Origin of the sequence: Scandinavium sp., assembly GCF_036271055.1 — a bacterium.
Taxonomy (GTDB): Bacteria; Pseudomonadota; Gammaproteobacteria; order Enterobacterales; family Enterobacteriaceae; genus Scandinavium.
Window position 1 is genome coordinate 57,672 of sequence record NZ_DATBBJ010000066.1, and the last position, 55,714, is coordinate 113,385.

61 protein-coding genes and 3 tRNA genes (1 of these 64 running past the window's edge) are annotated in these 55,714 nt (G+C 52.2%); 41 read left to right on the forward strand and 23 right to left on the reverse strand.

Going from position 1 to position 55,714, the window contains the following annotated elements:
* The 3 genes from malX to add all read left to right on the forward strand — a co-directional run.
* Positions 1-1,281 carry the 3' portion of a maltose/glucose-specific PTS transporter subunit IIBC gene (gene malX / locus VH187_RS11890; protein ID WP_329701660.1) on the forward strand. It extends 312 nt beyond the left edge of the window, so 1,281 of the gene's 1,593 nt are visible here — the last part of the coding sequence; its start codon lies beyond the left edge, outside the window; it ends in the stop codon at positions 1,279-1,281.
* Between the two features lie 69 nt (positions 1,282-1,350).
* Entirely contained in the window at positions 1,351-2,523 is a 1,173-nt protein-coding gene (locus tag VH187_RS11895; protein WP_329701661.1) for a MalY/PatB family protein, read from the forward strand.
* A gap of 99 nt (positions 2,524-2,622) precedes the next feature.
* Positions 2,623-3,624 carry an adenosine deaminase gene (gene add, locus VH187_RS11900; protein WP_329701662.1) on the forward strand — a complete coding sequence of 334 codons (1,002 nt, stop codon included), beginning with the start codon at positions 2,623-2,625 and terminating at the stop codon, positions 3,622-3,624.
* A 64-nt stretch (positions 3,625-3,688) separates the two neighbouring features.
* On the opposite strand, the gene VH187_RS11905 is transcribed toward add, so the two are convergent.
* Positions 3,689-4,729, reverse strand: coding sequence for an oxidoreductase (locus VH187_RS11905; RefSeq protein ID WP_329701663.1), 1,041 nt, complete (start codon positions 4,727-4,729; stop codon positions 3,689-3,691).
* 213 nt (positions 4,730-4,942) lie between these two features.
* Here VH187_RS11905 and blr point away from each other — a divergent pair, with 213 nt between their 5' ends.
* The 13 genes from blr (at position 4,943) to gstA (ending at position 16,634) form a co-directional block, all read left to right on the forward strand.
* The gene (blr, locus tag VH187_RS11910) at positions 4,943-5,080 is read left to right on the forward strand and encodes a division septum protein Blr (protein ID WP_329701664.1); all 138 of its coding nucleotides are present in this window, start codon (positions 4,943-4,945) and stop codon (positions 5,078-5,080) included.
* Positions 5,081-5,190: 110 nt separating this feature from the next.
* Complete coding sequence (locus VH187_RS11915; protein ID WP_329701665.1) at positions 5,191-6,591, forward strand: GH1 family beta-glucosidase; 1,401 nt, start codon at positions 5,191-5,193, stop codon at positions 6,589-6,591.
* A 224-nt stretch (positions 6,592-6,815) separates the two neighbouring features.
* Positions 6,816-7,031 carry a transcription modulator YdgT gene (gene ydgT, locus VH187_RS11920; RefSeq protein ID WP_329701666.1) on the forward strand — a complete coding sequence of 72 codons (216 nt, stop codon included), beginning with the start codon at positions 6,816-6,818 and terminating at the stop codon, positions 7,029-7,031.
* A gap of 73 nt (positions 7,032-7,104) precedes the next feature.
* Positions 7,105-7,545 carry a DUF2569 domain-containing protein gene (locus tag VH187_RS11925; RefSeq protein WP_329701667.1) on the forward strand — a complete coding sequence of 147 codons (441 nt, stop codon included), beginning with the start codon at positions 7,105-7,107 and terminating at the stop codon, positions 7,543-7,545.
* A 77-nt stretch (positions 7,546-7,622) separates the two neighbouring features.
* A complete protein-coding gene (gene rsxA, locus VH187_RS11930) occupies positions 7,623-8,204 on the forward strand; it encodes an electron transport complex subunit RsxA (protein WP_329701668.1) in 582 nt (193 codons plus the stop codon).
* Positions 8,204-8,782, forward strand: coding sequence for an electron transport complex subunit RsxB (gene rsxB, locus VH187_RS11935; RefSeq protein WP_329701669.1), 579 nt, complete (start codon positions 8,204-8,206; stop codon positions 8,780-8,782). Before rsxA ends, rsxB begins: the two co-directional genes overlap by 1 nt.
* Positions 8,775-10,814 (forward strand): electron transport complex subunit RsxC, encoded by a 2,040-nt coding sequence (gene rsxC / locus VH187_RS11940; protein WP_329701670.1) that lies wholly within the window; start codon positions 8,775-8,777, stop codon positions 10,812-10,814. Before rsxB ends, rsxC begins: the two co-directional genes overlap by 8 nt.
* Positions 10,815-11,867, forward strand: a complete 1,053-nt coding sequence (gene rsxD, locus VH187_RS11945; RefSeq protein WP_329701671.1) for an electron transport complex subunit RsxD — start codon at positions 10,815-10,817, stop codon at positions 11,865-11,867.
* A gap of 8 nt (positions 11,868-11,875) precedes the next feature.
* Positions 11,876-12,496: an electron transport complex subunit RsxG gene (rsxG, locus tag VH187_RS11950; RefSeq protein ID WP_329701672.1), complete on the forward strand. Its 621-nt coding sequence runs from the start codon at positions 11,876-11,878 to the stop codon at positions 12,494-12,496.
* A gap of 3 nt (positions 12,497-12,499) precedes the next feature.
* Positions 12,500-13,204 carry an electron transport complex subunit E gene (locus VH187_RS11955; protein WP_329701673.1) on the forward strand — a complete coding sequence of 235 codons (705 nt, stop codon included), beginning with the start codon at positions 12,500-12,502 and terminating at the stop codon, positions 13,202-13,204.
* Positions 13,204-13,839 (forward strand): endonuclease III, encoded by a 636-nt coding sequence (nth, locus tag VH187_RS11960; protein ID WP_329701674.1) that lies wholly within the window; start codon positions 13,204-13,206, stop codon positions 13,837-13,839. Before VH187_RS11955 ends, nth begins: the two co-directional genes overlap by 1 nt.
* 573 nt (positions 13,840-14,412) lie before the next feature.
* Positions 14,413-15,918: a dipeptide/tripeptide permease DtpA gene (gene dtpA / locus VH187_RS11965; RefSeq protein ID WP_329701675.1), complete on the forward strand. Its 1,506-nt coding sequence runs from the start codon at positions 14,413-14,415 to the stop codon at positions 15,916-15,918.
* Between the two features lie 110 nt (positions 15,919-16,028).
* A complete protein-coding gene (gene gstA, locus VH187_RS11970; protein ID WP_329701676.1) occupies positions 16,029-16,634 on the forward strand; it encodes a glutathione transferase GstA in 606 nt (201 codons plus the stop codon).
* A 130-nt stretch (positions 16,635-16,764) separates the two neighbouring features.
* Here gstA and tyrS read toward each other — a convergent pair whose 3' ends face one another.
* The 4 genes from tyrS to anmK all read right to left on the reverse strand — a co-directional run bounded on the left by tyrS (position 16,765) and on the right by anmK (position 20,430).
* On the reverse strand, positions 16,765-18,039 hold the full coding sequence (gene tyrS, locus VH187_RS11975; protein ID WP_329701677.1) for a tyrosine--tRNA ligase: 1,275 nt from the start codon (positions 18,037-18,039) through the stop codon (positions 16,765-16,767).
* Positions 18,040-18,165: 126 nt separating this feature from the next.
* Positions 18,166-18,822, reverse strand: a complete 657-nt coding sequence (gene pdxH, locus VH187_RS11980; protein WP_329701678.1) for a pyridoxamine 5'-phosphate oxidase — start codon at positions 18,820-18,822, stop codon at positions 18,166-18,168.
* A gap of 56 nt (positions 18,823-18,878) precedes the next feature.
* Positions 18,879-19,214 carry a C-type lysozyme inhibitor gene (gene mliC / locus VH187_RS11985; protein ID WP_329701679.1) on the reverse strand — a complete coding sequence of 112 codons (336 nt, stop codon included), beginning with the start codon at positions 19,212-19,214 and terminating at the stop codon, positions 18,879-18,881.
* A gap of 91 nt (positions 19,215-19,305) precedes the next feature.
* On the reverse strand, positions 19,306-20,430 hold the full coding sequence (gene anmK, locus VH187_RS11990; protein ID WP_329701727.1) for an anhydro-N-acetylmuramic acid kinase: 1,125 nt from the start codon (positions 20,428-20,430) through the stop codon (positions 19,306-19,308).
* 277 nt (positions 20,431-20,707) lie between these two features.
* Between anmK and slyB the strand changes: the two genes are divergently transcribed.
* Both slyB and VH187_RS12000 read left to right on the forward strand, forming a co-directional pair.
* A complete protein-coding gene (gene slyB, locus VH187_RS11995; RefSeq protein WP_329701680.1) occupies positions 20,708-21,175 on the forward strand; it encodes an outer membrane lipoprotein SlyB in 468 nt (155 codons plus the stop codon).
* A gap of 233 nt (positions 21,176-21,408) precedes the next feature.
* The gene (locus tag VH187_RS12000; RefSeq protein WP_329701681.1) at positions 21,409-22,764 is read left to right on the forward strand and encodes a sensor domain-containing diguanylate cyclase; all 1,356 of its coding nucleotides are present in this window, start codon (positions 21,409-21,411) and stop codon (positions 22,762-22,764) included.
* A 52-nt stretch (positions 22,765-22,816) separates the two neighbouring features.
* Here VH187_RS12000 and slyA read toward each other — a convergent pair whose 3' ends face one another.
* The gene (gene slyA / locus VH187_RS12005) at positions 22,817-23,257 is read right to left on the reverse strand and encodes a transcriptional regulator SlyA (protein ID WP_329701682.1); all 441 of its coding nucleotides are present in this window, start codon (positions 23,255-23,257) and stop codon (positions 22,817-22,819) included.
* Positions 23,258-23,438: 181 nt separating this feature from the next.
* Between slyA and VH187_RS12010 the strand changes: the two genes are divergently transcribed.
* From VH187_RS12010 to VH187_RS12020, 3 genes are read left to right on the forward strand one after another with little or no spacing between them, the layout of a single operon-like run.
* The gene (locus tag VH187_RS12010) at positions 23,439-23,675 is read left to right on the forward strand and encodes a DUF1656 domain-containing protein (protein WP_329701683.1); all 237 of its coding nucleotides are present in this window, start codon (positions 23,439-23,441) and stop codon (positions 23,673-23,675) included.
* A gap of 9 nt (positions 23,676-23,684) precedes the next feature.
* The gene (locus tag VH187_RS12015) at positions 23,685-24,623 is read left to right on the forward strand and encodes an HlyD family secretion protein (RefSeq protein ID WP_329701684.1); all 939 of its coding nucleotides are present in this window, start codon (positions 23,685-23,687) and stop codon (positions 24,621-24,623) included.
* Positions 24,623-26,647 carry an FUSC family protein gene (locus VH187_RS12020; protein ID WP_329701685.1) on the forward strand — a complete coding sequence of 675 codons (2,025 nt, stop codon included), beginning with the start codon at positions 24,623-24,625 and terminating at the stop codon, positions 26,645-26,647. The genes VH187_RS12015 and VH187_RS12020 overlap by 1 nt, the downstream gene beginning before the upstream one ends.
* On the opposite strand, the gene sodC is transcribed toward VH187_RS12020, so the two are convergent.
* From sodC to VH187_RS12035, 3 genes are all read right to left on the reverse strand, one after another.
* Positions 26,640-27,161, reverse strand: a complete 522-nt coding sequence (gene sodC, locus VH187_RS12025; RefSeq protein ID WP_329701686.1) for a superoxide dismutase [Cu-Zn] SodC — start codon at positions 27,159-27,161, stop codon at positions 26,640-26,642. The two genes, VH187_RS12020 and sodC, sit on opposite strands and share 8 nt — an antisense overlap.
* An 81-nt stretch (positions 27,162-27,242) precedes the next feature.
* Positions 27,243-28,139, reverse strand: coding sequence for an aldo/keto reductase (locus VH187_RS12030; RefSeq protein WP_329701687.1), 897 nt, complete (start codon positions 28,137-28,139; stop codon positions 27,243-27,245).
* A gap of 48 nt (positions 28,140-28,187) precedes the next feature.
* Positions 28,188-28,427 carry a DUF1289 domain-containing protein gene (locus tag VH187_RS12035; protein WP_329701688.1) on the reverse strand — a complete coding sequence of 80 codons (240 nt, stop codon included), beginning with the start codon at positions 28,425-28,427 and terminating at the stop codon, positions 28,188-28,190.
* Positions 28,428-28,537: 110 nt separating this feature from the next.
* On the opposite strand from VH187_RS12035, the gene VH187_RS12040 reads away from it, so the two are divergent.
* The 4 genes from VH187_RS12040 (at position 28,538) to rnt (ending at position 31,552) form a co-directional block, all read left to right on the forward strand.
* Positions 28,538-29,137, forward strand: coding sequence for a TetR/AcrR family transcriptional regulator (locus VH187_RS12040; protein WP_329701689.1), 600 nt, complete (start codon positions 28,538-28,540; stop codon positions 29,135-29,137).
* A 53-nt stretch (positions 29,138-29,190) separates the two neighbouring features.
* On the forward strand, positions 29,191-30,288 hold the full coding sequence (gene nemA, locus VH187_RS12045) for an alkene reductase (RefSeq protein ID WP_329701690.1): 1,098 nt from the start codon (positions 29,191-29,193) through the stop codon (positions 30,286-30,288).
* Positions 30,289-30,371: 83 nt separating this feature from the next.
* Positions 30,372-30,779: a lactoylglutathione lyase gene (gloA, locus tag VH187_RS12050; RefSeq protein WP_329701691.1), complete on the forward strand. Its 408-nt coding sequence runs from the start codon at positions 30,372-30,374 to the stop codon at positions 30,777-30,779.
* A gap of 122 nt (positions 30,780-30,901) precedes the next feature.
* Positions 30,902-31,552 (forward strand): ribonuclease T, encoded by a 651-nt coding sequence (gene rnt / locus VH187_RS12055; RefSeq protein ID WP_329701692.1) that lies wholly within the window; start codon positions 30,902-30,904, stop codon positions 31,550-31,552.
* Between the two features lie 43 nt (positions 31,553-31,595).
* Here the strand turns inward: rnt and VH187_RS12060 are convergent, their stop codons facing one another.
* Positions 31,596-31,943 carry a Grx4 family monothiol glutaredoxin gene (locus tag VH187_RS12060; protein WP_329701693.1) on the reverse strand — a complete coding sequence of 116 codons (348 nt, stop codon included), beginning with the start codon at positions 31,941-31,943 and terminating at the stop codon, positions 31,596-31,598.
* Between the two features lie 339 nt (positions 31,944-32,282).
* Between VH187_RS12060 and VH187_RS12065 the strand changes: the two genes are divergently transcribed.
* On the forward strand, positions 32,283-33,092 hold the full coding sequence (locus VH187_RS12065; protein WP_329701694.1) for a C40 family peptidase: 810 nt from the start codon (positions 32,283-32,285) through the stop codon (positions 33,090-33,092).
* Positions 33,093-33,212: 120 nt separating this feature from the next.
* Positions 33,213-33,794 (forward strand): superoxide dismutase [Fe], encoded by a 582-nt coding sequence (sodB, locus tag VH187_RS12070; RefSeq protein ID WP_329701695.1) that lies wholly within the window; start codon positions 33,213-33,215, stop codon positions 33,792-33,794.
* Between the two features lie 34 nt (positions 33,795-33,828).
* Here sodB and VH187_RS12075 read toward each other — a convergent pair whose 3' ends face one another.
* Entirely contained in the window at positions 33,829-34,995 is a 1,167-nt protein-coding gene (locus VH187_RS12075) for an MFS transporter (protein ID WP_329701696.1), read from the reverse strand.
* 171 nt (positions 34,996-35,166) lie between these two features.
* Positions 35,167-35,256 carry a cytochrome bd-I oxidase subunit CydH gene (gene cydH, locus VH187_RS12080; protein WP_329701697.1) on the reverse strand — a complete coding sequence of 30 codons (90 nt, stop codon included), beginning with the start codon at positions 35,254-35,256 and terminating at the stop codon, positions 35,167-35,169.
* A 293-nt stretch (positions 35,257-35,549) separates the two neighbouring features.
* Here cydH and purR point away from each other — a divergent pair, with 293 nt between their 5' ends.
* Positions 35,550-36,575, forward strand: a complete 1,026-nt coding sequence (gene purR, locus VH187_RS12085; RefSeq protein ID WP_329701698.1) for an HTH-type transcriptional repressor PurR — start codon at positions 35,550-35,552, stop codon at positions 36,573-36,575.
* A gap of 16 nt (positions 36,576-36,591) precedes the next feature.
* Here purR and punR read toward each other — a convergent pair whose 3' ends face one another.
* Positions 36,592-37,503, reverse strand: a complete 912-nt coding sequence (gene punR, locus VH187_RS12090; RefSeq protein ID WP_329701699.1) for a DNA-binding transcriptional activator PunR — start codon at positions 37,501-37,503, stop codon at positions 36,592-36,594.
* 113 nt (positions 37,504-37,616) lie between these two features.
* Between punR and punC the strand changes: the two genes are divergently transcribed.
* Positions 37,617-38,810: a purine nucleoside transporter PunC gene (punC, locus tag VH187_RS12095; protein ID WP_329701700.1), complete on the forward strand. Its 1,194-nt coding sequence runs from the start codon at positions 37,617-37,619 to the stop codon at positions 38,808-38,810.
* A gap of 301 nt (positions 38,811-39,111) precedes the next feature.
* A complete protein-coding gene (gene cfa, locus VH187_RS12100; RefSeq protein ID WP_329701701.1) occupies positions 39,112-40,260 on the forward strand; it encodes a cyclopropane fatty acyl phospholipid synthase in 1,149 nt (382 codons plus the stop codon).
* Between the two features lie 32 nt (positions 40,261-40,292).
* Here cfa and VH187_RS12105 read toward each other — a convergent pair whose 3' ends face one another.
* The gene (locus tag VH187_RS12105) at positions 40,293-40,934 is read right to left on the reverse strand and encodes a riboflavin synthase subunit alpha (RefSeq protein ID WP_329701702.1); all 642 of its coding nucleotides are present in this window, start codon (positions 40,932-40,934) and stop codon (positions 40,293-40,295) included.
* 236 nt (positions 40,935-41,170) lie between these two features.
* Between VH187_RS12105 and mdtK the strand changes: the two genes are divergently transcribed.
* The 5 genes from mdtK (at position 41,171) to mscS (ending at position 43,974) form a co-directional block, all read left to right on the forward strand.
* The gene (gene mdtK / locus VH187_RS12110) at positions 41,171-42,544 is read left to right on the forward strand and encodes an MdtK family multidrug efflux MATE transporter (protein WP_329701703.1); all 1,374 of its coding nucleotides are present in this window, start codon (positions 41,171-41,173) and stop codon (positions 42,542-42,544) included.
* Between the two features lie 138 nt (positions 42,545-42,682).
* A tRNA-Val gene (locus tag VH187_RS12115) sits at positions 42,683-42,759 on the forward strand.
* A gap of 2 nt (positions 42,760-42,761) precedes the next feature.
* Positions 42,762-42,838, forward strand: a tRNA-Val gene (locus VH187_RS12120).
* 9 nt (positions 42,839-42,847) lie between these two features.
* Positions 42,848-42,924, forward strand: a tRNA-Val gene (locus VH187_RS12125).
* Between the two features lie 156 nt (positions 42,925-43,080).
* A complete protein-coding gene (mscS, locus tag VH187_RS12130; RefSeq protein WP_329701704.1) occupies positions 43,081-43,974 on the forward strand; it encodes a small-conductance mechanosensitive channel MscS in 894 nt (297 codons plus the stop codon).
* 77 nt (positions 43,975-44,051) lie between these two features.
* On the opposite strand, the gene VH187_RS12135 is transcribed toward mscS, so the two are convergent.
* The 7 genes from VH187_RS12135 to VH187_RS12165 all read right to left on the reverse strand — a co-directional run bounded on the left by VH187_RS12135 (position 44,052) and on the right by VH187_RS12165 (position 49,347).
* On the reverse strand, positions 44,052-44,408 hold the full coding sequence (locus VH187_RS12135; protein WP_329701705.1) for a hypothetical protein: 357 nt from the start codon (positions 44,406-44,408) through the stop codon (positions 44,052-44,054).
* A 171-nt stretch (positions 44,409-44,579) separates the two neighbouring features.
* Positions 44,580-45,188, reverse strand: a complete 609-nt coding sequence (locus tag VH187_RS12140; protein ID WP_329701706.1) for a helix-turn-helix transcriptional regulator — start codon at positions 45,186-45,188, stop codon at positions 44,580-44,582.
* Positions 45,175-45,813 carry a helix-turn-helix transcriptional regulator gene (locus VH187_RS12145; protein ID WP_329701707.1) on the reverse strand — a complete coding sequence of 213 codons (639 nt, stop codon included), beginning with the start codon at positions 45,811-45,813 and terminating at the stop codon, positions 45,175-45,177. Before VH187_RS12145 ends, VH187_RS12140 begins: the two co-directional genes overlap by 14 nt.
* Before the next feature lie 392 nt (positions 45,814-46,205).
* Positions 46,206-46,949 carry a peptidoglycan editing factor PgeF gene (pgeF, locus tag VH187_RS12150; RefSeq protein WP_329701708.1) on the reverse strand — a complete coding sequence of 248 codons (744 nt, stop codon included), beginning with the start codon at positions 46,947-46,949 and terminating at the stop codon, positions 46,206-46,208.
* An 89-nt stretch (positions 46,950-47,038) separates the two neighbouring features.
* On the reverse strand, positions 47,039-47,761 hold the full coding sequence (locus VH187_RS12155) for an amino acid ABC transporter ATP-binding protein (protein ID WP_329701709.1): 723 nt from the start codon (positions 47,759-47,761) through the stop codon (positions 47,039-47,041).
* Positions 47,748-48,512, reverse strand: coding sequence for an amino acid ABC transporter permease (locus VH187_RS12160; RefSeq protein WP_329701710.1), 765 nt, complete (start codon positions 48,510-48,512; stop codon positions 47,748-47,750). Before VH187_RS12160 ends, VH187_RS12155 begins: the two co-directional genes overlap by 14 nt.
* Positions 48,513-48,579: 67 nt before the next feature.
* Entirely contained in the window at positions 48,580-49,347 is a 768-nt protein-coding gene (locus VH187_RS12165; protein ID WP_329701711.1) for a basic amino acid ABC transporter substrate-binding protein, read from the reverse strand.
* Positions 49,348-49,545: 198 nt separating this feature from the next.
* On the opposite strand from VH187_RS12165, the gene VH187_RS12170 reads away from it, so the two are divergent.
* Genes VH187_RS12170 through VH187_RS12180 form a run of 3 tightly spaced genes read left to right on the forward strand, consistent with a single transcriptional unit; the run spans position 49,546 to position 52,353 of the window.
* On the forward strand, positions 49,546-50,610 hold the full coding sequence (locus tag VH187_RS12170) for an ABC transporter substrate-binding protein (RefSeq protein WP_329701712.1): 1,065 nt from the start codon (positions 49,546-49,548) through the stop codon (positions 50,608-50,610).
* Positions 50,600-51,604, forward strand: coding sequence for a FecCD family ABC transporter permease (locus VH187_RS12175; protein WP_329701713.1), 1,005 nt, complete (start codon positions 50,600-50,602; stop codon positions 51,602-51,604). The genes VH187_RS12170 and VH187_RS12175 overlap by 11 nt, the downstream gene beginning before the upstream one ends.
* A complete protein-coding gene (locus VH187_RS12180) occupies positions 51,604-52,353 on the forward strand; it encodes an ABC transporter ATP-binding protein (RefSeq protein WP_329701728.1) in 750 nt (249 codons plus the stop codon). Before VH187_RS12175 ends, VH187_RS12180 begins: the two co-directional genes overlap by 1 nt.
* Here the strand turns inward: VH187_RS12180 and VH187_RS12185 are convergent.
* Entirely contained in the window at positions 52,339-53,058 is a 720-nt protein-coding gene (locus VH187_RS12185) for a substrate-binding domain-containing protein (RefSeq protein WP_329701714.1), read from the reverse strand. The two genes, VH187_RS12180 and VH187_RS12185, sit on opposite strands and share 15 nt — an antisense overlap.
* Positions 53,059-53,087: 29 nt before the next feature.
* Complete coding sequence (gene fumD, locus VH187_RS12190; protein ID WP_329701715.1) at positions 53,088-53,300, reverse strand: fumarate hydratase FumD; 213 nt, start codon at positions 53,298-53,300, stop codon at positions 53,088-53,090.
* Positions 53,301-53,480: 180 nt separating this feature from the next.
* Between fumD and ynhH the strand changes: the two genes are divergently transcribed.
* From ynhH to VH187_RS12200, 3 genes are all read left to right on the forward strand, one after another.
* Positions 53,481-53,711: a protein YnhH gene (gene ynhH, locus VH187_RS23545; RefSeq protein ID WP_422663483.1), complete on the forward strand. Its 231-nt coding sequence runs from the start codon at positions 53,481-53,483 to the stop codon at positions 53,709-53,711.
* A 7-nt stretch (positions 53,712-53,718) separates the two neighbouring features.
* Entirely contained in the window at positions 53,719-55,131 is a 1,413-nt protein-coding gene (gene pykF, locus VH187_RS12195) for a pyruvate kinase PykF (protein ID WP_329701716.1), read from the forward strand.
* Positions 55,132-55,436: 305 nt separating this feature from the next.
* Positions 55,437-55,673, forward strand: coding sequence for a major outer membrane lipoprotein (locus VH187_RS12200; RefSeq protein ID WP_034455915.1), 237 nt, complete (start codon positions 55,437-55,439; stop codon positions 55,671-55,673).
* Positions 55,674-55,714: the final 41 nt, after the last annotated feature.

A 55,714-nucleotide genomic window follows, 5' to 3' on the forward strand; every position in this document is an offset into this window, starting at 1 on the left:
TATGCGGTCATGAATCTGTCAGTTAACTTCTGGCTGACGGCGAAAGGCATTCTGCCGACCACGGATGCGGCAATCCTGAAAGCCAATAACATTCAGAGCATTATCGGGATCCAGTCTATCGATACCGGTATTCTGGGTGCGGTCATTTGCGGCGTGATCGTCTGGATGCTGCATGAGCGTTTTCACACTATCCGCCTGCCGGATGCGCTGGCGTTCTTCGGCGGTACTCGCTTTGTTGCGATCATCACCACCGTCGTGATGGGTCTGGTTGGTCTGGCTATTCCTCTGATTTGGCCTTTCTTTGCGAAAGCGATTAACGGTCTGGGTTGGGTTATCAACGGCGCGGGCGAATTTGGTCCGATGATCTTTGGTACTGGCGAACGTCTGCTGTTACCGTTCGGTCTGCAGCACATTCTGGTCGCGCTGATTCGCTTTACCGAAGCGGGTGGCACCATGGACGTTTGTGGTCACTCTGTAAGTGGCGCCCTGACCATCTTCCAGGCGCAACTGAGCTGCCCTACTACCCAGGGCTTCTCTGAGAGCGCAACCCGCTTCCTGTCACAGGGTAAAATGCCTGCGTTCCTCGGCGGTCTGCCTGGTGCGGCGCTGGCGATGTATCACTGTGCTCGTCCGGAGAACCGTCATAAAATTAAAGGCCTGCTGATCTCCGGTGTGATTGCCTGTGTTGTCGGCGGTACTACTGAACCACTGGAATTCCTGTTCCTGTTCGTCGCACCGGTTCTGTTCGCTATCCACGCACTCCTGACTGGTCTGGGCTTCACGGTGATGGCTGTGCTGGGTGTGACCATCGGTAACACCGATGGCAACGTCATCGACTTCGTGGTATTCGGTATCCTGCATGGTCTGGCGACCAAATGGTATCTGGTGCCTGTTGTGGCAGCTATCTGGTTCGTCTCTTACTATGTCATCTTCCGCTTCGCCATCACCCGCTTTAACATTAAAACGCCAGGTCGCGACATTGAAACCGCATCCAGCGTAGAAAAAGCAGTCGAAGGCGTCATCGGTAAATCTGGCTATAACACCCCGGCTATTCTGGCAGCCCTGGGTGGCGCGGCGAACGTCACCAGTCTCGATAACTGCCTGACGCGCCTGCGTCTCAACGTGGAAGACATGGACAAGGTTGATGCCGATGCGCTGAAAGCCAACCGTGCGATTGGCGTGGTGAAGCTCAACCAGCACAGTTTGCAGGTGGTGATTGGGCCGCAGGTGCAGTCGGTGAAAGATGAAATCGCTTCATTGATGGGCCCGGTTCAGGCATAAATCTCCTTTCCCCCTTCGTCCTGAAGGGGGACAATATTCCCCACCCGAATGACAGAAATGGAGTTTCCGATGTTTGATTTCTCGACGGTTGTCGACCGCCACGGCACCTGGTGTACTCAGTGGGATTACGTCGCGGACCGTTTCGGCACAGCCGATTTGCTGCCTTTCACCATCTCCGATATGGATTTCGCCACCGCCCCGTGCGTGCTGGAAGCGATCAGTCAGCGCCTGAGCCACGGCGTCCTTGGTTACAGTCGCTGGAAAAACGACGAATTCCTGGGGGCCATTCAACACTGGTTCCAGAAGCGTTTTAACAGCGCTATCGATAGCCAACACATTGTGTACGGCCCGTCCGTTATCTACATGGTTTCGCAGATGATCCGCCAGTGGTCTGATGTGGGCGACGGAATTGTGGTACACACTCCGGCCTATGATGCTTTCTATAAAGCCATTGAAGGAAATCAGCGCGTCATCGCCGCTGTGCCTTTGCATCAAACGGCCGAAGGCTGGCAGTGTGATATGGCGTTGCTTGAGAGCGTGCTCGCCGAACCGCGCAACAAAATTCTGCTGCTGTGCAGCCCACATAACCCGACCGGCAAAGTATGGACGCGTGAAGAACTGACCACGATTGCGGCGCTGTGCCAGAAGCACGGCGTGAAGGTTATCAGCGATGAAATTCATATGGATATGACGTGGAACGGGCGTCGGCATATTCCCTGGTGCGACGTTGCACAGACCGATTGGGCGCTGTTTACGTCAGGCTCCAAAAGCTTCAACATTCCGGCACTGACCGGCGCATATGGCCTGATTGGCGAGGAAACGTCACGCGAGGGTTATCTTAGCGCTCTGAAGAACCGTGATGGCTTGTCGTCCCCGTCCATTCCCGCCGTTGTGGCACATATCGCCGCTTACGAGCAAGGCGAACCGTGGCTGGATGCGCTGCGCGAATATCTGCAACAGAATATGCAGTTCATTGCTCGTGAACTGAACGGTGCGTTCCCGGAGTTGAACTGGCAGCCGCCAGAGTCGACTTATCTGGCGTGGATTGATTTACGCCCACTGCACATTGACGACAAACTGCTACAAAAAGTGCTTATCGAGCAGCAAAAAGTCGCCATTATGCCGGGATATACCTACGGTGAAGAAGGCAACGGCTTTGTCCGTCTGAACGCAGGTTGCCCGCGCAGCAAACTCGAACTCGGGGTACAAGGGCTGATCAACGCCCTTCACGCCACCCGCTGAAAATGTTGCGCAACGAATATTTTAGTTGCGCAACATAGCTTTCTGCCCCGCTACCGCTTTATAATGTGTCGCACTTTACCTAAAAATAAGAGTGCGACCATGATTCACAAAGATCTGCCCCTGACAGACATTCACCGTCACCTCGACGGTAACATTCGTGCGCAAACCATCCTCGAACTCGGTCAACAGCACAATATTGCGCTTCCCGCCTCTACTCTCGATTCTCTGCGCCCACACGTGCAGGTCACCAGTCTTGAACCGGATCTCGTGAGTTTCCTCACCAAACTCGACTGGGGCGTGAAAGTGCTCGCCGATTTAGACGCTTGCCGTCGCGTGGCCTATGAAAATATTGAAGATGCGGCTCGCAATGGCTTGCACTACGTTGAGCTGCGTTTTTCCCCAGGTTATATGGCGATGACGCACAACCTGCCGGTTGCCGGCGTGGTTGAAGCCGTAATTGCGGGCGTTCAACAAGGCTGCCGTGATTTCCCGGTTCAGGCGAAACTGATTGGTATTATGAGTCGCACCTTTGGCGAAGCCGCCTGCGAGCAAGAACTCAACGCCCTGCTTGCGCATCGCGATGGCATTACGGCACTCGATCTGGCTGGCGATGAACTCGGTTTCCCGGGCAGCCTGTTCCTCAACCATTTCAATCGCGCTCGTGACGCTGGGTGGCACATCACCGTACACGCAGGCGAAGCGGCGGGCCCGGAAAGCATCTGGCAGGCGATTCGTGAACTGGGTGCAGAGCGTATCGGCCACGGTGTGAAAGCGGTAGAAGACGCGGCATTGATGGATTTCCTCGCGGAACAACGTATCGGGATTGAATCCTGTCTGACGTCGAATATTCAGACCAGCACTGTGCCATCGTTGGCACGTCATCCGTTGAAAACCTTCCTTGAACACGGCGTACTGGCAACGTTGAATACCGACGATCCGGCGGTTCAGGGCATCGACATTATTCACGAGTACGAAGTCGCTGCCCCGGCTGCGGGTCTGTCTGCTGCGCAAATTCGTCAGGCACAGATCAACGGACTGGAAATTGCGTTCCTCTCGGCGCAGGAAAAACAGGCGCTGATGGCGAAAGTTAAAGCGGCTTGAGATCTTTGTGACGCAAAAAAGCCGCTCAGTGAGCGGCTTTCTCGTCTGTAAAAACAGAATGTAATCAGGTCAGGCTCAATGTGGAACGATGCTTAGCCGATTCAATCCCTAATTCAATCAATTCCATAATCTGAATCGCCTGGCTTGCCGGAACCGGGTTTTCACCGCTGCCGTTTAGTGCATCGCGGATGCCTGCGTAATACGCCGGATAGTTGCCTGGCACTGTCAGCCAGGTCTCTTCCGTACGATCATCGCCATCCACACGCGTCACCACACCATCCCGCATGTCATAGCCCCAATCTTCTTGCGGCAGTCGCTCGCCATTTTTCAGGCGTTCTTCCTGCGGATCGAGACCATATTTCACATAGCTCGCACGCGTGCCGTGGACGATATAACGCGCCGATTCCGCTGCGGCGAGCAACGTACCATGTAAGACAACACGACGCTGTGGGTAGGTCAAGACAGCATGGAAATAGTCCGTAGATTGTGCGCCCGGGCGAAGCTGCGCCAGATCTACTGTCAGACTGACCGGAAGTCCAAACAGATTGACGGCCTGGTCGAGCAGATGCGGGGCCAAATCGTACCAGATGCCACTGCCCGGACCGCCCTGTTCGCGCCAGCGGTTACGCACTTCCGGACGATAGCGGTCAAAATGCGATTCAAAGAACGTCACTTCCCCGAGTGTGCCTTCTGCGATCAACGCTTTAACTGTCAGGAAGTCGCTGTCCCAGCGGCGGTTGTGGAATACGGAAAGCAGGCGTCCAAGGCTGCGAGCCAATGCATCCAACTCACGCGCTTGTGACAGTGTCACCGTAAATGGTTTATCCACCACCACGTGCTTACCCGCTTCCAGCGCGGCTTTCGCCAAAGGGAAATGGGTATCGTTCGGGGTAGGAATGACAATCAAATCAATGCTGGGATCGTTGAACAAATTCTTGGGCTCAGAGACAACTTTTACGCCCGGCCAGTCTACTTTGACCTTCGCTTCATCACTGCTGGAGACAGCGGCTAATTCCATTCCCGGCGTTCCGCTGATAAGCGGTGCGTGGAAGGTTTTACTCGCATAGCCATAGCCAATTAATCCGACCCGGATAGTGTCACTCATGTTATCGCCCTCATCTGTGGATGCCTGCCATTTCACAACATCTGCAAGATGCTCACAACTCATTATTAACAATATCCCCACATCTGCGGCTCCCGGCGCTGCAACTTTCAGCGACTGGTGAAAAATAACACTAAATTATGCGGCTCTGCCCTGGCCCAAACGCAATGTTCCTGGTAACATTTCGCCCCTGGATTCTTTTGGACATTGATTGTTATGACTATGGTATTTAATCGCATTGTCGAGCTGATTGGCTGGATTGTGCTGGGGGTTTGCTTTTTGCTGCTCATTGCAGCGCATCACATTGATAACTACAAGCCACCCGAACCTGTTGTCGCCGCGCAAACGAAGTAAATCTCAGAAAGTGACTTCGGTCGCAACTATGTAACCGGTTTCTGAAACCGGTTGCAGACTCTCATCCTCACTCCTTACACTGCTTTTATCTCATCGATAAGGAGCATGTAATGGCTGCATTTCCGAAAGACTTTCTCTGGGGCGCTGCGACTGCGGCGTATCAAGTAGAAGGCGCGCACAATGAAGATGGCAAAGGGCTTTCCATCTGGGACGTCTTCTCGCATCTTCCCGGCACAACCTATCAGAACACCAACGGCGACGTCGCAGTCGATCACTATCACCGCATGCAGGAAGACGTGGCGCTGATGGCCGAAATGGGCCTGCAAAGTTACCGTTTCTCGATCTCCTGGCCTCGTCTGTTGCCTCAAGGGCGCGGTGACGTGAATGAGGCTGGCGTGAAGTTTTACAGCGATTTGATAGACACCCTGCTCGCACACAACATTGTGCCGATGATCACCCTCTACCATTGGGACCTGCCGCAAGCACTACAGGATGAAGGTGGCTGGGAAGTCCGTACCACCGCCGAAGCGTTCGAAGAATACGCGCGCCTGTGTTATTCGCGCTATGGCGACCGCGTGAAGCTGTGGGCTACGTTCAACGAAACCATTGTCTTTATCGGTCATGGTTATATTACAGGCAGCCATCCCCCTTCTGTACGTTCACCGGCACGTGCCGTGCAAGCCTGTCATCAGGTGTTTATCGCCCATGCGCTGGCGGTGAAAGCCTTCCGGGAGATGAACGTTCCAGGCGAAATCGGCTTTGTTAACGTGTTACAGCCCCATACGGCACTGACCAACAGCCCGGAAGACCGCATCGCCACAGAACTTGCCGACGCGATCCACACTCACTGGTTGTACGATCCGGTACTGAAAGGTCATTATCCAGAAGCGTTGCTCGCTCAGACACAAGCCCTGTGGGACGTTCCCCGCTTTGAGCCGGGTGATGACGAGCTGCTGCGCAACAATATCTGCGACTTTATCGGCCTGAATTACTATCGTCGAGAAACGGTTGTCGCCAATCCTGGCGAAACCAAAACCGCCAGCAACCACAATGGTGAACCGAACAGCGGCAGCGAATTTGGCTTTAAAGACCTGTTCAAATTCGTGCGCAACCCCGATGGCGTGTACACCGACTGGGACTGGGAAATCTGGCCGCAGGGGTTAACTGACGGCATCATGATGATTAAAGATCGTTACGGTGATATTCCCATGTACATCACTGAAAATGGTCTCGGAGCCAAAGACCCTATTATCGACGGTGAAATTGTCGATCAGCCACGCATTGACTATTTAGGGATGCATATCGAGGCAATGGAGAAAGCGATCGCTCTGGGAGCTGATGTTCGTGGATATTACCCGTGGTCGTTTATCGATTTATTGAGCTGGCTGAATGGCTACAAAAAGCAGTACGGCTTTGTTTATGTTGATCACAATCAAAATCTGGCGCGTAAACGTAAGAAGAGTTTTTATTGGTATCAAAACGTCATTGCCACCCACGGCGAGCAACGTTAATCCCTCTCTCCAGGCGCCGTCTGGCGCCTGATATTTTGCGAAGAAAAATCTTAATTTAAATCCAACGGCACAAGAATCATCTCCCGGGCTTGTTTTTAGTATTTATAGCCTAAATAATATTTCGGAATCACGTTGCCATGCCCTACAACTGCATCGGGAAAACGTGGCCACTTTCATATTATTTCTATAATAAATACAACACCATAAAAGGGATATTCACGCATATGACCGTTCAGGACTATTTATTAAAATTCCGAAAAATCAGTTCGCTGGAAAGTCTGGAAAAACTCTTTGACCACCTTAATTACTCTTTGGACGATACCCAGGAGATCGTGAATATGTATCGCGCGGCTGATCACCGTCGTGCGGAGCTGGTTTCGGGTGGTCGTTTATACGATATCGGCCAGGTGCCAAAGACAGTCTGGCGCTACGTGCAATAAAAACTGTTTTCTCAAGCGTCAGTTGCTTATACTCTCGCCCTGATTTTTGACTGACGCTAATTCAGGAGAAGGCATGTCCACAGAACCCGCAGAACGTATTGGTGGCTGGTTGCTCGCCCCGCTTGCCTGGCTGTTGGTGGCTTTGCTCAGCGCCTCATTAGCTGTTCTGTTGTATGTCGGTGTGCTGGTTTCTCCTTCCGCACGTGCTCACCTGGCAGCGTTAACAACAACCAATTTGAGCCTGTGGATCCTTTCACTGGTCTTCGCTGTCGCTATGTGTTGTTACACGCTTTGGCTGACCGCTGCGTTCTTCAAACGCCGTAAGCTGGTGCCGAAGCATTACATCATTTGGCTGTTGATTTCCGTGCTGTTAGCGGTGAAGGCATTTGCTTTCGCACCAGTCTCGGACGCCATGGCCCTGCGCCAGTTACTGTTCCCGTTACTGGCGACTGCGCTGCTGGTGCCGTACTTCAAGCGCTCGACACGTGTTAAACGCACTTTCGTCAATCCGTAATAACCCTACAGATGATCTGTTGTCGCCTGCTCCGGTTTGACCGATAATAGGCGGCTTTTTTTCGTTTCTGGTCCAATATGACTGATTACCTACTGCTTTTTATCGGCACTGTCCTGGTGAATAACTTCGTTTTGGTGAAGTTTCTCGGACTGTGCCCGTTTATGGGCGTTTCCAAAAAACTGGAAACGGCTATGGGAATGGGGCTCGCCACCACTTTCGTGCTGACGCTGGCATCGGTCTGCGCGTGGATGATAGACACCTGGATCCTTATTCCGCTTAATCTGATTTACCTGCGCACGCTGGCCTTTATTCTGGTCATCGCGGTAGTGGTGCAGTTCACCGAAATGGTGGTGCGTAAAACCAGCCCTGCGTTATATCGCCTGCTGGGCATTTTTCTGCCGCTTATCACCACCAACTGCGCGGTGCTGGGTGTCGCGCTGCTGAACATCAATCTTGGGCATAATTTCCTGCAATCGGCGCTCTACGGTTTCTCCGCAGCGGTCGGTTTCTCATTAGTGATGGTGCTGTTCGCCGCGATTCGTGAACGTCTGGTGGTCGCGAATGTCCCTGCTCCGTTCAAGGGCAACGCCATCGCGCTGATTACCGCCGGGCTGATGTCTCTGGCTTTCATGGGCTTTACAGGTTTGGTGAAGTTGTAATGACGTTAGTGTGGATTGCCATTGTCGCCCTCAGCCTGTTAGGCCTGATTTTTGGCGGCATTCTCGGATACGCTTCGCGCCGCTTTGCGGTGCAGGACGATCCGGTGGTAGAGAAAATTGATGAAATCTTGCCTCAGAGCCAGTGCGGACAGTGCGGGTATCCCGGCTGTCGCCCCTACGCAGAAGCAGTAGGCAGCCAGGGCGAGAACATCAACCGTTGCGCGCCTGGCGGTGAAGCCGTGATGCTGAAAATTGCCACATTGCTTAACGTTGAACCGCAGCCTATTGACGGTGACGATCAGGCCGTTGAGCCGGTTCGCATGATCGCGGTTATCGACGAGCCAAACTGCATCGGTTGCACCAAATGCATTCAGGCCTGTCCGGTTGATGCCATTGTGGGCGCAACTCGCGCAATGCACACCGTCGTCACTGACTTGTGTACCGGTTGCAATCTCTGTGTCGCGCCGTGTCCGACGCAGTGCATCGAATTAATTCCGGTTGCCGAGACAACCGAAAGCTGGAAATGGGATCTGCAAACCATTCCAGTCCGTATTATTCCAGTGGAACACCATGCTTAAGTTATTTTCCGCGTTCAGAAAGGACAAAATCTGGGACTTCGACGGCGGCATTCATCCGCCGGAAATGAAGACACAGTCCAATGGCTCGCCGCTGCGCCAGGTGCCTCTTGCGCAGCGTTATGTCATTCCGCTGAAACAACATATCGGTGCCGAAGGCGAACTGAACGTCAGCCCGGGCGATCGCGTTTTACGTGGTCAGCCGTTAACGCGTGGCTGGGGCAGAATGCTGCCCGTTCATGCGCCAACATCCGGCACAGTTATCGCGATTGCCCCCCACTCCACCGCCCATCCTTCGGCATTGGCCGAAATGAGTGTGATTATCGAGGCCGACGGTGAAGATCGCTGGATTGACCGTGACGGCTGGAGCGACTGGCTACAGCGCGACCGTGAAGCGCTGATTGAGCGTATTCACGATTTCGGCGTTGCCGGTCTCGGTGGCGCAGGTTTCCCGACCGGAACCAAACTCAAAGGCGGCGGCGATAAAATCGACACGCTGATCATCAACGCCGCCGAGTGCGAACCTTACATCACCGCCGATGACCGTCTGATGCAAGACTGTGCCGCGCAAATCCTCGACGGCATCCGCATTCTGGCGCATATTCTGCAACCGAAAGAAGTGCTGATCGGCGTTGAAGATAACAAGCCGCAGGCCATTTCGATGATGCGCGCGGTGCTCGCCGATGCGCATGGCATCAGTTTGCGTGTTATTCCGACCAAATATCCGTCCGGTGGTGCTAAACAACTGACGCAAATACTCACCGGTAAACAGGTTCCACACGGCGGTCGTTCCTCCGATATCGGCGTGTTAATGCAAAACGTTGGCACCGCCTTTGCGGTGAAGCGCGCAGTTATTGACGGTGAACCGCTTACCGAGCGCGTGGTCACCCTAACGGGTGAATCGGTCAGCCGTCCGGGCAATGTCTGGGCACGTCTGGGCACACCGGTTCGTCATTTGCTCGAAAACGCAGGCTTCTGCGCGAATCCTGAGCAAATGGTGATCATGGGGGGTCCGCTGATGGGCTTTACTCTGCCGTGGCTCGACGTTCCAGTGGTCAAAATCACCAACTGTCTGTTGGCCCCCTCTGCCAGTGAAATGGGTGAACATCAGGAAGAGACAGGCTGTATTCGCTGTAGCGCCTGCGCTGACTCCTGCCCGGCAGATTTGCTTCCACAGCAGCTGTACTGGTTCAGCAAAGGCCAGCAGCATGATAAAGCGACGGCACACAACCTGTCGGATTGCATTGAGTGCGGTGCTTGCGCATGGGTCTGTCCGAGCAATATCCCGCTGGTGCAATACTTCCGTCAGGAAAAAGCCGAGATCTCTGCCATTCGTGAGGAAGAAAAACGCGCCGCTGATGCCAAAGCCCGCTTCGAAGCGCGTGCTGAGCGTCTGGAACGGGATAAAGCCGCTCGTCTTGAACGTCATAAAAAAGCCGCCGTGCAACCCGCCGCTCAGGATCAGGATGCGATTAACGCCGCCCTAAATCGTGTGCGCGAAAAACAGCAACAAGCTACACAACCCGTCGTTGTACAGGCTGGTGCAGCGCCAGATAACAGCGCGGTGATTGCTGCCCGTGAAGCCCGCAAAGCGCAGGCGCGAGCCGCACAGGCCGAAAAACAACAAAACGAACCAACAAATGAAGCGGTAAGCGAAGCCGTCGATCCGCGCAAAGCAGCCGTTGAAGCGGCGATTGCCCGCGCTAAAGCGCGCAAAGTCGAACAGCAGCCAGCCGCAGAACCCGTTACCGAAACGGTTGACCCGCGCAAAGCGGCTGTTGAAGCAGCGATTGCGCGAGCCAAAGCACGCAAAGCCGAACAGCAGGCAACCGCTGAGCCAGTTACTGCAACGGTTGACCCGCGCAAAGCGGCTGTTGAAGCAGCGATTGCGCGCGCCAAAGCACGCAAAGCCGAACAGCAGGCGGCGAATGAGCCAGAGGCTGAAACCATCGATCCGCGTAAAGCCGCCGTTGAAGCGGCTATCGCCCGTGCGAAAGCGCGTAAAGCAGAAAAACAGGCAGTGAACGAGGAATAAATGGTTTTTAAAATCGCAAGCTCCCCTTATACCCATAACCATCGTCAAACATCGCGCATTATGCTGCTGGTGTTGCTGGCCGCGGTGCCCGGCATCGCCGTTCAGACCTGGTTTTTCGGCTGGGGTACGCTCGTTCAAATCGTTCTGGCAAGCGTAACGGCCTGGGGTGCGGAAGCCGCTATATTGCGTCTGCGCAAACAGCATGTTGGTCAGACGCTGGCAGATAATTCTGCGCTATTAACAGGGCTGCTGCTGGCTATCAGTCTTCCGTCGATGGCCCCCTGGTGGATGATTGTGCTCGGCACGGCGTTCGCGGTGATCATCGCCAAACAGCTTTATGGTGGTCTCGGTAATAACCCGTTTAACCCGGCAATGATTGGTTATGTCGTGTTGCTGATTTCCTTCCCGGTTCAAATGACATCCTGGCTTCCGCCGCAGGAGATCGCGGCCAATACTCCGGGGTTAATGGATACACTGCAAATCATCTTTAGCGGTCATACCACCGCCGGGGCCGATATCAATACGCTGCGCTTAGGCATTGACGGTATCAGCCAGGCAACGCCGCTCGACACCTTCAAAACCTCGCTGCATGCCGGACACAGCGTAAGCGATATTCTGCATTCTTCTATTTATCGTGGCGCGCTGGCGGGTATTGGCTGGCAGTGGGTCAACGTGGCCTATCTGGCGGGTGGTCTGTTCCTGTTATGGCAAAAAGCCATTCGCTGGCATATTCCGGTGAGTTTTCTGCTGACATTAGCGCTGTGCTCTACGCTTGGCTGGGTGTTCTCCCCTGATTCTTTGGCGTCGCCGCAGCTACATATGCTCTCCGGCGCAACGATGCTCGGCGCGTTCTTTATCCTGACAGACCCCGTGACTGCCTCGACGACCAACCGTGGTCGACTGATGTATGGCGCACTCGCGGGCGTGCTGGTCTGGCTAATTCGAAGCTTTGGCGGTTATCCAGACGGCGTGGCCTTCGCGACTTTGCTCGCCAACATTACCGTGCCGCTGATCGATTACTACACGCGCCCGCGCGTTTATGGACACCGCTGAGACAGACCATGCTGACTACGATTCGTAAACATGGCATCACGCTGGCCCTTTTCGCCGCGGGAGCCACAGGAATGACGGCCATCATCAATCAGATGACCAAAAGCACGATTGACGAACAGTCTGCCAAACAGCAGATGGCGTTGTTTGATCAGGTGGTTCCACAAGGTAGCTATAATAACGACTTGCTGAAAAGTTGCTTTCTGCTGAACGAACCGGCGTTGGGTAAAGGCCCGCACAAAATTTATGTCGCCCGGAAAGACGACACGCCTGTGGCGGTTGTGATGGAAGCCACTGCCCCCGACGGTTACTCCGGTGCGATTCAACTGCTGGTCGGGGCCGATTTTAACGGCACAATCCTCGGTTCACGCGTGACCTTGCACCATGAAACGCCGGGTCTGGGCGATAAAATTGAGTTGCGCCATTCCGACTGGATCAGCCGTTTTGCCGGGAAAATCATTCATGGCAGCGATGATACGCACTGGGCGGTGAAGAAAGACGGTGGCGATTTCGATCAGTTTACCGGCGCGACTATTACTCCTCGCGCGGTGGTGAACGCTGTGAAACGTGCTGGATTGTTTGCGCAAACGCTGCCGCAGCAGATCAACGAACTTAGCCCCTGTGAAGAGTAAATCATGAGCGAAATCAAAGACGTTATTGTTCAGGGATTATGGAAAAACAACTCCTCGCTGGTGCAATTATTAGGGCTTTGCCCGCTGCTGGCTGTCACGTCGACGGCGACTAATGCGCTCGGACTGGGTCTTGCGACCACGCTGGTGCTGACGTTAACCAACCTGTTTGTGTCTCTGCTACGCCGCTGGACGCCACCTGAAATTCGCATCCCAATTTACGTGATGATCATCGCCTCGGTCGTGAGTTCAGTGCAGATGTTGATCAACGCCTACGCCTTCGGCCTGTACCAGTCACTGGGCATTTTTATCCCGTTGATTGTGACCAACTGTATAGTGGTGGGCCGTGCGGAAGCGTTCGCGGCGAAAAAAGGCCCGATGCTGTCGGCGCTGGACGGTTTTGCTATCGGTATGGGCGCAACCGGCGCGATGTTTGTGCTGGGTTCACTCCGTGAAATCCTGGGTAATGGAACGCTGTTTGACGGAGCGGATGGCCTGCTCGGCAACTGGGCGAAAGTGCTGCGTGTTGAAGTGTTCCACACCGATACGCCCTTCCTGTTAGCCATGTTACCGCCCGGCGCGTTTATTGGCCTCGGTATGTTGTTGGCGGTAAAATACGTTATCGATCAGCGGGCGAAGCAGAAAGCCAGCTCCGTTCGTAATCATTGTGAAGTCGCGCCGGACGTGAAAACCACAACAGGGAAAGCCTGATGAACAAAGAGAAGCGCCACGAAATCCTGACCCGATTGCGAGATAACAACCCGCACCCGACAACCGAACTCAATTTCACGACACCGTTCGAATTGCTGATAGCGGTCTTGCTTTCCGCGCAGGCCACAGACGTGAGCGTGAATAAAGCAACAGCAAAACTCTACCCGGTGGCAAACACCCCTGAAGCCATGCTGGCTCTCGGCGTCGATGGCGTGAAAGAGTACATTAAGACCATTGGCCTGTTTAACAGCAAGGCCGAAAATGTGATTAAAACCTGCCGAATGCTTATCGAGCTACACGGTAGCGTTGTTCCGGAAGACCGCGCGGCGCTTGAAGCCCTGCCTGGCGTGGGGCGCAAAACCGCCAATGTGGTACTGAACACCGCTTTTGGCTGGCCCACTATCGCCGTCGACACCCATATCTTTCGCGTCTGTAATCGCACGAACTTTGCACCTGGCAAAAACGTCGAACAGGTTGAAGAGAAGCTGCTGAAAGTGGTTCCCGCTGAATTTAAAGTCGACTGTCATCATTGGTTTATTCTGCACGGGCGGTATACCTGTATTGCTCGTAAGCCTCGCTGCGGCTCATGCATCATCGAAGATCTGTGTGAGTATAAAGAGAAAGTCGAACTCTGAGTTTTACGCCGTGTTGCAACACGGCGCTCCCGCCACCTGATTGTCCCTGTATCCAGCTTACCTATAACGTTTCATTCGGTTATTTATCGCTCATTCAGGTTAAATGTTTTTTTATGAGCAAAATTTTCTATACAAATGTGAGCTAGATCACTTCGATAACACAACGTTACGTAAGTGTTACTAAAAACCACACAAGCCTTTGCCGATGCAGTGGTTAACTGTTTTTTAACCAGACATATCACCACTATTTTTAAGAATAATGGCCCATATCACTATCCAACGCGCAAATCAGCAGAACATATAGCCATTTGCCGATAAAAACCGCATTTCGGTAGTGAAAAAATCTGGAAGAAACGAAACGGTGAAGTTAAACGCTGAATAACATTTGGATGACCGGACGATTATAACGCCATCCATATGTGTAACAGAGTATTACAAACCCCTTGTGTGAAGGCCATGGATAGTGAACATTACCTGCCGTTTTCCCCTCCAAGAATAATTATAAGGCGGATGTCGAAACGATCGTCACGCCCACGAACCCCGTTAATATGGGATGTAAAAAAAGAGGTATAAGTGTCTACTGCAAACAAACCAACAGCAGAAAGCGTAAGTCTCAACGCTTTCAAACAGCCAAAAGCGTTCTATTTAATCTTCTCCATTGAACTGTGGGAACGTTTCGGTTTTTACGGCCTGCAAGGGATCATGGCCGTTTATCTGGTCAAACAACTGGGCATGTCCGAAGCGGACTCCATCACGTTGTTCTCCTCTTTCAGTGCTCTGGTATACGGTCTGGTCGCGGTCGGCGGCTGGCTGGGCGATAAAGTACTGGGTACCAAGCGCGTTATTATGCTGGGTGCAATCGTTCTGGCGATTGGTTATGCGATGGTGGCCTTCTCAGGTCACGATGCGGCCATGGTCTATATGGGTATGGCGACCATTGCGGTCGGTAACGGCCTGTTCAAAGCCAACCCGTCTTCCCTGCTTTCTACCTGCTATGATAAAGATGATCCGCGTCTGGACGGTGCATTCACCATGTACTACATGTCCATCAACATCGGTTCCTTCTTCTCCATGCTTGCCACGCCATGGCTGGCAGCGAAATATGGCTGGAGCGTAGCGTTCGCGCTCAGCGTTGTTGGGATGTGTATTACCGTCGTTAACTTCGCGTTCTGCCGTAAGTGGGTTAAAAACTACGGTTCTAAACCTGACTTTGCACCAGTGAATATGGGCAAACTGCTGGCCACTATCGTGGGCGTAGTGGTTCTGGTGACCATCGCGACCTGGCTGCTGCACAACCAGGGTGTTGCACGCATGGTACTGGGCGTGGTTGCGCTGGGCATCATCTGCATCTTTGCTAAAGAAGCTTTCGCGATGAAAGGCGCTGCGCGTCGTAAGATGATCGTTGCCTTCATTCTGATGATGGAAGCGGTTGTGTTCTTCGTGCTCTACAGCCAGATGCCAACCTCTCTGAACTTCTTCGCTATTCGTAACGTTGAGCACTCTATTCTGGGTATTGCGTTCGAGCCGGAGCAGTTCCAGGCCCTGAACCCGTTCTGGATCATGATTGGTAGCCCGATTCTGGCTGCTATCTATAACAAGATGGGCGACCGCCTGCCAATGCCGCACAAATTTGCTGTCGGTATGGTGCTGTGCTCTTGTGCCTTCCTTGTGCTGCCAATGGGTGCGAAATTCGCCTCTGACGCCGGTATCGTTTCGGTAAACTGGCTGATTCTGAGCTATGCCCTGCAGTCCATCGGTGAACTGATGATCTCTGGTCTGGGTCTGGCAATGGTTGCACAGCTGGTTCCTCAGCGTCTGATGGGCTTCATCATGGGTAGCTGGTTCCTGACCACTGCCGGTGCAGCTATCATCGCCGGTAAAATTGCGAACCTGATGGCCGTTCCAGAAAACGTAACCGACCCGCTGCTGTCTCTGCACGTGTACGGTGATGTGTTCCTGAAAATCGGTATTGCGACTGCTGTGATTGCCGTTCTGATGATCCTGCTCGCACCGAAGCTGAACCGCATGACGCTTGACGACGAAGCAGATGTCAAAGCTCGCGAAACCGCGACTGCGTAATATTCCCCGGGAAACCGAATAATTTAAGCCGCTGAATACGTTCAGCGGCTTTTTTTTTATCTGTCCGCGCACTAGGATAGAGAACACATCTGTGTCTAAAGGAGTTTGTCATGAAATTGTTCTACAAGCCCGGCGCCTGTTCCCTTGCTTCCCATATCGCGTTGCAGGAAAGCGGAATGGACTTTTCACTGGTTGGCGTTGACCTCGCGAAAAAGGTGCTGGAAAACGGGGAAGATTTTTGGCACGTGAACCCAAAAGGCCAGGTACCCGCCCTGCTGCTGGATGACAACACACTGCTGACCGAAGGCGTGGCGATTATGCAGTACATCGCTGACACCAAGTCCGATCGCCAACTGCTGGCACCGGCTGGCAGCATCGCCCGTTACAAAACGCTGGAATGGCTCAATTTCATCGCCACAGAGCTGCACAAAGGCTTTACGCCACTGTTCCGTCCCGACACGCCGGAAGATTTCAAACCCACTGTACGCGCGTTGCTGGAGAAGAAACTCGGCTATGTGAACGATGCACTGCGCGATGGCGAGTGGATCTGCGGGAATCGCTTCACAATTGCAGATGGCTATCTGTTTACTGTTTTGCGCTGGGCACATGCGGTGAAACTGGATATCAGCGGGCTGAAAAACATTGAAGCCTATATGGCTCGCGTGGCTGCACGTCCTGGCGTAACAGCAGCGATGGCTGCGGAAGGTCTGAGCTAAGGCTATTAGGGCATTCACGAAACGTAAAAAAGGCCGCATTTGCGGCCTTTAGTTTGTTCATTCGCTGGCTGATTGCCCGGCACGAGCCTACGAATAGATCGCGTTTTGTTGGCCCGCTCCGTCTAAAATATTACTTCCAGCACACCAGGCAATAGTTTTTCTTACCACGACGCAGCAGAGTGTAACGCCCGAACAGACGATCGCTTTCAGCGAATGTGTATTCCGGGTCAATCTGCTTCTCACCGTTGATGGTGACCGCGTTGGACGCGATTGTTTTACGCGCCTGTCCACGAGATGGTTGCAGTTCAGAATCCACCAGCGCCTGCATCAGATCAGCGCCTTTGTCCATCTCAACCATTGGCACGCCATCCTGCGCCAGCTGTTCGAAATCAGCTTCACTGAGGTCACTCAGCGTACCGTTGAACAGGCTTTCGGTGATGCGTTTTGCCGCCACCAGGCCTTCTTCACCGTGAACCAGACGAGTGACCTGCTCGGCCAACACATACTGAGCGCGTGGAGCTTTACCGCTGTTTTTATCTTCTTCTTCCAGGGCATTAATTTCAGCGATGTCCATGAAGGTGAAGAATTTCAGGAAGCGGTATACGTCTGCATCGGCGGTGTTGATCCAGAACTGGTAGAACTTGTACGGGCTGGTTTTCTTCGGATCAAGCCATACTGCACCGCCTTCGGTTTTACCGAATTTGGTGCCATCCGCTTTGGTGATCAGCGGAACGGTCAAACCGAACACCTGATTCTGGTGCAGACGGCGGGTCAGGTCGATACCCGAAGTGATGTTGCCCCACTGGTCAGAACCGCCAATTTGCAGCGCTACGCCGTGCAGTTTGTTCAGGCACGCGAAATCATAACCCTGCAGCAGGTTGTAGGAAAATTCAGTAAAGGAGATACCCTGATCATCACGGTTCAGACGCTGTTTGACCGCTTCCTTGTTGATCATCTGGTTCACGGAGAAGTGTTTACCGATGTCACGCAGGAAGGTCAGCACGTTCATACCACCAAACCAGTCGTAGTTGTTCGCCGCGATAGCCGCGTTGCTGCCACAGTCGAAATCGAGGAACGGTGCAACCTGTTTGCGGATTTTATCCACCCACTCCTGCACGGTATCTTCGGTATTCAGTTTACGTTCTGCTGCCTTGAAACTTGGGTCGCCGATAAGGCCAGTTGCGCCGCCCACCAGAGCCACAGGCTTATGGCCCGCTTCCTGGAAGCGTTTCAGGCATAACAGGGGAACGAGATGCCCCAAATGCAAGCTGTCAGCGGTCGGATCGAAGCCGCAATAGAGCGCGATCGGGCCCTGCGCCAGTCGCTCTGCTAACGCTTCCTCATCCGTCACCTGAGCCACAAGGCCCCGCTCTTGCAATTGTTTAATCAAGTTACTGCTCGCCATCAAAGTCTCCATGTATAAAACAGACTGCACCTTTGCCGGTACACGACGTTTCGCCAGATGCGAAAGGTCAATAGAATAAAACGCCAGCCCGTGTTGTGCCAGCGCTTAACGCAACAAAATGCGTGATTATGGCGCGAGACGGTCGATTTTCCAGGCGTCGTTTTCACGCTGGTACAGAAAACGATCGTGCAGGCGATGTTCACCGCCCTGCCAGAACTCCATCGACTCGATTGGGACACGGTATCCGCCCCAAAAACTCGGCAGTGGCACTTCGCCCTGCTGGAATTTTTGTTTCAGTTCGAAGAATTTACTTTCGAGAATGCCACGCGCCGAAATACGGCTGGATTGTTTAGACACCCATGCGCCTATCTGGCTGTCACGCGGACGGCTATGGAAGTATTTCACCACTTCAAGCGTAGAAAGACGTTCAGCTTTACCCGTCACCATCACCTGGCGTTCCAGAGTATGCCAGGGGAATAACAGGCTGATTCGCGGATTGTTTTCAAGATGATGTGCTTTACGGCTGCCGAGGTTGGTATAGAACACCAGCCCTTTTTCGTCGTAATGTTTGAGCAACACGATGCGCTGATACGGTTGACCGTGTTCATCCACGGTCGCCACCACCATGGCGGTCGGGTCAGCGAGCTTAGCCTCACAGGCCTGGCTCAACCAACGTTCGAACAGTGCCAGCGGTTCAGCAGGAAGGTCGTGGCGGCGCAGGCCACCACGGGTGTACTCACGGCGCAGATGCGCGATTTGCTGCAGATCGTCGTTGTCAGACATGGCGTTTACGAAGTTGTCTTCAGGTAACGCTATTGTGCGCTGCCCTCAGCAAAATCTCAACGCTTCGGATTTTGTAACTGACAGTTATTCAGTACGATACGGTCACGCTTGTAAACCGTTGCGCTGTCGCCCTTCGACCAGAAAACATAGATGCCGTCGGTATAACGCGCACCCGATGCGGAAATGCCCTGCGTCAGCGTCTGCTGTTGGTTGTCATAGATGAAATCGACCTGCTGACGGGTGTTATTGAGGTGAACGGTCAACGGTTTTTCATCACACTGATATTGCAGGGTGTCGGTGTTCATCCGCTCAACGAACTGGTTGTAGTAGCTACAACCTGAGAGCATCAGGGGGGCTATCAACGGTACTACAGCGAGGAGAATTTTTTTCATTGGCTTGCCTTAAGACTGTCCTGGTCCCGGAGGGCAGTTGCCCTCCCTCAACACTTCCATTCTATCGGTAACAGCCACGCGACTCAGTCAGTTAACTCTTATTCTGCTCGGGGTTTGCAGGGAAAATGGCCCCCAGAACTGTTGCTTCACTCGCCCCCGTTACTGACGGTAGATTTCCTGGCAGCCCGGAAAGGGTGCGCCAGGCAAGCCACGCAAAGGCTAAACCTTCCATATCATCGCCACTGACACCCGCTTCATCCGTGGTGGTGACCTCCGTTCCTGGAAGCAACGCGGCGAGACGCGCCATTAATAGCGGATTACGACTTCCGCCGCCGCAGACCAACAGTCGCTCGCAGCCACCGCTCAGCAACACCTGCTCGCTGATGGTTACAGCCGTCAATTCCGTGAGCGTCGTCATCACATCTTTCGCCGCCAGTCCCGGATGCTTCGCTAACTGGCGTTCTAACCAGCCGTAGTTGAAATATTCGCGTCCGGTACTTTTCGGCGCAGGTAGGGCAAACCACGGGTCACTCAGCATTTCCTGTAACAGTGGGATAATGACTTTTCCGGAATTCGCCCACTCTGCGTCTTTGTCGTAAGGTTTACCGCACTGGCGCCAGATCCACGCATCCATCAGCATGTTTCCCGGACCGGTGTCATGCCCTTTTACCGGCAGTCCCGGACACAGTAACGACAGATTAGCAATACCACCGATATTCAGAACGATGCGACGCTCGTGCGGATTCGCTAACAACGCGTGATGGAATGCAGGCACCAACGGCGCACCCTGCCCACCCAGGGCAATGTCCCGTCTACGGAAATCCCCCACCACCGTGACACCTGTTTTGGCCGCAATAATGTTATTGTCACCGATTTGCAGCGTATGCGGTGCCTCGCTGTCCGGTTCATGCCAAACGGTCTGCCCATGACAACCAATTGCCACGATGTCACTCCCGGACAGCTTTTCCTGTGTCATTAGCGCCAACACGGCATCAGCAAACAGATGACCAAGACGCGTATCGAGCTGACCATATTGCGAAAGTGTCAGTTGTTGCCCCTGGCAAATGGCCAGAATATCTTCCTTGAGCGTAATGGGGATGGGATACGACAAGCTGGCCTGTTGCGCCACCATGCTATCGTCCATCGCCGCCAGCACGACATCTACACCGTCGAGGCTCGTGCCCGACATCACACCAATATAGCGACCCGATTTCATGCGCTTTCCTGAGTTCATGACAGAGATCTCCACTGAAACATAAAGTCTTTCTTAATACCATGATCCCATAGCAAAATTTAACAAACGAGAGCCACGGCACTTTGCCGGGCGAATTTGACGTGACAACACAACAGCGGTTTACCCTCGGTTAAGCACAAATAGCGTACAATTTTAGGCAGATCCTCGCAGAACATATGACCTGCGGTGCATAAATGCCATATAATTGCGGTGTAAGGATGCTCTCAAGAGCGTTTCTTGGTGAACAGGAGATTCATAAATGATGTTACGTGTATTGGCCGTTTCAATGATTGGTTTAACGCTTGGTGGTTGTGTTAGCAGCAGCGGCCTGTCCGGGGACGTTTATTCCGCATCCGAAGCCAAACAGGTTCAGAATGTAACCTACGGGACCATTGTTCATACCCGTCCGGTACAAATTCAGGGCGGCGATGATTCTAATGTCATCGGTGCTATCGGTGGCGCAGTGCTGGGTGGCTTCCTCGGTAATACCGTTGGCGGCGGCACAGGCCGTTCACTGGCTACGGCGGCAGGTGCTGTTGCAGGTGGCGTAGCGGGCCAGGGCGTTCAGGGTGCAATGAACAAAACCCAGGGCGTTGAGCTGGAAATCCGTAAAGACGACGGCAACACCATTATGGTTGTGCAGAAACAGGGCGATACTCAGTTCTCTGCGGGACAGCGCGTCGTGATGGCGAGCAACGGCAGCCAGGTTACCGTTTCCCCACGCTGATGATTCTGCGTGTGGCCTTTTGGTCACACGCTTCTCTTTACATTCCTTTCCGTGTTCTGCACTTTACTCACCGTTATTTCCTTAAATTTACCATTCCGAAATTTTCGGGTTCTTTAGTGAAATAATATTTGCGCCTGCGCAATATTTAATTGAATCGGGAATCGTACACTTATGGCCCTTCAGGCTGGATACCTGCTCTTTACTGCTTGCCATTTTGTGCTTCAGGATGTTACATGACCGGAATTAAATTGTTCCCTTTTAATCGCTTGCTTTTGTTTTTTGGCATCGCCCTATTTTCCATCGGCTTGCTGCATCTTTTTTCCAGCCAAGTCATTTATCGTATTCCTACGATGTCGCCTGTACTGTTTCCGGCCATCACGCTGTTCCTGATGATTTTTCACATTATGATTGCCTGTTTTATGGTGATGAAATACTTATGTGATAAACATCGGTTATACCTGATGGCCATTGCCTGTGCCTTCGCGGGGTCGACGGTGCTGATGCTGGGCACGCTCATCAGCTATTCAGACTGGCTGCTTTGCGCGTCGCCCACGCATGCTCGCTACAACGACGCGATTCTTTACTATTTTTTCCGTAATATATTGATGTCCATATTATTCACCGCATCAATATTTCTTTATCGCTATCGTCACAGCAATATACATAGCCGTCGCAATCACATTGTTATTCTTTCTTTGTGCATCGGTTTTACATTATTCATCCTATGCCTGTCATGGCTGTATTCAAGTCATTACAACGGAATGACGCTGTATCTTATTGATAATCTAACTCAACTGTTCTCACCACTTTGGCACCAATACCTGATCGGTGGCATGATATTTATCTGGTGCGTCACGCTGACATTTATGTTGGTAATGACCCGGATGCGAAATATATTTTGGTTCAGCGGCTATCTGTTTTGCGTGTTTTATATCTTCACCTTGATTTTATTGCTGCCATCGGTCTCCATCACCGGTTACACCTGGTATCAGGCACGTCTGTTCGAAACGGTTGCGACGCTGTTTTTAATTTTTGTCCTGCTATGTGATGTGTTTACGTTGTATAAGGAGTCAAACTCTCGCTATCTGCGCTCATACCAAAATTCGATCCGCGATACGATGACCGGTCTGTTCAACCGCAGCTTCTTCTATGATTCCCTGAAAAATCAGATGGCACATGTCTCCCCCGACGCGCCGCTCTCGGTCATCGTTTGCGATCTCGACCATTTCAAACGCATCAACGATCGCTACGGTCATCTTCAGGGTGATAAGGTGATTCAGTTCGTAGCCGAAATTCTTCAGGACACCATGAGCCAGGGCAGCATGGCGGCCCGTATCGGCGGTGAAGAGTTTGCCCTCCTGTTGAGCCACACCGACGCGTCAACCGCCCACAGCATTGCGGAGCAGATCCGTGAAACTGTCAGTGAGAGTAGCCACGAGCACCTGCCAGAGCAGGTCACCATCAGCATGGGGGTGTACACGGCTACACAACCGCAGGCGACGCATGAAGTTTGCGTCCAGCGCGCCGATGAAGCGATGTATCAGGCGAAAGAGAGTGGCCGTAACCGGGTGGTTCTCTGGAAAGAATAAGAAAAAAGGCCCTGATATCAGGGCCTTTCCGTTTCGTACAGAAAAAGGAAACTCAGTCTTTAATCTGTAGCTCGTTGATGTTTTGCTCCAGCTTACGAATAAGCCCAAGCAGTAAATCCAGTTCTTCAGGTGAGATGCCAGAGAGAATTTCCCCCCGCGTCTTACGGATCACCGCTTCCATATCTTCTATCAGCGGTTCCGCTTTCTCAGTCAGTTTAATACGTTTAGCACGACGGTCATTGGCGCAGGTCTGACGCGAAATCAAGCCTTTCTCCTCCAGTTGATCCAGCGTACGGACCAGAGAAGGCTGCTCGATACCAATCGCTTTAGCCAGTTGAATTTGAGACTGCTCAGGCGGCAACTGATGAATGTTATGCAGTGTCACCCAGTGAGTCTGTGTTAATTCCAGAGGTTTCAGGCGATGGTCAATCAGAGCACGCCAAATACGCACCAGTCGTGCCAGATCAGAACCCAGTGGCGATTCCAATTTCATCTCCTTATAATTAGCTTGCTAAGTTATTATACTGATTTTAGAATAGTGTGCAGCATTTAAATGACCAAAACAAATGTATTGCCTCGTCCCCGCTGGCTGACACAATGATTTACACTACTTGTTATTCTGACGCATCGCGCCCTTTAACCCGTAACGATGCCTTTGCAAAGGATTTTTGCTCGTGAAGCTTACGCTCAACACACCGGGACTTCCCCTACAGGACTTGATTGTCGGGGCTAACATCTATTTTCCGCCTCTGTTCAAGGCGGTCCTGCTCGGCTTTCTTATCTGGCTTCTCGCCCATCGTCTGTTGCGTGACTGGATGTATGCAGGCGACGTGTGGCATCCGCTGTTAATGGATCTTTCCCTGTTCGCGCTGGCAGTCTGCCTGGCGTTGCTTCTGATTGTGGCGTGGTAAAATAACTCGATGAAAAAGCTAAAATATTTCTCTACGCTGCTGGTCGCGGCTTTGGCGCTAATCGCGGTCTGGCTGGTGTGGAATTATTACATGCAATCCCCGTGGACCCGCGATGGCAAGATTCGTGCCGAGCAGGTCAGCATCACGCCTCAGGTCTCGGGCAGTATCACCGAACTCAATGTGCGCGATAACCAGGCAGTGAAAGCGGGCGATGTCCTTTTCCGACTTGACGCCACCCCCTTCCGCATTGCAGTCATGAATGCCCAGGCCCAGCACGCTAAGGCATTGTCTGATATGGCTAAAGCCCATTCGGACAGTGATAAAGCCCAAGCAGATATGGCGAAAGCGCGTCGCGAGGCCGACCGCCGTCGTGATTTGCCTAAAAACTTTATCTCGGCAGAAGATCTCGACACGGTAAACATTGCGCTACAAACGGCAAAAGCGAACGCCGAAGCCGCTCAGGCAAACGTCGCCGCCGCCAAAGCGAGCGCAGAGGCTGCCAATGCGGCCCTCGAACATGCCAACTGGCAACTGTCGCAAACAGAGGTCAAAGCACCGGTTGATGGTTGGGTCACCAACATGTCGACCCGCACCGGAGATTACGCCGCGGTTGGGCGACCGGTGTTTGCACTGATCGATAGCCACTCGTTCTATGTTATCGGTTACTTTGAAGAAACGAAGTTACGCCATATTCGTGCAGGCGGCCCGGCAAGCGTAGTGTTATACAGCAATGGTCAAACGTTACAGGGTCACGTTGCCAGCATTGGTCGCGCCATCTCCGACCAGAGCGTCGGCCCAGAAGGCAGTTTGATTGCGGACGTTAAGCCGACCATTCCGTGGGTTCGTCTGGCCCAGCGTGTCCCTGTTCGCATCGAATTCGATAAACTTCCGGACGATGTCATTCTGGTGTCCGGCACGACCTGCACCGTGTCGATTGGCGGTCAGTAATGAATTTACAGGCGCTCACCTGGCAGTCGCTTCCGTGGGTAAAAGCGACCCGTCCTCAATGGCGATACGCTTTGCGCAATGGCCTCGCCATGTGTCTGGCCCTGAGTTTTGCCTATTACATCAATCTTGATCAGCCCTATTGGGCGATGACTTCGGCTGCGGTGGTCAGTTTCCCCACCGTTGGCGGCGTTATCAGTAAAAGTTTAGGTCGTATCGCCGGAAGTTTACTCGGCGCACTGGCAGCTATTTTGATTGCCGGACACGCGATGACCGACCCATGGCTGTTCTTGTTAAGCCTGTCGGCGTGGATTGCCTTCTGTACCTGGACCTGCGCGATGTACATGAACAACGTCGCCTATGCGTTCCAGCTCGCGGGCTATACCTGCGCGATCATCGCGTTCCCGATGGTTAATCTGGTTGATGCCACGCATCTTTGGGCAATTGCTCAGGCGCGCGTCTGTGAGGTAATCCTCGGGATCCTGTGTGGGGCATTGATGATGATGATCCTGCCCAGCACCTCAGACGGCACCACGCTGCTGACCGCCCTAAAGAACATGCATGCCCGTATTCTGGAACACGCCAGCCTGTTATGGCAGCCAGACACCACTGACGCCATCCGTACCGCGCATGAGAGCGTCATCGGCCAAATCCTGACCATGAACCTGTTACGTATTCAGGCATTCTGGAGCCATTACCGTTTTCGCCGTTCGAACAGCCTGTTGAACTATCTCCTGCATCAACAATTACGCCTGACCAGCGTTATCTCCAGTCTACGGCGAATGCTGATCAATTGGCCTGAGTCACCTGCTAATACGCGTGCCGTGCTGGAAAGTTTGCTTGCGGAACTCGCAAAGCCTGGCGCGAATGCCTACACCGTCGCGCGGATTATTGCGCCGTTAGCCCCGCAGGACCCGATGAATTATCGGCACCACGCTTTCTGGCAACGGCTGCTCTATTTCTGCCGCCTGTATCAGACCTCAAGTCGTTGGTTGAAACGGCTTGAAAATGCTTCGGCTATCACCGAATTTGAGGTTCCCGCCGCGCCTGCACTGACTCGCAGGACCGATCATGCTGAAGCATTGTGGAATGGCGTTCGCACCTTTTTCGCGCTGATTATGGTCGGTGCGTGGACCATCAACACACAATGGTCATCTGGCCCTGCGGCACTGACGCTGGCGGCGATTTGCTGCGTACTCTTTTCAACATCACCCTCGCCGTTTAATTCTCTGACGCTCCTGCTACGCACCCTGCTTTTGCTGTCGCTGTTTAGCTTTGTGGTGAAATTTGGCCTGATGGTGCAACTCAGCGATTTGTGGCAGTTCCTTTTATTCCTGTTCCCGCTGATCGTCACCATGCAACTGTTCAAACTGCAAATGCCAAAGTACGCCGGGCTATGGGGTCAACTGGTGGTGTTTATGGGCTCGTTCATTTCGGTAACCAACCCGCCGGTTTATGATTTTGGCGGGTTTCTGAATGATAATCTGGCGAAAATCATCGGTGTGGGTTTAGCGTGGCTGGCCTTTGCCGTGTTGAAACCTGGCTCAGATGCCCGTAAAAGCCGACGACATATCCGGGCGTTACGGCGTCACTTTGTTGATCAGTTAAGCCGCCGTCCACAGCAAAGCGAACATGAATTTGAGTCGCTGGTGTACCACTACATCAGCCAGCTCAGCAGCAGTCAGGATGCCCTTGCCCGCCGCTGGCTTCTGCGTTGGGGCGTGGTGTTGTTAAACTGTACGCATGTGGTGTGGCAATTGCGCAGTTGGGAAACCCGTTCTGATCCCCTGGTACAAGTGCGCGACCTGTGCATCAGCCTGTTGCGTGATGTGATGAGCGAGCGCGGCGTGCAGCAACGCCCCCTGGCCTCGGCGCTGGCTGAACTCAAACGAATTTACGAAGCGTTAGGCCATCACCACCAGCCGGCTGCCAGAGAACTGGCAGCGATTATCTGGCGCCTGTATTGCTCTTTACTTCAGCTGGAACAGGCTCCGGAGTCTGGCACTATAGAAGAGCGGACTACTTAATCACGCCACAGGCAAAGCGCACGCCGCCACCACCGAGTGGTTTCGGCTGATCGGACATGTTATCTCCCCCGACGTGGATCATCAGCGCTTTGCCTTTAATCTCATCCAGCTTTTTCAAACGCGTTGCCAGCACGGGTTGTGTAGCTTTCCCATCGTTGTTTACCACTAACACCGGCAAATCACCGAGGTGCCCCATCCCGTTGGGCCCTTCATGCTTCCCTGAATGGTTTGGGTCGAAATGACCGCCAGCCGCTTCAGCCGCACTCGCTTTTCCGTCTTTCATTGCCGGCTGACAACTGCCCTTAGCATGAACATGGAAGCCATGTTCACCCGGTGGAAGTGCTTTGAGATCGGGCGCAAACTCGAGGCCTTTATCCGTCTCGGTAATTTTCACGTCACCGATAGACTGCCCGACGGCCTGTGACGTCACCAGATTCATTTCTACGTCGGTGCTGGCGGCATAAGCGCCGGTAGAGAGGGCAAGGGTCAATAATGTGAGGGTTATTCGCTGCATAGAACCTCCAAAAAAGAAAGTGTCCCTGATAAGTCTAAACCAGGAACACTTTTTTGGACGGAACGCGAGCGCAAAACGGGATTAAGGCACGTCGTATCCGAGCGCGGCCTTACGAATGCGGAACCACTGCTGGCGGGTCATGTCGAGATTTTCAGCAGCAATCGCAGAACGCACACGTTCAATTTTGCCAGAACCAATGATTGGCAACGGCTGTGATGGCAGACGCATCACCCAGGCGTAAACCACCTGTTCAATGCTTTCTGCATTCAGTTCTTTCGCCACCTGCGCCAGTTCGTCGCGCAGCGGCTGGAATTTCTCGTCGTTGAAGAGACTGCCGCCACCGAGGCAAGACCACGCCATCGGGCGCACGCGTAGCTGCTGCAGCTGATCGAGCGTACCATCCAGCAACAGCGGCTGATGCACTGGAGAAAGCTCAACCTGGTTTGTCGCCAGCGTAAACGGCAGACGTGACTGCAACAGAGAAAACTGTGCTGGCGTAAAGTTCGACACACCAAAGTGACGCACTTTGCCGCTTTGATGCAACTCGGTGAACGCTTCAGCCACTTCGTCCGCATCCATCAAAGGATCAGGACGGTGGATCAGCAGTAAATCCAGATTGTCGATCGCCAGATTCGTCAGCGACTGCTCGGCACTGCGGATGATGTGGTCTTTATCCGTGATGTAATGACCAATGGCGTTCTCTGCACGCGCGGTGGTGGCAATGCCGCACTTGCTGACCACTTCCATCCGCGAACGCAGATGCGGGGCCAGTTTCATCGCTTCGCCAAAAGCAGCTTCGCACAGGTAGCCGCCGTAGATATCGGCGTGATCAACGGTGGTAATGCCGAGGTCAAGATGCTCTTCAATAAAGCTGACCAGCTGCTGCGGGGACATGTTCCAGTCCATCAGACGCCAATAGCCCATCACAAAGCGGGAGAATTCCGGGCCATTTGGCGCGAGGGTAATACGCTGAACCATAGGTGCTTCCTCAACAGAAAATTTCATCGAGTATACGCACATTTAAGGTCAAAACAGTGAAGGCTGATCAGGTTCTTCAGGTAAAGCGGGTTTGTTTGCGCGGATTTTGCGCAGCAGACGTTGGCGGCAGAGACGTATCACTTCCTGCTTTTGCGCATCATTAAAATTTTGCCAGTTGAAACGCTCATCGCGGCTGCGCATACAGCCACGGCAATAACCGCGTTCATCGGACTGACAAATGCCCCGGCACGGGCTTTGTACCGGGAAAAACTCCAGTTGTTCTGCCACACCGCCCCCTGTTATGTGCTTCTTCTCATTGAAGCCTGTTAATTCGTATCCTGCAACCTCTCGCTTTTTTTTGCTTGCATTAGACCAATCGGTCTACTACATTGAGCCCCATGAACAGACACACTGAACACGACACCCGCGAACATATCCTCGCTACCGGCGAGCGCTTGTGTATGCACCGCGGCTTTACCGGAATGGGACTGAGCGAACTGCTGAAAACGGCGGAAGTGCCGAAGGGGTCGTTTTATCACTATTTCCGCTCTAAAGAAGCGTTCGGTGTCGCGATGCTGGAACGCCACTACGCAGACTATAACCTGCGTCTGTCAGATCATTTTGCCCATGGCAGCGGTAACTATCGCGACCGCTTGTTGGCGTATTATCAGCAAACGCTGAACCAGTTTTGCCAACAGGGCATTATCAGCGGCTGTCTGACGGTAAAACTCTCCGCAGAGGTCTGTGACCTCTCGGAAGTCATGCGTACGGAAATGAACAAAGGGGCCAGTCAGATTATTGTTTTACTGACCCATGCGCTTGAAGAAGGACGCAAAGAAAAGAGTCTCACCTTCCACGGTGATGCGCATACCCAGGCCGAAGTGTTGTATTCACTCTGGTTGGGGGCCAATCTTCAGGCCAAAATTTCACGCAGTGCGACGCCGCTGGAAAGCGCGCTCGAACATGCAAAGACTATGATTGCCACGCCTGGCTTGTAACAGGCGTTTTTATTTCACGAAAATCTAGACGACCGGTCTATTCAGGAGTCACCATGTCACAGAATAAACTCTTCACCCCGCTGAAAGTCGGCGCCGTAACGCTGCCAAACCGCGTACTGATGGCCCCACTGACGCGTCTGCGTAGCATTGAGCCGGGCGATATCCCGACACCACTGATGGGCGAATATTACCGTCAGCGCGCAAGCTCTGGCCTGATCATCTCCGAAGCGACACAGATTTCTGCTCAGGCGAAAGGCTATGCTGGTGCGCCAGGTCTGCACAGCCCTGAACAAGTTGCCGCATGGAAAAAAATCACCGACGGCGTTCACGCTGAAAACGGTCATATGGCTGTACAGCTGTGGCACACCGGTCGTATTTCTCACAACAGCCTCCAGCCTGGCGGTCAGGCGCCGGTTGCCCCTTCGGCGCTGAGCGCAGGCACACGTACTTCCCTGCGTGATGCTAACGGTCACGCGACCCGTGAAGACACATCCCTGCCGCGTGCCCTGGAAACCGAAGAAATCCCTGGCATCGTGAACGATTTCCGCCAGGCAGTTGCCAATGCACGTGAAGCCGGTTTCGACCTGGTTGAACTGCACTCGGCGCACGGTTATTTGCTGCACCAGTTCCTGTCACCTTCAGCAAACCAGCGTACTGACCAGTACGGCGGTAGCGTCGAAAACCGTACCCGTCTGGTGCTGGAAGTGGTCGATGCCGTCAGCAAAGAGTGGAGCGCCGATCGTATTGGTATCCGCGTCTCACCTATCGGCTCTTTCCAGAACACCGACAACGGCCCGAACGAAGAAGCCGATGCGCTGTACTTCATCGAAGAGCTAGGCAAACGCGGGATCGCCTATCTGCACATGTCCGAGCCAGACTGGGCCGGTGGTCAGCCTTATACCGAGGAATTCCGTCGCAAGGTGCGTGAGCGCTTCCACGGCCCAATCATCGGTGCGGGCGCTTATACCCCGGAAAAAGCGGAAGACCTGATTGAAAAAGGGCTGATTGATGCCGTCGCATTTGGCCGTGCATATATCGCGAACCCAGACCTGGTTGCGCGTCTGGAGCGTAAAGCGGAACTGAACCCGCAACGTCCGGAAAGCTTCTACGGCGGCGATGCTGAAGGCTACACCGATTACCCTACGCTTTAACCCCCCTCTTAGATTGATAGCGGCGGTCATCCGCCGCTATACTGACAGTCCTGCTTTACAAACAACACTTTAAGGGGAAGAGAATGCGCCTACTTCACACCATGCTGCGTGTTGGCAATTTGCAACGTTCCATCGAGTTTTACACCAATGTGCTGGGCATGAAACTGCTGCGCACCAGCGAAAACCCGGAATACAAATACTCCCTCGCCTTCGTCGGCTACGGCCCTGAGAGCGAAGAAGCGGTTCTCGAACTGACGTACAACTGGGACGTCGAAAGCTACGATCTGGGCACCGCTTACGGTCATATCGCGCTTAGCGTCGATAACGCGGCAGAAGCCTGCGAGCGCATCCGTAAAAACGGCGGCAACGTCACGCGTGAAGCCGGTCCTGTCAAAGGCGGAACTACCGTCATTGCTTTTGTTGAAGATCCCGATGGCTATAAAATCGAACTGATTGAAGCCAAAGACGCCGGGAAAGGTCTTGGTGACTGACATACGTCAGTTCAAGCGTTAATGGGTGCTAAGGCACCCGTTTTTTTGCGCCCGCTTCTGCTGCAACCGCTGGCAAAATTTGCCATAATGCGCGCTACTTTTTGTAAGCCTAAGAGATCCTGATGTCCGACAACGCTCAACGTAATGCACTGTGCGACCGCTTCCGTGGTTTTTATCCTGTAGTGATTGATGTAGAAACCGCGGGCTTTAACGCCAAAACGGATGCCTTGCTGGAAGTCGCTGCCGTGACGTTAAAAATGGACGAAGATGGCTGGATCATGCCGGACAGCACACTGCATTTTCATGTTGAACCGTTTGAAGGGGCTAATCTGGTCCCGGAAGCGTTGGCATTTAACGGTATCGATCCGAACGATCCTGAGCGTGGCGCAGTCAGCGAATATGACGCGCTGCACGCCATCTTTAAAGAAGTGCGTAAAGGCATGAAGGAGCAGGAATGCAATCGCGCCATTATTGTGGCGCACAATGCGACCTTCGATCACAGCTTTATGATGGTCGCCGCTGAACGTGCCGGGTTAAAGCGCAACCCTTTCCACCCTTTCGTCACCTTCGATACCGCAGCACTCAGTGGCCTGGCTTTAGGGCAAACCGTACTGTCAAAAGCCTGTCTCGCGGCAGGTATGGAGTTCGACGGTAATCAGGCGCACTCGGCACTCTATGATACTGAACAGACGGCACAGTTATTTTGCGAAATCGTCAACCGCTGGAAGCGCCTCGGTGGCTGGCCGTTGCCGCCCCCCGAAAACGAAGCATAAAAAAAGCGACCATTTGGTCGCTTTTTTGTTGTCTGCCAAAGACTTACTCAGCAGTCTGCTCGTCGTCTTTGTACTTCGCTGCAGTCTCTTTGATCAGCGTCTGCAACTCACCGCGCTGGTACATTTCAATCAGAATGTCACAGCCGCCTACCAGCTCACCGTCAATCCACAGCTGCGGGAAGGTTGGCCAGTTAGCGTATTTCGGTAACTCAGCACGGATATCCGGGTTTTGCAGAATATCGACGTAAGCAAAGCGCTCGCCACAGGCGGAAAGCGCCTGAACCGCCTGAGCAGAGAAACCGCAGCTTGGCAGCTTCGGGGAACCCTTCATGTACAGGAGGATTGGGTTTTCAGCGATTTGGGTTTGGATTTTCTCAAGAGTCGTGCTCATTGTCTTGCTTCCTTAAACTTCTTTTTATGGCAGTAGTCAGTAAGTGTAACGCCAACCACGGCTGTCAGAAAATAACATTTTCTTCACGCATAGACATTTTACCTCTGACCTTTTGAAGATGCCTCAAAAATGTGTGCTTATCGGCCTGAGCCCCAGAAACTTGAACATTTTCCGAACGCATTATGTCTGTGTTGACGCATTTATTTGCAGTCGCTAACGAAACTGAGCATCAGATACAAAAAGTCTATTAACAATTACGGTTTTTATGCATTAGAATCGATTCGCTTTGTCAATCATACCCAGGCATGACTGTTTGCCTGCCTAACAGAGGAACGCTCAGTGGCGCGGATAAATAAAATTTCGATCACGCTCTGTGCTTTACTGTTTACATCGTTATCTATTACACCTTTGTCCCATGCGTCGGAGCAGGCGCGTACGTCTGCCTCTCAAAAGTCGCATCAGGCCAAAACAGACCGTAAAAAGAAAACGACCGGCAGCAAGACAAAGACCACCGCTAAAAATACCAGCAAAAAGAAAACCAGTACCGTAAAACAAAAAACGGCCGCTAAATCCTCCAAAAAAACTACCGCCAGCAAAACCGCTTCCATTCGCAAAACGCAAAGCCCGGCGCTGAAATCAGCCTCAGCCAAAATGGTGCAAAAATGCAGCGTGCGTAAAGGGCATAAGAAGAAATGCGTTAGCGAAAAGCCATTGACCATTGCGGATGCGCACAAAGCACGTGTGCAAAAAGCGCAAAAAACGGCGATGAATAAATTGATGGGCCAGATTGGCAAACCGTACCGTTGGGGTGGCACCTCACCGCGTACCGGTTTCGATTGTAGCGGTCTGGTTTATTACGCGTATAAAGATCTGGTGAAATTCCGCATTCCGCGCACGGCGAATGAAATGTATCACCTGCGCGATGCGCGCTCTGTTGATCGTGGCGAGCTGCAAAGTGGTGACCTGGTGTTCTTCCGCACTCGTGGTCGTGGCACTGCTGACCACGTGGGCGTGTACGTCGGTAACGGCAAATTCATTCAGTCCCCACGCAGCGGCCGTGATATTCAAATCACCTCGCTGAGCGAAGATTATTGGGCGAACCACTATGTGGGCGCACGTCGCGTCATGACGCCGAAAACCATTCGCTGATCCCTGCCCTGTCGTTATCTCAACAGGGTAAGTTCCTCTTTAGCCACATCTTTTAATTTGCTACCCTACCCCTACTCGATACAAGGTTATTGAGTATTAAAACAATAGGGAGAATAAGCAATGTCATTCGAATTACCTGCATTACCGTATGCAAAAGACGCCCTGGCGCCACACATTTCTGCTGAAACGCTGGAATATCACTACGGAAAACACCACCAGGCATATGTCACCAACCTCAACAATCTGATCAAAGGCACCGCTTTTGAAGGCAAAACCCTGGAAGAGATCGTTCGCACTTCCGAGGCTGGCGTCTTCAACAACGCCGCACAGGTCTGGAACCACACCTTCTACTGGCACTGCCTGGCGCCAAACGCTGGCGGCGAGCCAACGGGCGAAGTCGCTGCTGCGATTAACGCCAATTTCGGCAGCTTTGCTGAGTTTAAAGCGCAGTTCACCGATGCCGCTATCAAGAACTTCGGCGCAGGCTGGACCTGGCTTGTGAAGAAAGCGGACGGCAAACTGGCTATCGTTTCTACGTCTAACGCGGGCACGCCGCTGACGACCGACGCTAAGCCGCTGCTGACTGTGGACGTGTGGGAACATGCGTACTACATCGACTACCGTAACGCCCGTCCGAACTATCTCGAACATTTCTGGGCGCTGGTAAACTGGGAATTTGTCGCGAAGAATCTGGCGGCATAATGCCTTGCCCGACGGCTCACCGTCGGGCGTATTATCAGTTGCTGGACAACACTTCTTCCGTCTGATGACGGCCACTGAACAGCACTACCAGCAGAGCAATACCGGCTATAATCGCCCCCATCACCGGAACAAAGCTGTAACCCAATCCACCAGAAATAACGGCTCCGCCTGCCGCCGCACCCAGCGCATTGCCCAGGTTAAACGCCCCGATGTTTACCGATGACGACAAGCCCGGCGCTTCATGTGCTACCCGCATCACGCGCATTTGTAGCGGAGGCACAACCGCAAAGGTTGCCGCGCCCCAGATAACCATACTGACCGCTGCTCCTATTTCGTTCTGTGCAAGCCACGGAATCGACGCCATAATCACGATCAACAGCAACAGGAAACCTTTCAGCGTGCCGCTCACCGAGCGATCAGCAAATTTGCCGCCTAAATAGTTACCGATAGAGAAGCCCACGCCTATCAGTACCAGCATTGCTGTAACGAACAGCGGAGACGCAGACGTGATGGTTTGCAGCACTGGCGAGATATAGGTGTAGAGCGTGAACATTGCCCCTGCGCCCAGCACTGTCGTTAACAGCGCCGTGAGCACCTGTGGACGCACCAGCACCGACAGCTCTTTTTTCACATCCGGACGCTCACCGCTGCTGCCTTTCGGTAACGAGAACCACAGACTCAGCATCGCAATCAGCCCCAGACCCGCCGTCGCCAGGAACGACATCCGCCAGCCGATCGTTTCACCGAGCCATGTGGCCGCAGGAACACCGCCGATGTTGGCAATCGTCAGCCCCATAAACATGGTCGCCACGGCACTCGCTTGCTTGTGCTTCGGCACCACGCTTGCGGCCACAACAGAGCCAAGCCCAAAGAAAGCACCGTGGTTAAGACTGGTGATAATGCGCGAGAGCAGCAGCGTGGTGTAATCCGGCGCGATAGCCGAGAGTACGTTACCGAGGGTAAAGATCGCCATCAGGAAAATCAGTGCATTACGACGCGCACGATGCGAAAGCAGCAACGTCATCAGCGGCGCGCCGACCATCACCCCAATGGCATATGCACTGATCAACATTCCCGCTACGGGAATCGACACGTCAACGCCTTTAGCGATAACGGGCAGCAAACCCATCGGCGAAAATTCGGTCGTACCTATGCCAAATGCCCCTATTGCCAACGCAAGCAGGGGAAAATTGATTTTCATGTAATGACTCCGGTAAATCCTCCGCGCAGGAGGAGGCGAAAGCAGAAGTCAAAAGCATGACACTAATCACAAAAAAACAAAAGTAAACAGAATGGCAAAAGTTTTTTGCGAATTTGATAACAATTCAGAAGGGAGTCGAGACGGAGGAAGAGAGCTCTCCCTCCGGATAAATCAGTGCAGGACGGCGGTCAGTGCGGCGCAAACAATCAGTGCCAGTGCAATCACGGTCGTCATCAACGAGAACTTCAGGTCGGTACTCATCAATTTTTCTCCTTTTAATCCCCACAACAAAAGTGAGCTTGCTCATTTTTGCACAATTATACGCAAAAATCTTCCAGGTTATCGGTGGATAGCGATTTTTCTCTTTCCCTTTGCCTCGGAATCAGACAAAATTCCACGCTAATTTAAAAGCGTACCAGCCATTGACCCCCTCCCGTCGTTTTGTGTTGTTTCCCGGCGTACCGCAATTCAAATGAGTTGCACTCAGGGTGTGTGAAGGCAAACGTTTTCGTGTCGGTTATCAGGCGTATGGAAAGGGTCTGGAGTGAGAACGAATGGCAACAATTAAAGATGTAGCGAAGCGCGCAAACGTTTCCACTACAACTGTATCACATGTGATTAACAAGACACGTTTTGTGGCAGAAGAGACGCGCAACGCGGTATGGGCAGCCATCAAAGAACTGCACTATTCCCCGAGCGCCGTGGCCCGCAGCCTGAAAGTGAATCACACCAAAACCATTGGCCTGTTGGCCACCAGCAGTGAAGCGGCCTATTTTGCCGAAATCATTGAAGCTGTTGAGAAAAACTGTTTCGAAAAAGGCTACACCCTGATCCTCGGGAACGCCTGGAACAATCTTGAGAAGCAGCGTGCGTATCTGTCGATGATGGCGCAAAAGCGCGTCGATGGCCTTCTGGTCATGTGTTCCGAATACCCACAGTCGGTGCTTGAGATGCTCGAAGAGTATCGTCATATTCCGATGGTGGTTATGGACTGGGGCGAATCGAAAGCTGATTTTACCGACTCTGTGAACGATAACGCTTTCCAGGGGGGTTACATGGCGGGTCGTTATCTGATCGAGCGTGGTCATCGCGATATCGGCGCAATCCATGGCCCAATGGAGCGCAACACGGGCGCGGGTCGCCTGGCGGGATTCCTGAAAGCGATGGAAGAAGCCCAGGTCAAAGTGCCAGAAAACTGGATTGTGCAAGGTGACTTTGAACCGGAATCGGGTTATCGCGCAATGCAGCAAATTCTTGCGCAACAGCCCCGTCCTACCGCCGTTTTCTGTGGTGGCGACATCATGGCAATGGGTGCATTGTGTGCGGCCGATGAAATGGGTCTGCGCGTGCCGCAGGATATTTCTGTCATCGGTTACGATAACGTCCACAACGCGCGGTTCTTTACTCCGGCGCTGACCACTATTCACCAGCCGAAAGATTCGCTCGGTGAAGCGGCGTTCGATATGCTGCTCGACCGCATCGTCAACAAGCGCGAAGAATCACAGTCAATTGAAGTGCACCCGCGCCTGATTGAGCGTCGTTCTGTTGCAGACGGTCCGTTCCGCGACTATCGCCGTTAATCCCCTCAGGAGCCGGTTATTCCGGCTCCTGTAGCCATTCTTTGTTCAGCGTTTCGCTATCTCCCAGATACTCCAACAACCAGCTTAGTGCCGGGGACATGTCGTTTTGTTGCCATGTCAGACAACAGGCCGCATCCGGGAAGGGGTTTTCCAGCGCCAGTGCGACCCACTCGCCGCTGTCGATATATGGGCGCGCAAAATGCGTCGGCACCATTCCGGCACACAATCCCGCAGAAAGACAGGTCGCGGAAGATTCCCAGTCTGGCACCACAATCCGTTTTTGATTATCCAGCAGCCAGGTAATACGCTTCGGTAACGAGCGGGAGGTGTCTTCACGCACCAGTGACGGCCAGTTGCGCAACACATCATCGCTCAACGGTCCAACCATTTGCGCCAACGGATGCTGACTCGACACCACACAATTCCAGCTCAGCATGCCCATATCACGAAACGCATAACGTCCGCCTACGGGGATCGCCTGAGTAGCACCGATCGCCAGCTCCACACGCCCATCAGAGAGTGCATCCCAGACACCATTGAACACTTCCTGAAAAACGCACAGCTCGACGTCCTGAAAATGGCGATAGAAATCGACAATCATTTGCCGGGTACGCTCCGGGCGAACAATGTTGTCCACGGCAATCGCCAGGCTACCACGCCAGCCATTGGCTATCTGCTGACATTGCTGGCGGGTGATCTGCATTTTTTTGATAACAGAGCGCCCTTCCTTCAAAAACCAGACGCCTGCGGGCGTCAATTCCACATCGCGATGACGGCGTTCAAACAGCGGAACCGCCAGCCATTCCTCTAACTGACGCACGGTGTAACTGACCGCAGAAGGCACACGGTGTAGCTCTTGCGCCGCCGAACTAAAGCTGCCATTGCGAGCCACCGCATCCACCACTTCCAGAGAATATTCGGACCACATAATCTGCCTGCAAAATTTTTGAACTCACCCGACAAATATTAGCGTTTCACAACCGAAGTTGCACTCCCTACACTCTGCTGCCATCTGTCCCTGCAACGATAAAGAGAATAAACATGCAACCTGGTAAAGGATTTTTATGTTGGCTGGCTGGCCTGAGCGTACTCGGTTTTCTGGCAACCGATATGTATCTACCCGCTTTTGCCGCGATCCAGAATGATTTACAAACGCCTGCCGCAGCGGTCAGCGCCAGCCTGAGCCTGTTCCTGGCAGGCTTCGCTTTCGCGCAGTTGTTGTGGGGGCCGCTGTCCGATCGTTACGGACGCAAACCGATTTTGCTGACCGGTCTGGCGATTTTCGCTATCGGCTGTATCGGCATGCTGTGGGTTCGTGACGCGACATGGCTTCTGGTGCTGCGCTTCGTGCAAGCCGTCGGCGTCTGTGCTGCGGCCGTCACCTGGCAGGCGATGGTCACCGATTATTATCCGGCCCAACGAACTAACCGTATTTTTGCGACCATCATGCCGCTGGTGGGGCTTTCCCCGGCGCTGGCTCCGTTGCTGGGCAGCTGGATCCTGCATCACTTCGAATGGCAGGCCATTTTCGCTACCCTGTTTGGCATTACATTGTTATTGATGCTGCCCGCGCTGCGCCTGAAAAAACCGGTGCAGAAAGTACATAAAGAAGAACAGCCGCTGACTTTTATGACTCTGCTGCGCTCGCGGGATTATCGCGGTAACGTGCTTATTTACGCGGCCTGCTCCGCCAGCTTCTTCGCCTGGCTCACCGGCTCTCCCTTTATTCTCAACGCCATGGGTTACGGCCCAACGGTAATTGGCCTGAGCTATGTCCCGCAGACTATCGCGTTCCTGATCGGTGGCTATGGCTGTCGCGCGGCGCTGCAGAAATGGCACGGGCAACAAATGCTCCCGTGGCTGTTAGTGGCGTTCGCCGTCAGCGTCGGTGGCACATTTGCAGTCGGTCTGGCCGCTGGCAGTTCGCTCACCGCCCTGCTCATCCCCTTCTGTTTGATGGCGATGGCAAACGGGGCCATTTATCCAATCGTCGTCGCTCAGGCCCTGCGTCCATTCCCACAGGCAACCGGACGTGCTGCGGCATTGCAGAATACATTGCAACTGGGCCTGTGTTTCCTGGCGAGTCTTGTTGTTTCTACGCTGATTGCCACCCCGCTATTGACCACCACCAGCGTGATGCTGGCGACGGTTGTTTTGGCCGGTTGGGGTTATCGGATGCAGCTCATTGCACAACGTGATGAAAACCAAAGCAGCGGAGAAGAATCACACGCATAGTGTCGTCAGGGACTATGTGATAATTCAGCCATTAGGTTGCTAAGAATTTTTTATTGAATCACCGATTTTTGCGGCCTATACTGATTTCGGTGTTACATAAATACGATAAATATTAGCAATTAACGGGGGAACGGATCTCCCCCCGATTTACCATGGAAGGCCTTTCGGCAAGGGATATCTCCCTTCCTCTGTTCTACGTCGGATAGCAGATTCACGGAACTTCCGTGAGAGTTCTCACATAACCCAAAAAGCGTCTACGCTGTTTTAAGGTTCTGATCACAAGCCGCGTGATGGAGAAGCTATGAGTACATCGTTTATAGAAGAAGTAAGTGTGCCTGATGATGACTGGTATCGTATTGTCAACGAACTGTTGAGTCGTGCCAGCATCCGGGTTAATGGTTCTTCCCCCTCTGACATTCGGATCAATAATCCCCTCTTCTTCAAACGCGTTTTACAGGAAGGGTCGCTGGGATTAGGCGAAAGTTATATGGATGGCTGGTGGGAATGTGACCGACTGGATATCTTTTTTCAGCAAGTGCTTCGTGCCGGGCTTGAAAGACAACTTCCTCGTCATCTTAAAGATACGTTGCGTATCGCAGGCGCTCGCCTGCTTAATCTACAAAGTAAAAAACGCGCCTGGATTGTGGGCAAAGAGCATTACGATTTAGGCAACGATTTATTCAGCCGGATGCTCGACCCGTTTATGCAATATTCTTGCGCGTACTGGAAAGATGCAGAAACTCTGGAACAGGCGCAGGAAGCAAAACTGGATTTGATTTGTCAGAAGCTGCAACTGCAACCCGGCATGCGCGTTTTAGACATTGGCTGTGGTTGGGGTGGTCTGGCCTATTATATGGCTAAGAATTACGGTGTGAGCGTGGTCGGCGTCACCATCTCTGCTGAACAGCAGAAAATGGCGCAGGCTCGCAGTGAAGGACTGGACGTGCAAATCCTGTTGCAGGACTATCGAGATTTGCAGGACCAGTTCGATCGCATCGTTTCTGTCGGCATGTTTGAACACGTCGGGCCAAAAAACTACGCCACCTATTTTAGCGTTGTGGACCGAAATCTTACACCGGACGGTCTTTTCCTGCTGCACACAATCGGTTCTAAGAAAACGGATAATAATGTCGACCCGTGGATAGATAAATATATCTTCCCGAACGGCTGTTTGCCCTCCGTGCGCCAGATTGCTAACGCCAGTGAACCTTACTTTGTTATGGAAGACTGGCACAATTTTGGGGCGGATTACGACACAACGTTGATGGCCTGGCATTCTCGTTTTCTGAACAGCTGGCCTGAAATTGCGGATAACTATTCAGAACGTTTCAAACGAATGTTCTCGTATTATCTGAATGCCTGCGCAGGTGCGTTTCGCGCGCGGGATATTCAGCTCTGGCAAGTGGTATTCACCCGAGGAGCTGAAGGCGGTTTACGCGTCGCTCGTTGATACAAAAACCCCCGGCAAGCCGGGGGTGAGTTTTATTCTTCCACGCTGGATGTTTTTGACGCCGCTTCTTTCGCAGCCATCACACGCTCAACCGTATCCACTACAGCCTGAGTCTGTGGGTCGATCTCGATATTAATCTTCTCGCCCAGTCGTTTCTTACCAAGCGTGGTGCGCTCCAGTGTTTCCGGGATCAGATGAACGCAGAAGCGCGTGGGTGTCACTTCGCCGACTGTCAGGCTTATTCCGTCAATCCCAATAAAGCCTTTATACAGGATGTATTTCATCAAAGACGGATCCTGTACCTTGAACCAAATCTGGCGATTATTTTCAGAGGTGAGGATTTTCGACACCTCGGCGGTGGTCATAATATGGCCGGACATCAAATGACCGCCAATCTCATCATTAAAGCGTGCCGCACGTTCAACGTTAACCACATCGCCGACGTTCAGATCACCCAGATTGGTGATGCGCAACGTCTCTTTCATCAAATCAAAACTGATGTGGTTGCCGTTAATTTCAGTCACCGTCAGGCAGCAACCGTTATGAGCAACAGAGGCCCCGGTTTCAATGCCGTCAAGCATATGGGCCGGCATTTCAACCACATGAGTACGAAAATTAGGTTTTTCATCGATGGACACAATTTTTGCGGTGCCCTGAACGATACCAGTAAACATGCCATTAACTCCTGTATCTTACGAGGACGGAATCATCACCGTCTTTTATACCCCGCACAATATCAGTTGCCATTAAGGCTTGCCAGTCAGGCTGTGCTCCCTGCCATTTTTTGGCTGGCTTAATAGCCATTACTCGCTACAATATATTGCAAAATTCCCCTGCTCTTTCTTCTTGCTGCCAGTGTCGGCGGCTTTTTTTAGTCTCTTATCAACAATAACAATAAAGGTATCTCCTCGTGCAAAAGTACGTCATTGAAGCGCGCCAGCTTCTTGCGCTGGCAATCCCGGTCATCATTGCGCAGGTGGCCCAAACGGCGATGGGCTTCGTCGATACGGTCATGGCGGGTGGCTACAGCGCCACTGACATGGCCGCCGTTGCCATCGGCACCTCTATCTGGCTCCCGGCTATTTTATTTGGTCATGGCCTGTTGCTGGCCCTGACGCCGGTCGTCGCCCAACTCAACGGCTCAGGTCGTCGTGATCGCATTGGTCATCAGATTCGCCAGGGGTTCTGGCTCGCAGGTTTTGTCTCCCTGCTGGTGATGGTTGTGCTCTGGAATGCCGGTTATATCATTCGCGCCATGCATAATATTGACCCGGAACTGGCGAATAAAGCCGTCGGCTATCTGCGTGCGCTACTGTGGGGCGTTCCGGGTTATCTGTTCTTCCAGGTCTGTCGTAATCAGTGTGAAGGTCTGGCAAAAACCAAACCGGGCATGGTGATGGGTTTTATCGGCCTGCTGGTAAACATTCCGGTCAACTACATCTTTATTTACGGCCACTTTGGCATGCCAGAACTGGGTGGTGTCGGTTGTGGCGTAGCAACGGCGTCCGTGTATTGGGTTATGTTCTTCGCCATGATTTCCTACGTAAAGCGTGCCCGTTCAATGCGCGATATACGCACGTATGAAGGCTTAGGTAAGCCCGATTACGCCATCATGAAGCGTCTGGTGCAGTTGGGTCTGCCTATCGCCCTGGCTCTGTTTTTCGAAGTAACCCTCTTTGCGGTCGTTGCACTGTTGGTTTCCCCGTTGGGCATTATTGACGTCGCCGGGCATCAGATTGCCCTTAACTTTAGCTCGCTGATGTTTGTTCTGCCGATGTCGCTGGCAGCGGCGGTGACCATTCGCGTTGGATTCCGTTTGGGTCAGGGTTCAACACTTGATGCACAAACTGCCGCACGCACCGGGCTTGGCGTGGGTGTCTGTATGGCGGTGATGACGGCGATCTTCACCGTCACGCTGAGGGAACATATTGCACTGCTCTACAACGATAACCCTGAGGTCGTGACGCTGGCCTCGCAGCTGATGCTGTTGGCCGCGGTCTACCAGATTTCCGATTCCATTCAGGTGATCGGCAGCGGGATCCTGCGTGGGTATAAAGACACTCGCTCCATTTTCTTTATTACGTTTACCGCTTATTGGGTGCTCGGTTTGCCAAGCGGCTACATCCTGGCATTAACCGACACCGTAGTGCCGCGTATGGGACCGGCGGGTTTCTGGATGGGCTTTATCATCGGTCTGACTTCAGCGGCCATTCTGATGATGCTGCGGATGCGTTTCCTGCAACGCCAGCCGTCGGCAATTATCCTGGCTCGCGCGGCGCGTTAAGGGTTCAGCCGTCGCTGCAAGGCGGCTGCTTTCTCAACAGTTTGCGCAGTTGTTCCGCAATCGCGTGAAATCCGGAAGAAAAGTGGCAATTGCCTCTTGCCACTTCTCCTCCCTACCGCTAATATTCGTCCCCGTTGTGCGTCCGTAGCTCAGTTGGTTAGAGCACCACCTTGACATGGTGGGGGTCGGTGGTTCGAGTCCACTCGGACGCACCATTGCGTTTATAGCTCAGTTGGTTAGAGCACCACCTTGACATGGTGGGGGTCGTTGGTTCGAGTCCAATTAAACGCACCATTTCTTTATGCGTCCGTAGCTCAGTTGGTTAGAGCACCACCTTGACATGGTGGGGGTCGGTGGTTCGAGTCCACTCGGACGCACCATTCTTTATTTTCTTCCACACTCTTTTTAATCCCCCTTTATTTATTTTCGACACCCTCATTTCTGACCGTTTTGGCTCATTCCAATCCTGGACTCCTTAGTGCGTTCCCCTTCGACCATCGCCCAGTATAATGCGTTTTTTTCCAACGGATCGGCGTATGAAAGTTGAGGCATTTCCAGGGATCAGGCAGGTGATCTTGTGGGTCGTGAATAATCAATCTGTGATCATGCAGGGTTGCGTGAATTTAATCGGCGCCATCTTCCTGCTTGTCCTGGGCATTTTTTTCTCGCGCATCGCCAGCAACGGTTTTAAAGCGCTACTCACCAAGCGGAAAGTCGATCACACCATTACGCTGTTTTGCAGTGCCCTGCTTCGCTATGCGCTGCTTACCTTCGCGGTAATTGCCGCGCTAGGTCGTATTGGTGTGGAAACGTCGTCGATCATCGCCGTCGTCGGTGCAGCGGGTCTGGCTATTGGTTTGGCACTGCAAGGCTCTTTGGCAAATTTTGCTGCGGGAGTCTTGTTGGTGTCACTACGCCCGATACGGGCAGGCGAGTTTGCCAGCGTCGGGGCCGTTTCTGGCACCATTGAGGAAGTCCATATTTTCTCGACAACGTTGCGAACGTCCGATAACAAGATGGTCGTCGTGCCCAATGGCAAAATTATCGCCAGCGAAATTACGAATTTCTCACGTCAGCAGCAACGCCGCGTCGATATTGCTTTAGGTGTTTCCTATAACTCTGATATCACCCACGTTAAAAATGTCATTACCACGGTGGTCAAACTTGACCCTCGTATTATTCACCAGAAAGGTTACACCATTCGTCTGAATGAGTTTGCCCCTTCATCACTGAATTTTGTGGTGCGTGTCTGGACGGATAACGCCCACTTTTGGGATGTTTATTTCGATTTGATGGAAAACATCAAGCTCGCGCTAGATGAAAATCAGATCCAGATGCCTTTCCCGCAAATGGATGTGCATGTTAACGATCTGCGCCAGTCACAGCCACTGCCAGATACACATAGCGTACACGGAAAAACTCAGTCATAAACCAGTCCTGGGCGATGTAAAAACCTCTATGTATAAAAAAGGCCACTTCGAGTGGCCATTTTTTAGAGGATTCATTTTTAGCTGGCGTTTTCACAGCCTGCAACGCTTCTATCCAGTAGCAAATTCCCTTCTACGCGCACGCCAATTTTGCCGAAAATAAAGGCATGATTAAGTTGGCTTACCACCATATCGGTTAAACCAACGGCGCAACGGTTCTGCTCAATAGCGCGATCGATGGCCGTTTTCACATTCGGGATCCCTGTCGGGAATAAGATAACTGGATAGCTATCTTCAGCTGTGACCCGCTTACCCTTCACGAATTTCGTGCTGTTAAGATTATAGTTCTTACTACTGGCAACGGTTAAATCCGCAACGCGGACTGTACAACCACTCAGCAGTATGACTCCAGCGGCAATCAGCATTAGTTTTTTCATCAGGTTCTCATCAAGATAAATGGTAAGACATGTGCGTCTCAATTTTTCATGCTATTCATCTTGCGAGCGGAAAAACACACCGTTTTTGTCCGATAAAAAATTAATGCCGATATGCACGGATTCCACACACCCTCTTTAAAAAGCAAAATCCCGCATTATGCGGGATTTTCATTAGCAGGCGCTTTCAGCCAAAACGAGGAGCTTTTTCTTTAGCCCCAGATCGTCTCTGACGCCATACTTGCGCATGATATTGCGCTTGTGGCTGCTGATCGTTTTCTGGCTACGGAATAACGCTTGAGAAATCTCAACGCCGCTCTTCCCTTCTCGAATAAAGTCCAGAACCTTACTTTCCGCATCAGTTAATACAATGATCTCTTCTGATGATGGAACGTGAGTGGTTATTTCACGAATGAAGGGACTGAGGAATCGCTTGTTACGCATGCTTGATTCAATAATTTCACGGAAATTGAAAAAGTGTTCATCAACACACAGGATTGAACAACGACTTTGCTGGAATAACTGTTTAATCAAACGACGTTGAGATGCATGCACCATAACCAGCATACGCGGGCTCGGAACGGGAAACGACTCCACAAACACCTCTTTTTCTTCCGTTAAATCGAGAAGATACAAGTTAGGTGTCGGCTGGGTTTCCTGCGCCGTGGTGGTGACAGAATAAGTCCAACCTGGATTCGTTCTGGCAAGCTGTTCAAAACCATGATTAATCGCATTAAACCAGATGGTCTGATGAGACAGATATAATACATTATAGAGAGCCATAGCTTTGTCCTGCTTGATACATTGAAGATAATTGGACTATCTCAGTCAGCATTTCCAACCATTGCGCATTCGTTTCGATATTTAACGCTTCGCAAATATTATGCTTCCAGGAGAAGATCGTTTTATAACTACACTTGCGATTATCAGCCATTTCCCTCGACGATAATCCCGAAGCAAATTGCAGCAAAATTTCCAGTTCTGTCTGTGTCATCCGTCGAGGACGCTTTGTTGCGTTACTGCTCCGGTACGAGATAGTTTTAAGCCCACTCAGTTCATTCAAGGCGGGCAGCAACGCACTTCCTAGATTTTCTTCGAGGATAATTCTCCCGGCATAGATAGTACTTAATAGTTTTTGCAACCAGGGATACTCGTCAGGCACCCAAACCAGGGTCTTCACTTTGAATGTTTTAACACTGCGGATAAAACGCAAAAGATCGGGAAACGCTGCACCCGCGCCACCGAGACCAACAAGCATAATTTTGTTTTCTGCTGTGCTTGAGCACACATTCTCAGTTAGATGAGGCAGCACGGGGAACGATTGAATGGCAGAATCATTCCCTTCCACAAGGCTGGTAACGACCGTACGCAGCAACATTCGGGGTTCATAAAGAAATAACGCTGGCACAGTTTTGCATCCTTGAGTCATAACATCCATAGTCAGAAAATGATTACTAAGGGTAGAATAATATATTTAGCTAAATTTTAAATGGAGAAGATGGTCCAATAGTGGATTGTGCAATTTAGTTTAAGTGCAAAAAAATTAATATTCATTTTTTAAATCATTAGCATTGAAACCAATTAAGGATAATCGCAATCCTAGTTGTGACGTTCTGTGAATGATGATGTCAGTCCGCTGTGGATGCACTTCAACAGATATAAGTAGTCAAAGCTGTTAAATATTAGAGCGGAAGTTTAATTTCCTCAGCTGCATTGAAATAGCATTTGCAACCTTTGCTTAACGTTATTAATCTGCATCCACCCCGGATTGGTTTCATTATATTCTTCATAATGAGAATGCTACGTGGACAATCCGGAACATTCGCTTCCTCTCACAATCACTGAAACTTGTTGCGTTTTAGTTGCAGGGAAATGTGTTCGCCGCCGATATGAACCGAGTTCTTTTGGCGCGCAGTAGGTACACTTTTCTAGCCAGTCAACATTCGCTGAGCGGATCCCTGCGACCTGCAAATGAACCTGACAAAATGCTGGTAAATCAAACCACAAACTGTTTTCTTCGCGGGCGCGTGCACTATGGGCATTCGAGTTTCGCGGTACGTTTAAGAACAATTTCTGTTGATGCTGACGTACCTGTTCTGCAGAGGGCGTTGCCAGTAATACGTCCAGAAACGAGGACGACACTTCATAACAACACGGGCGTATATGCGGGCCGATAGCAACCACAATATCCGCAGCGTCAATGCCTGCATCAGTAAACCGCTTCACGCTTTGCTGGATAATCCCCTGTGCGGTTCCTTGCCATCCGGCATGAACGCTCGCCACGAAACATCCATCGCGAGAAGCCATCAGCAACGGCAAGCAATCAGCGGTGACTATGCCAATTTGCTGTCCGGAAACCGATGTAAAAACGCCGTCGACATGTGGTCTGCTATGAGGTGTTGTCGTGAAATTCAGGATATCCGTACCATGAACCTGTTTGATATCGACGATACGGGATTTGTCGAAGACACTTGACTCATGCACATCGAGAAAGGCGTGGCGAACGCCAGGAATGTCCGCCAGTAATCGAGAGAACCAGGCCATAATTATCAGTCATCGTGATGTCGTAGCCTTTAACCCTAATTCAGCGACGCCGTTCCGACAAGTCGGACGACATCGCTGGTCACGATAAATTACAACACTTTGCTGAGAAACGATGCGGTACGAGGATTCTGCGGCGAGTTGAAAATCTGCTCCGGCGTGCCCTGCTCCTGAATAATGCCCTGATCGATGAAAATCACTCGATCAGCCACTTCACGGGCAAAACCCATTTCATGGGTGACGATAACCATCGTCATCCCTTCACTGGCAAGATTTTTCATCACTTCCAGCACATCGCCTACGAGTTCAGGATCGAGCGCGGAAGTCGGTTCATCAAACAACATAATTGATGGCTGCATCGCTAACGCGCGGGCAATCGCTACGCGCTGTTGCTGACCACCAGAAAGACTTGAAGGCCAGGCATCACGCTTATCACTCAATCCCACTTTCGCCAGCAGCCCTTCGGCAAATGCGACTGTCTCATTGCGATTCATACCGCAAAGGGACATGGGTGCCATCAGCAAATTGTCCAGCACCGTCATGTGAGGGAACAAATTGAAGCGCTGGAATACCATGCCCACGCCTTCGCGCATTTTATTGAGATCAGTTTTCTTATCGTGCACGGCGAAACCGTTCACTCTGACTTCACCTTCGCTCACCGACTCCAGCGCATTCATGCAACGCAAAAAGGTGCTTTTCCCGGAACCGGAAGGCCCAATGACGCAGACCACTTCCTGTGGCTGGATGTCGCAGTCAATCCCGCGCAAAACGTGGCTATCGCCAAAGTATTTATGCAGATTTTTAATGTGAATCACTTTTGCCAAACCTCTTTTCCAGACGATTAACCAGTTGCGCCAGCACGAACGTAATAACCCAATACACTACCGAAATGGTCAAGTACGGTTCCCAATAGGTGGCATAAGCACCGGAAACAGTTCGCGCGGCATAGGCCAGATCGGCCAGACCAATCGCAGAGGCGAGCGACGAATCTTTAACAATCGCAATCGCGTTATTGCCAAGCGGCGGCAAAATCCGACGAAACGCCTGCGGCAGGATCACCTTACGCATGGTCTTCCACCACGGCATCCCGAGCGCACGAGAGGCTTCCATCTGCCCTTTGTCTATAGACTGAATACCCGCGCGGAATATTTCAGAAACGTAAGCGCCAGCATTCAACGTAATCGCGACAATACACGACAGAAAAGCGCCGTAGTTTGAACGCATTTCACGCGCAAAATCGCTGCTCATTACGCCACTGGTGACCAGTAAACCGTCACGCGGATTAATCAACAACGGCATCAGCGCGAAATGCACCACCATGATTTGCACAAACAGCGGCGTACCGCGAAATGCGCTGACGTAAAAACGCACCGGGAACTGTACCAGATAGCGCAGCACATATTTCCTGGGTCCGTGTTCGGCCTTTGCCATTCGTCCAAGGCCGAGTGTTAATCCCCACAGTGTGCCGAGAAATACGCAAATAATGGTGCATTTGAGGGTCATTATCGCGCCATCAACAAACAGCGGGCCATATTCCTCGATAATTTCCCAACGGAATCCCGTCATAACTTATCCCTGAAAAAATGGCGTTCGTAAGTCGTCACGAACGCCATAAACTATAAAAGTAGTGTGATTATTGCGCCGGTAATGCCGGCACGTCGGTGTCAAACCAGGTTTGATAGATTTTGGCGTAGGTGCCATCAGCCACAATTTTTTTCAGGCCGTCATTGAGTTTTGCGAGCAGTTCAGTATTCCCTTTCGCTACCGCGATGCCGAAATACTGGCGTTCAAATTTTGCGTCTGGCACCAGTTTGAACTGTTTTTCTGGATGCTGTTTGATGTAGTACTTCACCACACCCACATCGCCCACCGCGGCGCTAACTCCATCTTCAAATAACTCCTGAAGCATTAACGGGGTGTTGTCGAAACGTTTGATAGCAGTGCTGTTTTTGCCCAATACGTCAGACACTACGATATCGCCAGTGCTGGAGTTCACCACCCCAACCTTCTCACCTTTCAGCGCCGCCAACGATGTCACTTTGGAATCTTTTGGTACAACAATCGACTGCTCAGCCGGGAAATACGGTGCGGAGAAATCGACCATTTGCTTACGCTTATCCGTGATCGTTATCCCGGAAATGATGATGTCGCGGTCGCCAGAATTTAGGGTGGCAAAAATACCTTCCCACGGTGTATTCACCAGTTTGATATCGAACTGTTCTGCTTTCGCAATGGCTTTAATGACGTCGATGTCAAAACCTTCCAGCTGCTTCTGATTGTTTTCATATTCGAACGGACGGTATGTCCCGCCTGCGCCCACAATGTACGTTTCTGCCGCAACCTGAGCGCTGACAACCATCGTCGCCGTCAAACAACATGCTTTAATCCATTTGCTAATCATGCCACCACCTTTTTATGCATTTAATTTGCATAAAAATACATAACTTGTGAGGCATATGCAACACACGAATAGAGTTATAACTGCGCGTTATAACAATTCCCTGTCACTCATTGTGGGTAAACCGCACGTTAGGATTTGCATCAAGAATCGCTATATAATTTAATATATATCGATTTTTATCCTTCTCTGAGTGAGTTCATGTCCAGACTACATCACCTTTACTTGTGCGCGGCGCTTGCCTGTAGCACGTTGTTCACCGTTTCCGCCGCCCATGCCGATCGCACTGTTACTGACCAGTTAGGTCGTCAGGTCACCCTGCCCGATCATGTTAACCGCGTGGTGGTGTTGCAACACCAGACGCTGAATTTACTGGTGCAGCTCAACGCACAAGACGACATCGTCGGCGTGATGAGTAGCTGGAAAAAACAGCTTGGGCCGCAGTTCGCACGTTTCATGCCGAAAATAGCCACTCTCCCGATGCCTGGCGATCTGACGCAGGCGAACGTTGAAAGCCTGCTGGCGCTACATCCTCAGGTAGTCTTCGTCGCAAATTACGCGCCAACGGAGATGATTCAGCAGATACAAAATGCTGGTATTCCAGTCGTTGCAATTTCCTTGCGTGAAGATGCCGCTGGCGAAAAAAATAAAATGAACCCGACAATGGCTAACGAAGAACAGGCCTATAACGAAGGGTTAAAACAGGGAATTCGCTTGATTGGCGAGGTTGTTGAACGTCCGAAAGAAGCCGAAGCGCTAATTGCTTACACCTTTGCAGCGCGCGCCAAAGCCAATGCGCCCGTAGCCGACATTGCACAGGAGAAAAAAGTCCGTGTTTACATGGCAAATCCGGATCTCAACACCTACGGTTCAGGCAAATATACCGGTCTGATGATGGAACATGCGGGCGCGCTGAACGTAGCGGCAGCCACGGTGAAAGGCGCACGTCAGGTCTCACTGGAACAGGTTTTACAGTGGAACCCGGAAGTCATTTTTGTTCAGGACCGCTACCCACAGGTCGTGAAACAGATTGAATCTGATCCGCAGTGGCAGGCTATTGACGCAGTCAAAAACCATCGCGTGTGGCTGATGCCTGAATATGCAAAAGCCTGGGGTTATCCGATGCCGGAAGCACTGGCGATTGGTGAACTGTGGATGGCGAAAAAGCTCTATCCGCAGCGCTACCAAACTGTCGATGTCGACGCGCAGGCGCAGGATTACTATCAGCGCTTTTATCGTGTGAACTGGAAAGCGGATGCTCAGTGAATCACGCTTTCGCGCGCTGCAAACGGCGCTGATGGCAGTAACCCTGCTTCTGGTGCTAATTTCGTTGTGCCTCGGTCAATATCATCTGCAACTCAGCGAAGTGGTTCAGCGACTGATAAACCCAAAAGCAATGCATGACATCGCCAGTCAGATTGTCTGGTCGGTTCGTTTACCACGCGTTGTGATGGCGTTTCTCTGCGGCGCAGCACTGGGCTTGAGTGGAGCGACGTTGCAGGGGGTGTTCCGCAACCCACTCGTGGATCCGCATATTATCGGCGTAACATCCGGCTCCGCTTTTGGCGGCACGCTCGCCATTATGCTGGGGTTGAGTCCGTTATTGATGATGGGCTCAACGTTCACTTTTGGCCTCGCCGCACTCGGTCTGGTGTATCTGATTGCGACATTGCAAGGGCGCGAAAGCACGCTGGTGCTGATTTTATCGGGCATCATCCTCAGCGGCTTTTTCGCCGCACTGGTGAGTCTGATGCAGTATCTTGCCGACACGGAAGAAGTGTTGCCGAATATCGTGTTCTGGCTGCTCGGCAGTTTCGCCACCGCCAACTGGCATAAAGTGACGCTCGTCGCGCTGCCAATGATACTGGCGACACTGGTGCTGTTTACCCTTCGCTGGCGAGTGAATTTGTTATCGCTGGATGAAAAAGATGCCCGGGCGCTCGGCGTATCCGTAAAACCGCTGCGTCGCGGCGTGCTGATTTGCTGTGCGCTGCTGGTCGCCGCGCAGGTATCGGTCAGCGGGAGCATTGCATGGGTCGGGTTGGTTATCCCGCATCTTGCACGACTGCTCGTGGGTGCAGATCACCGTCGTCTTTTGCCTACCGCATTCTGGCTCGGCGGCGCATTTATGATCGTGGTTGATAATCTGGCCCGCACACTCACCGCCGCTGAAATCCCTATTGGTATTATCACCGCCCTGCTCGGCGCGCCGGTATTCACCCTTCTGCTTATCTATAACAATCGCAGGTGCGCACAATGATCAGCGCTTCACTCTCCGTCAGCGAATTGTTGTATGGCCACGACCAGCCGCTGTTTTCTCCCTTACATTTTGCCTGCCAGCCGGGTGAAATTTGGGCCGTACTTGGCGCTAACGGACGAGGGAAAAGCACGCTGCTCGATACGCTGACAGGTGTGCTGCCCGCGCTCGGCGGCACGTTTACGGTCGAAGGTGGCATCAGTGTAGTGCCGCAGTCATTTCGTCCGGCGTTCGCCTGGCAGGTTCAGGAAGTGGTGCTGATGGGCCGCGCCCGTCATGTGGCAATATTTTCTCAGCCTTCCGCCGATGACAGACAACATGTGGCGCAGGCGCTGGAAAAACTCAATATGTCACCGCTCGCCAGAAAAATGTTTGGCGCGCTCTCTGGCGGTCAACAGCAGTTGGTGATGATTGCCCGCGCGCTGGTCAGCGGCAGCCAGAATATTTTACTCGATGAGCCTTGTTCGGCCCTCGATCTGGCGAACCAGCAGGTGGTATTACAGCTGATAAGCGACCTTGCACATCGCGAGCGGCGCAGCGTGTTATTCACGACTCACGATCCCACTCATGCGCTGCAAGTGGCGAGCCATACGCTGATGCTGTTACCGGACGGCAAATGGCTGGCGGATGAAACGCCGAACGTGGTCACCGAGCGAAATCTGCTGCAGGCCTATGGCGTGCCAGTGCAAACGTTGACGCTGGAAAATTATCCGCGTCAGGTAGTGGCACCACTATTTTCAATCAAGCGTTAGAAAGCCCGCGTGACGTAAAAAAGTCTGCCCTTCACCTGTGACGATGTATTTTGCGAGCGCCTGGGCGTCGTTGTTGAGAACGGCCAACTGGTATTCACAGCGCGACTGATACGCTTCAGGCAGCGGCAGAATACGCAAATCGTCGGTGTTTTCCAGCGCGTGCGCGTAGTGTGCGTAGCCGATAAACAGATCGGTCAAATTACGCCGAATCAGCCACGCGCCTGCGATTTCCCCTGCAGGAACGGTTGAAGAATCCCGACCGCCCACCAACATTTTCGCCCGAGATTTGAGGTCAACTTCCGGGTGTCGTGCTTCAATACGCTCGAACAATTCCCAGGTGTAATCGCCAGAAGGATCACAGCCCGGCGTTGATGTGCCTAAACGCAGCAACGGATCTGTCAGCAGACTCAGCCAGTCGCTGTTTTCCGTTTGTGCCGTTTTTCGCGCCGTCAAATTCAGACGATTAAATGCAAAGGTTGCCACCGATTGCGCCCGCCCACTGGCGAGCAGCGTTTGCGGGTGCTGTGTATTTGCGGACGCGAAGAGATGGCAGGGTTCTCCTGCTTCAATACGTTCCCGCAGCAAACCCGCCGGACCAAAATCCACGGTGACAGTAATCCCCGTTTGGTCGCTGAACTGCTGACACAGCGGAATAAACGCCCTTTTCAGGCTTCCGGCGGCGAGAACGTTGAGCGATGTGGTCATACGCGTGAAATTTTCCCGACTATCTGCATTTATTGTCCCGCTAGCGCGATGATAACGCGTTCCATCGCTTCTCGGGTCACATCCGTGCGTTTGATGTTCTGGTTAGCAAGCGAAGTACGCAGCACGCCCGCAATCACAATGTGTTTTGGCTCCTGGCCAAGGTCACGCATTTCCAGTACGACTTTGCCCACCACGCGGCACATCTCCTGATACAACGCGTCGTCTTTACTCAGATTGCCCATGTCGTGCTCCTGCTAACCCATTAATTTTTAATTCATTACTGATAATAGCGTCATTCGCCCCAACTTTCGCCCTTTGATTTTGTTACAGCGAAAAGATCGAATGGTAGGGATTTTGTTAAGCGCTATCGTCTTGTTCTGAAACGGCGTTTTCGTTTTCTTTTTTACCCGTAACCTCGTATAATGTGCACCGATTCTTTCTTGAATGGTTTCAGCGCATTGGACTGCACAAAAAATAACACAATTCGTCATTCATCCCTCGTAGCTGAAAACCAGGCTCACTTTCCTCTGCACGCTTTTTTGATGTCACCTATCCTTATCTCGTGGCATCGCGACATTCGTAACACAAGTTTGACCTCGTGGCAGTGCGCCCACGAAACGAGATCCCCCTATCCTTCTCAACTTAAAGACTAAGACTGTCATGAAAAAGACCAAAATTGTTTGCACCATCGGTCCAAAAACCGAATCCGAAGAGATGCTGACCAAAATGCTGGACGCTGGCATGAACGTTATGCGTCTGAACTTCTCTCACGGCGATTATGCTGAACACGGCCAGCGCATCCAGAACCTGCGCAACGTGGTAAGCAAAACCGGTAAAAAAGCCGCTATCCTGCTGGATACCAAAGGTCCGGAAATCCGTACCATCAAACTGGAAGGCGGCAACGACGTCTCCCTGAAAGCAGGCCAGACCTTCACTTTCACCACTGACAAAACCGTTATCGGTAACACCGAAACCGTTGCCGTCACCTACGAAGGTTTCACTACCGACCTGAAAGTGGGCAACACCATCCTGGTTGATGATGGTTTGATCGGCATGGAAGTGACCGCCATCGAAGGCAACAAGGTCATCTGTAAAGTGCTGAACAACGGCGACCTGGGCGAAAACAAAGGCGTTAACCTGCCAGGCGTTTCTATCGCTCTGCCAGCGCTGGCTGAGAAAGACAAACAAGACCTGATCTTCGGTTGCGAGCAAGGTGTTGATTTCGTTGCTGCATCCTTTATCCGTAAGCGTTCTGACGTGCTGGAAATCCGTGAGCACCTGAAAGCCCACGGCGGCGAAAACATCCAGATCATCTCCAAAATCGAAAACCAGGAAGGCCTGAACAACTTCGACGAAATCCTCGAAGCGTCTGACGGCATCATGGTTGCTCGTGGCGATATGGGTGTTGAAATCCCGGTTGAAGAAGTTATCTTCGCGCAGAAGATGATCATCGAGAAATGCGTTCGCGCTCGCAAAGTGGTTATCACCGCGACCCAGATGCTGGATTCTATGATCAAGAACCCACGTCCAACGCGCGCTGAAGCAGGCGACGTGGCTAACGCCATTCTGGACGGTACTGATGCAGTCATGCTGTCTGGTGAATCCGCTAAGGGTAAATACCCGCTGGAAGCCGTCACCATCATGGCGACCATCTGTGAACGTACTGACCGCGTGATGACCAGCCGTCTGGACTTCAACAACGACAGCCGTAAACTGCGCATCACCGAAGCGGTTTGCCGCGGTGCGGTAGAAACTGCTGAGAAACTGGAAGCGCCACTGATCGTTGTTGCGACCCAGGGCGGTAAATCTGCTCGCGCTATCCGTAAATACTTCCCGGATGCCACCATCCTGGCACTGACCACCAACGAACTGACTGCACGTCAGCTGGTGCTGTCTAAAGGCGTTAACGCGCAGCTGGTGAAAGAAATCTCTTCTACTGATGATTTCTACCGTCTGGGTAAAGAAGTGGCGCTGCAGAGCGGTCTGGCTCAGAAAGGCGACGTTGTGGTCATGGTTTCCGGTGCGCTGGTTCCAAGTGGCACCACCAACACCGCATCTGTTCACGTGCTGTAATTCTTTTTCAGCCGATTTATTTCGTCAAAAGCGCCCTCGTGGCGCTTTTTTATTTCCTTAGTAGCGTGATTCATTAAAAAAGCAAATCGGCTCTCACTATTTAAGTCGGGATTACTTAAGATGAATCCGATTAAATCGTACTGTTTTCACACAGTTTTTGCGTTTTGCACGCCAGTTAGGTGCTTCTTTGAGCGAACGATCAAAAATAAGCACATTCGCATCAAAAAAATATTCTCAACATAAAAAACTTTGTGTAATACTTGTAACGCTACATGGAGATTAACTCAATCTAGAGGGTATTAATAATGAATCGTACTAAACTGGTACTGGGCGCGGTAATCCTGGCTTCTACTATGCTGGCAGGTTGTTCTTCTAACGCTAAAATCGATCAGCTGTCTTCTGACGTTCAGACTCTGAACGCTAAAGTTGACCAGCTGAGCAACGACGTGAACGCAATGCGTTCTGACGTTCAAGCTGCTAAAGACGACGCAGCACGCGCTAACCAGCGTCTGGACAACCAGGCTCACTCTTACCGTAAGTAAGAGTACCTGTAATAAAAATGACGCACATTGTGCGTCATTTT

Bases quoted from the DNA above. Each gene is read 5' to 3' on its own strand.
- VH187_RS11895 (WP_329701661.1), top strand. From the start codon at position 1,351: ATGTTTGATTTCTCGACGGTTGTCGACCGCCACGGCACCTGGTGTACT.
- add (WP_329701662.1), top strand. From the start codon at position 2,623: ATGATTCACAAAGATCTGCCCCTGACAGACATTCACCGTCACCTCGAC.
- VH187_RS11905 (WP_329701663.1), bottom strand. From the start codon at position 4,729: ATGAGTGACACTATCCGGGTCGGATTAATTGGCTATGGCTATGCGAGT.
- blr (WP_329701664.1), top strand. From the start codon at position 4,943: ATGACTATGGTATTTAATCGCATTGTCGAGCTGATTGGCTGGATTGTG.
- VH187_RS11915 (WP_329701665.1), top strand. From the start codon at position 5,191: ATGGCTGCATTTCCGAAAGACTTTCTCTGGGGCGCTGCGACTGCGGCG.
- ydgT (WP_329701666.1), top strand. From the start codon at position 6,816: ATGACCGTTCAGGACTATTTATTAAAATTCCGAAAAATCAGTTCGCTG.
- VH187_RS11925 (WP_329701667.1), top strand. From the start codon at position 7,105: ATGTCCACAGAACCCGCAGAACGTATTGGTGGCTGGTTGCTCGCCCCG.
- rsxA (WP_329701668.1), top strand. From the start codon at position 7,623: ATGACTGATTACCTACTGCTTTTTATCGGCACTGTCCTGGTGAATAAC.
- rsxB (WP_329701669.1), top strand. From the start codon at position 8,204: ATGACGTTAGTGTGGATTGCCATTGTCGCCCTCAGCCTGTTAGGCCTG.
- rsxC (WP_329701670.1), top strand. From the start codon at position 8,775: ATGCTTAAGTTATTTTCCGCGTTCAGAAAGGACAAAATCTGGGACTTC.
- rsxD (WP_329701671.1), top strand. From the start codon at position 10,815: ATGGTTTTTAAAATCGCAAGCTCCCCTTATACCCATAACCATCGTCAA.
- rsxG (WP_329701672.1), top strand. From the start codon at position 11,876: ATGCTGACTACGATTCGTAAACATGGCATCACGCTGGCCCTTTTCGCC.
- VH187_RS11955 (WP_329701673.1), top strand. From the start codon at position 12,500: ATGAGCGAAATCAAAGACGTTATTGTTCAGGGATTATGGAAAAACAAC.
- nth (WP_329701674.1), top strand. From the start codon at position 13,204: ATGAACAAAGAGAAGCGCCACGAAATCCTGACCCGATTGCGAGATAAC.
- gstA (WP_329701676.1), top strand. From the start codon at position 16,029: ATGAAATTGTTCTACAAGCCCGGCGCCTGTTCCCTTGCTTCCCATATC.
- tyrS (WP_329701677.1), bottom strand. From the start codon at position 18,039: ATGGCGAGCAGTAACTTGATTAAACAATTGCAAGAGCGGGGCCTTGTG.
- pdxH (WP_329701678.1), bottom strand. From the start codon at position 18,822: ATGTCTGACAACGACGATCTGCAGCAAATCGCGCATCTGCGCCGTGAG.
- mliC (WP_329701679.1), bottom strand. From the start codon at position 19,214: ATGAAAAAAATTCTCCTCGCTGTAGTACCGTTGATAGCCCCCCTGATG.
- anmK (WP_329701727.1), bottom strand. From the start codon at position 20,430: ATGAAATCGGGTCGCTATATTGGTGTGATGTCGGGCACGAGCCTCGAC.
- slyB (WP_329701680.1), top strand. From the start codon at position 20,708: ATGATGTTACGTGTATTGGCCGTTTCAATGATTGGTTTAACGCTTGGT.
- VH187_RS12000 (WP_329701681.1), top strand. From the start codon at position 21,409: ATGACCGGAATTAAATTGTTCCCTTTTAATCGCTTGCTTTTGTTTTTT.
- slyA (WP_329701682.1), bottom strand. From the start codon at position 23,257: ATGAAATTGGAATCGCCACTGGGTTCTGATCTGGCACGACTGGTGCGT.
- VH187_RS12015 (WP_329701684.1), top strand. From the start codon at position 23,685: ATGAAAAAGCTAAAATATTTCTCTACGCTGCTGGTCGCGGCTTTGGCG.
- VH187_RS12020 (WP_329701685.1), top strand. From the start codon at position 24,623: ATGAATTTACAGGCGCTCACCTGGCAGTCGCTTCCGTGGGTAAAAGCG.
- sodC (WP_329701686.1), bottom strand. From the start codon at position 27,161: ATGCAGCGAATAACCCTCACATTATTGACCCTTGCCCTCTCTACCGGC.
- VH187_RS12030 (WP_329701687.1), bottom strand. From the start codon at position 28,139: ATGGTTCAGCGTATTACCCTCGCGCCAAATGGCCCGGAATTCTCCCGC.
- VH187_RS12040 (WP_329701689.1), top strand. From the start codon at position 28,538: ATGAACAGACACACTGAACACGACACCCGCGAACATATCCTCGCTACC.
- nemA (WP_329701690.1), top strand. From the start codon at position 29,191: ATGTCACAGAATAAACTCTTCACCCCGCTGAAAGTCGGCGCCGTAACG.
- gloA (WP_329701691.1), top strand. From the start codon at position 30,372: ATGCGCCTACTTCACACCATGCTGCGTGTTGGCAATTTGCAACGTTCC.
- rnt (WP_329701692.1), top strand. From the start codon at position 30,902: ATGTCCGACAACGCTCAACGTAATGCACTGTGCGACCGCTTCCGTGGT.
- VH187_RS12060 (WP_329701693.1), bottom strand. From the start codon at position 31,943: ATGAGCACGACTCTTGAGAAAATCCAAACCCAAATCGCTGAAAACCCA.
- sodB (WP_329701695.1), top strand. From the start codon at position 33,213: ATGTCATTCGAATTACCTGCATTACCGTATGCAAAAGACGCCCTGGCG.
- VH187_RS12075 (WP_329701696.1), bottom strand. From the start codon at position 34,995: ATGAAAATCAATTTTCCCCTGCTTGCGTTGGCAATAGGGGCATTTGGC.
- cydH (WP_329701697.1), bottom strand. From the start codon at position 35,256: ATGAGTACCGACCTGAAGTTCTCGTTGATGACGACCGTGATTGCACTG.
- purR (WP_329701698.1), top strand. From the start codon at position 35,550: ATGGCAACAATTAAAGATGTAGCGAAGCGCGCAAACGTTTCCACTACA.
- punR (WP_329701699.1), bottom strand. From the start codon at position 37,503: ATGTGGTCCGAATATTCTCTGGAAGTGGTGGATGCGGTGGCTCGCAAT.
- punC (WP_329701700.1), top strand. From the start codon at position 37,617: ATGCAACCTGGTAAAGGATTTTTATGTTGGCTGGCTGGCCTGAGCGTA.
- cfa (WP_329701701.1), top strand. From the start codon at position 39,112: ATGAGTACATCGTTTATAGAAGAAGTAAGTGTGCCTGATGATGACTGG.
- VH187_RS12105 (WP_329701702.1), bottom strand. From the start codon at position 40,934: ATGTTTACTGGTATCGTTCAGGGCACCGCAAAAATTGTGTCCATCGAT.
- mscS (WP_329701704.1), top strand. From the start codon at position 43,081: ATGAAAGTTGAGGCATTTCCAGGGATCAGGCAGGTGATCTTGTGGGTC.
- VH187_RS12135 (WP_329701705.1), bottom strand. From the start codon at position 44,408: ATGAAAAAACTAATGCTGATTGCCGCTGGAGTCATACTGCTGAGTGGT.
- VH187_RS12140 (WP_329701706.1), bottom strand. From the start codon at position 45,188: ATGGCTCTCTATAATGTATTATATCTGTCTCATCAGACCATCTGGTTT.
- pgeF (WP_329701708.1), bottom strand. From the start codon at position 46,949: ATGGCCTGGTTCTCTCGATTACTGGCGGACATTCCTGGCGTTCGCCAC.
- VH187_RS12160 (WP_329701710.1), bottom strand. From the start codon at position 48,512: ATGACGGGATTCCGTTGGGAAATTATCGAGGAATATGGCCCGCTGTTT.
- VH187_RS12165 (WP_329701711.1), bottom strand. From the start codon at position 49,347: ATGATTAGCAAATGGATTAAAGCATGTTGTTTGACGGCGACGATGGTT.
- VH187_RS12170 (WP_329701712.1), top strand. From the start codon at position 49,546: ATGTCCAGACTACATCACCTTTACTTGTGCGCGGCGCTTGCCTGTAGC.
- VH187_RS12175 (WP_329701713.1), top strand. From the start codon at position 50,600: ATGCTCAGTGAATCACGCTTTCGCGCGCTGCAAACGGCGCTGATGGCA.
- VH187_RS12185 (WP_329701714.1), bottom strand. From the start codon at position 53,058: ATGACCACATCGCTCAACGTTCTCGCCGCCGGAAGCCTGAAAAGGGCG.
- fumD (WP_329701715.1), bottom strand. From the start codon at position 53,300: ATGGGCAATCTGAGTAAAGACGACGCGTTGTATCAGGAGATGTGCCGC.
- ynhH (WP_422663483.1), top strand. From the start codon at position 53,481: ATGTGCACCGATTCTTTCTTGAATGGTTTCAGCGCATTGGACTGCACA.
- pykF (WP_329701716.1), top strand. From the start codon at position 53,719: ATGAAAAAGACCAAAATTGTTTGCACCATCGGTCCAAAAACCGAATCC.
- VH187_RS12200 (WP_034455915.1), top strand. From the start codon at position 55,437: ATGAATCGTACTAAACTGGTACTGGGCGCGGTAATCCTGGCTTCTACT.